Origin of the sequence: Cohnella rhizoplanae (genome assembly GCF_948329515.1) — a bacterium.
Lineage (GTDB): Bacteria > Bacillota > Bacilli > Paenibacillales > Paenibacillaceae > Cohnella > Cohnella rhizoplanae.
The window spans coordinates 1-57671 of the sequence record NZ_CAOJCN010000030.1 but is presented as its reverse complement, the minus strand read 5'-3'; the positions used below and the strand labels follow the sequence as shown (position 1 = coordinate 57671).

Below are 57671 nucleotides of genomic sequence, written 5' to 3'. Positions count from 1 at the left end.
CGCCGCCCGCCGGACGGGGCTTGGCGCGACTCGCCTTCCTGGCGCGGTCTCAGCCTCGAACTGCCGCTCGGGCCGCTGTCGCGGGGCGAGATGGGACGATACTTCGACCGCCTCGGCATCGCCGACGAGGCGGATCGCCGGCACGCTGCCGCGTGGTCCGGCGGCATGCCCTTGCTGCTGAGCCGGATCGCCGCGCTGCCGGCGGGAGGCCCTGCTTTTCCCGATCTGGCGAGCCTGGCGGAGGATTGGCTTGGCGGCAGCGGCAGCCCGATGCTTCGCCTGGTTGCCTGGCATGCTTCGATCCCGCGCGCCTTCGACTATGAGACGCTCGCCTTCCTTTGCGGCGACGCGCTTGATGCCGCTACGTTTGAAGAGCTGCTGCGGCTGCCCTGCACGGCGCGGGGCGGACGCGGTTGGCAGCTGCACGAGCTGGCGCGGGAGTCGCTGCAGGCAGAGTTCCGGGCGCAACGCCCCGAGGCGTGGCGTGCGGCCCGCGAGCGCTGCATGACCGACTACGAGGGCCGGCTCGGCCGGGAACGCGATCCCAATCGCGCAGCATGGCTCATGCAGGAGCTGGTCTATCATGTGGCGGACTCGCGGCTGCGGGCGGTGATGGCCGTGCCTCCGGGCGGCTCTGCCTATAGGATGGAAACGCTCGACGCGCGCAATTACCCGGAGGTCGCGGCTTATCTCGAACGGAGGCGGTCGGAGCCGCGCCGCAAAGCGCAGGCTTTCGTCGACTACGAATCCGATGCCGCCTATACGCTGGAGATGGCCGCGGAGCAGGATGCCGCGCGGGGACGACTGGCGAACGCGGCGGACTGGCTCGCGCTCGGACTCGACTCGGTGAAGCTGCTGCGCGGAGCCGCCGGGCGCATGATCGGGCTGTTCGCCGCGATCCCGATCCACAGGCACACGCTCGATCTGCTGGCCGGCCGACCAGTGACGCGGGCTTATTTCCGTACCTTGTCGATTGCGGATCGTCTTGCGCTCGCCGCGCCGCCGGAGTCGCCTGCGGGCTGGTACATCCGCATGATCGACACGGCGGATTCGGCAGACGCGCGCGCCAGATCGGAGCTCATCCAGGAAGCGGTAGGTTATCTGGCGTCGGGCGGACTGGTGCTGTGTTCGACGCCGCATCCCTTTTACCGCGAGCTGCTTCTGTCGATCGGGATGGAGGCGGTGGAGGGTGCCGACCATGAAGACTATGGGGCCGGGCAGCCGGCCCGTACGTACGCCGCTGACCTGCGGGGAGAGGGCAGACAAGCGCATGTGCGCAAGCTGATCGCCAGACGTCTCGGGCGAACGGAGGAAATTTTGGAGCCTCCGTACGCGTTTACGGCGCGCGAGCGGGTGACGGCGGGGCTTCTGCTGCAGGGTCTATCCAATCCGGAGATCGCGGCGCGGATGTACGTGAGCGAGATCACCGTCAAAAAGCACGTGTCCAGCCTTCTCCGCAAGAGCGGCTGCAAAAGCCGCGGGTTGCTCATGAAGCGGCTCGCGGGCTACGAGGCTGCGCTGCTCCGCGAAGAGCCCTGAGGACGGCGGGGGACCTAGCGGCGGCCATCTCGATTCTCGAGCAGCCCATACTTTTTGCGGATCCGATCGAGCAGCCGTACCCAGCTGAGACCGAAGAAGCCGAGGAAGAGCACGTTGGCAGCCGCGTGGGCGAGGTCGAAGTAGAAGCTCTGGGCATAGGTGATCGCGACCAGCTCCCAGCCGAAGGCGTCGGGGAGGCTGAGCAGCGACCACACGTTCATGATCCATCCGAAAAGGAAGCCCCAGGCCAACCCGAAGAGGCATAGGCCGATCCGCGACTTCATGAAGCGCGTATGGCGCAGCCAACCCGCCGTGGCGCCGACCATGCCCCAGGCGAACATCTGCCAGGGCGTCCACGGGCCTTGGCCGAGGAACAGGTTGGAGGCGAGCGCCGCGACTGCGCCTACGATAAAGCCGGCCTCGCCGCCGAAGACAAGCGCCGCCACGATGACGACGAACGACGTCGGCTTGAAGCTCGGCAGCGGCGCGAAGGCGATGCGCCCGAGCGCCGCCACCGCTGCGAGCGCGGCCAGCATCGCGATCTCGCGGGGCTCGAGCAGGCGGCGCTCAAAGCGGACGAGCAGCGGCGTCATCGCCAGTGTCATCGCGACGGCCGACAGGAGCAGGTAGTGGCCGTCCCAGACCGCCGAGGCGACGGCCAGGGCGATAGCCAGTATGGCGGCGGCGATTAGGAGCGCTTGGCTTCGTCTGACCATCTGCGCTGGACCTCCTCTGCCGTGACGGCGTCCGGATAGCGGTGCCTGACCGCCCGGTTTACGGCCGTCGTGTAGAAGTAGTTGCCGCCGAAAAAGAGAGGCGGCTCCGCCTCGGCCGCGATCTCGCCGCCGTAGAGCAGCGCGCAGCGGTCCGCATGGCGGGCGGCGAACTCGGCGTCGTGCGTCACCATGACGATGGTCATTCCGTCCTCGCGCAGCTGCCGGAGCAGCGCGGCGAAGGCTTCCTTGGCCACGGGATCGAGACCTTTGGTCGGCTCGTCGATGCAGAGGATATCGGGCCTCGGCAGCAGGACAAGCGCGAGCGCGAGCTTCTGCTGCTGGCCGCCGCTGAGGTCGTGCGGATGCCGGTCCGCGAGTTCGCCGAGACCGAACGCGTCGGTCCACCGGGCGATCTCCGCCGCGGCCGCGCCGCCCTTGTAGCCAGCGTCCTCGGCCGCGCGGGAGAACTCCTCGCGCACCGTGTCGCTGCTGAAGTACAGCATCGGATTCTGCGCGAGATAGCCGAGCCTGCGTCCTGGCGCGATCGCGATCTTGCCGCGCTGCGGCTTGCGCAGGCCTGCCATGAGCTGCAGCAGCGTGGATTTGCCCGCGCCGTTGCCGCCCAGGACGGCGAGCAGCTCGCCTTCGCGCACTTGCAGCGACAGGCCGCGGAGCACGTCGGGCAGCTCGCGCTCGAAGCGGTAGGTGAGCTCGCGGCAGGAGAGCACATCGGACGGCGCGTCCGAGGCGGGGCGGGCGGCCGGGCGGAACAGGCGGCGCTGGCGAGCGGCGCCGGCGTCTTCGCTCGGGGCAACGTCAGCGCTGCCGGCTGCAAGATCCGGGGGGGCGGCGGCAAAAGGCCTGCCTCCATCTGCACGATCGCCCGAGCGGCCGCTCGCCAGCCGATCCAGCGCGGCGACCGCTTCGCGTACGGTGAGCGGCAGCGGTCCGTCGGCGGGGGATTCCGCCGCGCCTACAGCCGCCAGAAGCCGCGCTACCGAAGGCACGTACAGCCGCTCCCGCGCGTCGCCGGCGGCCCAGATCCGCGCGCACACGTCTCCGGGAGCGCCGTCGTGCCGGATGCGGCCGCCCTCCATCACGATCAGCCGGTCCGCCAGCGGCAGAATGTCGTCCAGGCGATGCTCGCTCGCGACGACGGTCACCCCGAACTCCTCGTTCAGGCGGCGCAGCAGGTGCACGAATTCGCGCGCGGCGACGGGATCGAGCTGGGACGTCGGCTCGTCGAGCAGCAGCAACCTCGGCTGAAGCAGGAGCACGGACGCCAGGTTGACGAGCTGGGTCTGCCCGCCGGACAGCTCGTGCACGGAGCGCTGCATGAGCGGCTCGAGTCCGAAGAAGCTCGCGAGCTCCGCCAGCCGCTGGCGCATGACGACGAGCGGATAGCCCCTATTTTCCATCGCGAACGCCAGCTCGTGCCAGACCGTATCCATGACGACCTGGCTCTCCGGATGCTGGAAGACGAAGCCGATCTCCTCGGCCGCGCGTCCGTCCGGCAGTTCCGCGAGCGGCAGGCCGTCGTACCGCACGATCCCCGACGACTCGCCTACGGGCGCCAGCTCCCGCTTGAAATGACGGAGCAGCGTCGTTTTGCCGGAGCCCGAAGCCCCGCACAGCACGACGAACTCGCCTTTGCCGATGGACAGGTCGATCTCGCTCAGCGCGGGCAGGGCCGCGTCCGGATAGCGGAAGGTCAGGCGCTGCGTCGCGACGATCTCCATCTGTACCTCTCCTTTGCCTCGAATAGTATGGGCATGCCTACGAACAGCAGGAATATCGCAAAGTGAATGCGCTCGTACGCGGCGAGCCGGAGCGATTCCATGCGCGGATAGAGCGTCAGAAGCCCCCAGCCTTCTCGCCAGCCCGCCAGCGCGAGCAGCAGCAGCAAGCCGAGGATCGCGAGCGTGATCCGGTCGCGCCTGTCCATTCTGTACGGGTAAAAAGCCGTGCGCTTGGCGGTGCCGTAGCCTCGCGCCTTCATCGAGTCTCCCGTGCGCATCGCGTCCTCGAGGGACCAGGTCATGAGGATGCGCAGGAGCACCGCGCCATTGCGGAGCCTGCGGATCGGACCGCCCGTCCGCATGTCGATGCCCCGCGAGCGCTGGATCAGCTCGATCTGCTGGAACCGGCGCGCGAACAGCGGGATGAATCGCAGCGTCATCCAGACGTGCAGGGCCGTCTGCGGCAGCACGGCTGAGAACAAATACATGAACTTGTCCGTCGTCATCACGACGCGGTACGAGACGAACATCAGCAGGACGGCGAGAATGGTCATCATCATCATGGCGCCGTAGAGGACGGCCTCGAGCGTGATCGGCTGATCCCATAGATAAAAGAGAATGTGCCGCCCGCGATGGGAAAGCAGCGGATTAACGATCGCGAACAGCCCGCCGACCAGCAGATAGTAGGGGAGGGCGCGGGCGAGCGGGCGGCCTTGCCGCTGCAGGAGCAGCAGGGCGGTCAGCAGCGCGAGCGACGCAAGCTGGTAGACCGGGTGCGCCAGCATCAGGCCGAGCAGGATGACGCCGGCATAGTAAACGAAGCAGACGAGCGGATGGAGGCCGGCGAATCCGCCTGCGTTCACGAGCCGCTCTCCTTCTCCGGTTCGTCCGCGCCTTTGCCGACGTCCTTGCCCATATCGAGCGTGTACAGCCATTCCACGACGTCGCCGTCCTTTAATTTATACGCGCCGGCGCTCTTGCCGGGGAATCCGCCATTGACGCGGAACAGCCAGCCGCTCTTCGCGCCTTTGTCGAATTCGTATAGGTTATCGATGCCTTCCACGTAAGCTGCACCGCCCTTGCCTTGGTACTCCATCTGTATCTTGCGGCTGCGGGTCGCGCGCTTCAGCACGTCGAGCACGCTATCCCCTTCCTTCAGCTCCACGGCCGCGGGCGCGAGAATCGTGCCCGAATCGGCGTCGCCGACGACCGACAGGGTGACCTGCGACGATTGGGGCGGCTTGGGAAAAGGCGAAGGCGAGGCCTTGACTGGTTGTTCCGGAGTGCCGGCGGGCTTGGTGCCGGACGATGCGGGCTGCTGCGTGCTGCCAGGAGTTAAGGCGCTCGCGGAAGGCGTCGGCCGTGCGGGAGCGGCGCTTGGGTCGGCGGAGCTGACCGGGACTTGGCCGCTTCCGGCGGGCTCCGCGGGGCCTGCGCTCGGCGTATCGCTAGGGGCAGCGGTATCACTAGGGGGAAGCGTTTGGCCGGGGGCAGCAGTGTCGCCAGAGGCAGGCGTGTGGCCAGGGGCAGCGGTGTCGCCAGAGGCAGTGGCGGATGTGCCGGGGGAGGCCGCTGGCGTTGCTTCCGCCGGCTCTCCCGGTGCGGCAGCTTCGGTGCCTGCCGGCACGGTGTCGCCGGCAGGCGATGCCAGTGCCGAGGTGCTAGAGTGCGCCGGTGCGCCGGCCTCTGCGTTATCGTCATCGGAGCGGCTGCAGCCGGCTGCTATCAGCATGACCGAGAGCAGCAGGAGCAACGCCGCGAGGCGGTATTTTTTTAAAGATCTCACTTTTAAGATTCCCTCCTCGCGTTAGCCGCGCGACATCTGTAAATCTGGAACACAATAGGTCATTCGGGCATTAACTCCACCTGCACAGTAGCTCGGGGCGCGGCGATAGTGACATATGGGAACTAACTCCACCTGCACAGTAGCTTGAGCGCGTCGATAGTGACATTTGGGCACTTACTCCACCTGCACAGTAGCTTGAGCGCGTCGATAGTGACATATGGGCACTAACTCCACCTGCACAGTAGCTTGGGGCGCGGCGATAGTGACATATGGGCACTAACTCCATCTGTACAGTAGCTTGAGGCGCAGCGATAGCGTCATTTGGGCACTACCTCCACCCGCACAGTAGCTTGAGAGAAGCCGATACGATACTCGAGCGTTCCCCACTCGTTATGCAGCATCCCCTTGGCTCAGGAGCCGGACCGCGACGACCGCGGCCATCTCCCGGGTGACCGTACCGGCGGGGGCAAAGTAGCCGTCCGAACCGAGCAGGATACCTGTGGAGGCGACGGCGTTCACGTAAGGGAGCGCCGAAGCGCGAATGCTGGCGGCATCCCGCCATGCGGGGCCGGCCGAAGCGCCTGCGAGATCGTAGGCGCGCCCGATCATGACGGCCATCTGCTCGCGCGTGATCGCGTCGCCGGGCTTAAAGGATGTCGCGGACATGCCGTTTACGATGCCGGCGCGGGCGGCTCGCATCACGTCCGCATAGTACCAGGCGGACGGAGCGACGTCCGCGAATACAATCGTGCCCGCGGTGCCGTCGATCGGCGCCTCCGCAAGCCGATCGACGGCCAGCCTGACGAGCAAGGCGGCGAATTCGGCCCGCGTGATGCCTCGCTTGGGCTCGAAGCGGAGCCCGGCGGCGCTTGTGCCGGAGAGCAGCTTGGCCGCATAAGCTTGGTGCACGGAGTCGGATGCCCACCCGGCAATCTGCTGCTCGTCAGCGAACCGTTCCGGTGCGATCCGGTATAGTCCAGAGCTCTTCTTCGCGAAGCGATCGTACGCGATCAATGCAAGCAGCGCCTGCTCCGTCGAGATCGGATCGGCGGTTCCTCCCGGCACGTGCGCGAACCCGCCGCCTGCCGTCCGATAGGCCAGCAGCCCATCGAGCGCGCCGCCGCCATTTTTGACGAATTCGGCTCCACGAGGATCGCGCGCTGCCGCGGTCAATCCAATGATGACCTGTGCGGCCGTCTCGCTGTTCTCCTCGTCTTCGAGCGTGAAGCCCCCGTCAGACAGCTGGATGGACGAGAGATAGGCGACGGCGCGATCGATGGCCGCCCCCGCCTGAGCGCCTCCATCGAACGCAGCACCGGCGTAAGGCGCCAGCGCGGCGATCGCCATGGCCGTAATGTCCGCATTGCCGGCCTCCCCGCCAGTGAGCGGGAAGCTGCCGTCGTCATTCTGGAGCGCCAGCAGCCAATCGAGCAGCTTGTCGCGCGTCCATGCCGCATCCGCAGGCACCGCATAGCCCCCGCTGTCGAGCGCTATCAGCGCGAAGATCGGCCCGTTGGCGCCTTGCAGCGTCAGGTTGCCGTGGTTGTAAATCGCGGCTACCAAGTCGTAGCCCGCGAACGCGCGCGGATCGGCCCCGGCCGCTCGCACGGCGAGGACGATGCGCTCGAGGTCGGTCGCTTTGCGGTACTGGCCGCCGGTGTCCTTCACCTGCTCGGCCAACTCGGCCAGGTAAGCCGCCGGCACGCCGCCGCCCGAGCGGCCGAGCGCGAAGGCTTCCCACTCGGACAGCTCCGCCGCGGGCTTGGCGAGGAGCAGCTTGCGGAGCGCCGCGATGTCCGGGCCGAACGCATTGGCGACCGAACTCCCGTTGCCCGCATTCGCGCCGCCACTGGACCCGCTGCCCGCGCCACTGCCGGACCCACCGCCTGATGCACCGCCCGCTCCGCCATCGCTCCCTTCGCCGTCCGCCGGATTCGGCGCGCCCAGGTCCGCGCCGAGATCCAGCGTGTACTGCCAGACCACCCTGTCCCCTGGCTTCAGCTTATACAGATTCGCGCTGCCCGACGGATAGGCGTCCCCTACGGCATACATCCATCCGCTTTTCGGACCGAGATCGAGCTCTGACAGCCCGTCGATGCTGCTCACGTACAACGTCTCGCCCGATCCGGAAGACCGGACCTTGCCGGGCATGGCGCGCTCCAGCACGGAGAAGGCCGTATCCCCGACGCGCAGGTCGACGGTCGTCGGCGCCAGCAGGGTACCTCGATGCGCATCGCCGATCACGGAGAGCGTGGCCGTACCCGCAGGCGTGCCGCCGCCGCTGTCTCCAGACTCGGCTGCGGCAGCCGGAGCGACCGAATAGAACGCCATCGCAACGATCAGCACGATCGGTAGCGCGAGAAAGCGATACGCGCTGAGCGAATGGGATAAGCGAAGGTGTGGTACTAACGAGCGAAGGCGTGACATGGGCATAACCTCGATTCTGGTAAGATGGCGAGCGCGCAGGGAGCGGCTGCTGGCGGCAATGCCGAGCGGACTGTACATCCGCTATATGGCCGGAAGCGGACGCGTAGAACGCAGTAACGGACGACAAATCCGCTATCGGTACGTCATACAGCGAGAATGGGCCTGACCGAATGCCCAAGCGGATCCACGGTCCGCCACCGAGCCGAAATAGACCCGATGAGGCCAAATAGCGGATCCTATGTCCGGCGCGAACGAATAGTTGGATAGCGCGGCGAGAGCGCGGAACAACATAAAAAAGCCCCTATCAAAGGGGCTGGTAAATGCTTCGTCGGGCCGAAGTCCGGTTCGGCGGCTGTCCGGCCGCGTACGGACGCGGCGAAACGCCGCGGCGCAGTCCCTTCCTTTAACCCCCGAAGAAAGAGAAATCCGACGTACAAGGCAGGTCTCCTGGCTCTTGCCTCATCGCTGACGCGGCGCCTTCCCGTCCGTCCGGACAGTGGCGATGAGCCGCATCGCTCCGCAATTACAGTGGCGGGACCGCGCCGGATTCGCACCGGCTTCCCTATTAAGCCCGTCCGCGCGAACGCGTCGGGGCGCCTTGCCGTCACCGGCTATTCGATTCTTACTCATGATAGACCGCAGCCGCCGCTTTGTCCATCCGAACCGTCGAACAACGCGATAAAGCGCCGGGCCGCCCGCGTCAGATAACGGTCCTTGAGCCAGACGAGACCCACCTCGGACAGCAGGTCGGCGTCCTGAAGCGCGAAGCAGGCGATCCCCTCCAGCGGAAAAGTAGACATTGCGGACTTCGGCAGCAGCGCGGCGCCGAAGCCGTGGGCGACCAGCGTGAGCGCGATCGCCACGCTCGCGCATTCGCACAGCACCCGGGGCTGCAACCCGGCATCGGCGAAGGCGCGCATGATCGTCTCGTGCAGGACGACCGTGCGGTCCGTCTTGAGCGAGACGAGCGGATACGCCGCGAGCTCGGCGAGCGACATCGATGCGCCGCGCCCGCCGTCTCCCGCGCGTGCGCCCTGAGCCGGCAGCAGCGCGACGATCGGATCGGAGGGGAGCGGCTTGATCTCGTAGCGCTCCCTGCCGCCAGGCGCCTCGAATGGCAGCCGCGCCACCGCGAGCTCGATCTCGCGCCGGTCCAGCCGCTCCCCGAGCAGGTGGTGGTCGCCTTCGCTCAGCTTGAAGCCGACGTGCGGGTGCTGCTCCCGGAACCGGCTTAGCGGGCCGGGGAGCAGAGAGGTGCAGGAGACGACGGCGCCGACCGATAGTACGCCGCGCACGCCTTCGTCGAGCTCGCGAACCTCCGCGACCGTCTCCTCCAGCTGCCGAAGCAGGCCGGCCGCGCGTTCCCTCAAGCGCTCGCCCGCCGGCGTCAGCCGCAGCCGGTTGCCCGACCGGTCGAACAGCGTCGCCCCGAGCTCCTCCTCGATCATCCGCATCTGACGGCTGAGCGGAGGCTGCTCCATATGGAGCTTTTTAGCCGCGGCCGTGATCTGGCCTGTCTCCGCCACCGTCACGAAGTATCGCATCTGCCGAATGTCCATCCCAACACGCCCCCGCCATGATCATACCTTTAAGGTATGGAATCCGTACAAAACCGATAGTTCAAATATAGTCCGATTCCCGGTATTCTACAAGCGACACGATAATGCCGAACGAACGATAGTCAAGGGGGATGCGAGGATGGGTCAATATGAAACGGAGAGTGGATCGGGCGCGGGCGGACTTGGCTTCGGCCGGTATTTTACGCCGCATATGCTGATCGCGGATTACGAGGAAGGCACAGGCTGGCAGGCGCCGCGTATCGTGCCGTACGGACCGCTGGCGCTCGATCCGGCGGCGAAGGTGTTCCACTACGGCCAGACGGTGTTCGAGGGAATGAAGGCGTACAAGTGGAAGGACGGACAGGCGAGGCTGTTCCGGCCGCGCGACCATATCCGCAGGCTGAACCGCTCGTGCGAGCGCATGTGCGTGCCGCCGCTGGACGAGGCGCTGCTGCTGGACGCGGTGCGCGGACTCGTGGCCGCGGACCGGGATGGGATCCCGGACGATCCGGGAACCGCGCTCTATGTCCGGCCGTTCGTCATCGCCACGGAGCCGATGCTCGGGGTGGCACCCTCGCGGACTTACCGGTTCGTCGCGATCTGCTCGCCGGTAGGAGCTTATTATCCGGAGGGCATGCGTCCCGTGCCGATCTACGTGGAGACGGAGCATGTGCGCGCGGTCGCCGGCGGCGTGGGGGACGCGAAGACGGCGGGCAATTATGCGGCCGGGCTCAAGGCGCAGGAGGCCGCCGCGCGCCTGGGCTGCTCCCAGGTGCTGTGGCTCGACGGCATCGAGCGCAAGTATGTCGAGGAGGTGGGGAGCATGAACGTATTTTTCCGGTTCGGCGACGAAGTCGTCACGCCCCCGCTCGGCGGCTCCATCCTGGCGGGGGTGACCCGGGACGCCATCCTGCGGCTGCTGCGCGAATGGGGCATCGCCGCGCGCGAGCGGCCGATCGAGATCGGCGAGGTCGTCGCGGGTTCGCGGGACGGCTCGCTCGCGGAGGCGTTCGGCACGGGGACGGCGGCGGTCGTCTCCCCGATCGGGAGCCTGCACTGGCGGGGCGAACGGTTGGCCGTGGGCCGCGGGGAGGCAGGGGAGCTGTCGCGGCGGCTGTACGGCGCGCTCGACGGCATTCAGCGCGGCTGGCTGCCCGACGCGCATGGCTGGATGGAGCTCGTGTGATCGCGCCGCGGTAGAAAAGCCCCACATGGCGATCCCGCCCTCGTGATGATATCATCGGTATATCGGCATGCGGACCGGCCTGTCTAGCCGCGCTTCTATAAAATAGACGCGAAACAATAGACGCGAAGCGATCCTGCATGCCTATGTACGGCTGCTGCCAGAGAGAAGGTCGTCTTACCTATGTTAACGCTCATCGTCGCGCTCGCCGTTCTGCTGCTGCTGGCGGCTGCCGTCTACGCGGTGCTCGCCTTCAACCCGGTCTTCGGCGCGCAGGCCTACCGGGATCCCAAGCATCATCTTCACCGCTCTCCTCACTTCCGGAACGGCAAGTTCCGCTACCCGCTGCCGACCTCGATGGCGACGTCGACGGCGGACAAGCTGTCCATGCTGCGCGACTTCGCGAAGCGCCGGCCGCACGCCAGGCCCGCGCCGGGGCGGCTGCCCGTCGTGAAGCTGGATACGGCGAAGATCGGCGCGCGCGGGGATCAGCTCCGCGTCACGTGGTTCGGGCATTCGGCGGCGCTGCTCGAGATCGGCGGCCGCACGCTGCTGCTCGATCCGATGCTGGGCCGCGCGCCCTCGCCGTTTCCCCGATTCGGCGGCAAGCGCTACGCGGAGGAGCTGCCCTTCAAGATCGAGGAGCTGCCGCGCATCGATGCGGTCATTTACTCGCACGACCACTACGACCATCTGGATTACGGCACCGTCCTCAGGCTGCAAGCCAAGGTCGGCCGGTTTATCGTGCCGCTCGGGGTGGGCGCGCATCTGCGGCGCTGGGGCGTGGAGGAGAGCCGCATCGAGGAGCGCGATTGGCACGAGTCGTTCGAGTGGGCGGGACTGTCTCTCGCGTGCATGCCGGCGCGGCATTTCTCCGGCAGAGGCCTGGCGGGACGCGATGCGACGCTCTGGTGCTCCTGGGTCATCGAGGGCGGCGGTTCCAAGGTGTTCTTCAGCGGCGACAGCGGCTACGGTCCCCACTTCGCGGAGATCGGCGAGCGGTTCGGACCGTTCGATCTGACGCTCGTGGAGTGCGGCCAGTACGATCCGCGCTGGGCGGCGATCCATATGATGCCGGAGGAGACCGTGCAGGCGCATATCGACGTGCGGGGCAAGGCGCTGCTGCCGATTCACTGGGGCGCGTTCACGCTGGCGCTGCACGACTGGAACGATCCGATCCGCAGGGCCGCGGCCGAGGCGGCGCGCAGAGGCGTGACGCTGCTCTCCCCGCGCATCGGAGAGACGGTCGTCATAGACGGCGCGGGCACGGGACCTGCGGCAGAATGGTGGAGGTAAGGACAAGCACATGCCCAGATTCGTATATCTCGCGCTCATCCTGCTCAGTCTCATCTGGGGCGGCTCGTTCTACTTTATCAAAATGCTGGTGGAAGACTTCGGATCGTGGGGCGTCTCCTTCCTGCGGTCGCTGTTCGGGCTCGTCGCGGTGACGGCGGTCATGCTGGCTTGGCGCAAGCCGTTCGGACTCCGCGCGGTACGCTGGCCGGCCATGGCCTTCGTCGCGATCGTGAACACGGCGCTGCCGTGGTTCCTCATTGCTCACAGCGAGACGCGCCTCGACAGCGGGCTCGCCTCGATCCTGAACGCGATGACGCCGCTCTGGACGATCATCATCGGCGTGACGGCGTTCCGGGCGTCCTCGAACCGGTATCAGTGGCTGGGCATCGCGATCGCCTTCGCCGGTCTCCTGCTCCTGCTCGGCATCACGCCGGCTGCGATCTCGTCCATCGATGTCGCCGGCCTCCTGCTCATGCTGTCCGCGACGCTGTGCTACGGCCTCGGCTCCCAGCTGTCCAAGCGGGTGCTGACCGGGTATTCCATGTACCAGCTGACCTTCGGCACGCTGCTCTGCAGCACGGTCGCGAGCGGCGTCATGGCGCTGGCGGCCGAGCCGTTCCCGCTCGAACCCATCGCGGACGGCACGAACCTGCTTCTGCTCTTCGGACTGGGCGTGCTTGGATCCGGCGTCGGCTACATTCTTTTCTACTACATCATTCTGGCGGCCAGCGCCGAATTCGCGACGATGGTGACCTATCTCGCGCCGTGCACGGCGCTCGTGTGGGCGTACACGCTGCTGGGCGAAGACATCGGGTGGAATATGCTCGCGGGCCTGTGCGTGATCCTCGCCGGGGTCTACGTCGCCGGACAGAAGAGAACGCCATTGCAGTCGCAGTCGCAACCGAAGTCGCAGCCGCAGTCGCAGTCGGCCTCGAAGCCATAGACGGCTTATCACCCCATAAAATACCCCTCTCAAAAATAGGAGCCGTCCCGTCGGTCGATGACCGGGGGCGGCTCCCATTTTGTTCAGGCGCCCTCGTCGGGCGGCGTTAAAACGATCTTGGCGTCGCCAAGCTCCAGCTTGACTTTATTGGTATCCTTGATGCCGATCGCCTGGAGATAATCCGCGGGCACCTGCAGCCGGCCGGCTTTGTCCAGGATCGCATATTCGACATGCGACGGCGTCCCCTCCTGCGCAAGGCCGGCCTCCAGCTCTCGCAGCTCCTCGTCGTACGACTTGCGCCGCAGCATCTCCGAGCTGATCTTGCCGTCGCGGATCGCCACGACGCGGTCGACCTTCTTCGCGAGCAGCGGATCGTGCGTGACGATGACGATGGTCAGGTTGAGCTGCCGATTGAGCTCGCGGAACAGATCGAGGATCTGCTCGGCCATGCGGGAGTCGACCGAGCCGGTCGGCTCGTCGGCCAGCAGCAGCCGCGGCTGGTTGGCCAGCGCGATGGCGATGGCGACGCGCTGCTGCTCGCCGCCGGACAGCTGATGCAGCTTATTGCGCGCCCTGTGCGCGAGGCCTACCGCCTCGAGCAGCTCCAGCGCCCGCAGCCGGCGGCGCCGTCCGGTCAGCAGGATCGGCAGCTCTACGTTCTCCAGCGCCGTGAGATAAGGAATGAGATTGCGGGCGTTATTCTGCCAGACGAAGCCGACGCTCTCGCGCTTGTAGCGGACGAGCTCCGCTTCCTTCATCTTGAGCATGTCCTTGCCGTCGACGGTGAGATGGCCGGCCGTCGGACGGTCCAGCCCCCCCAGCATGTTGAGGAGCGTAGACTTGCCGCTGCCGCTGTTGCCGATGATCGCCATCAGCTCGCCCGTCTCGACCGTAAGGTCCAGTCCCTGAAGGGCGAATACCTCGAGATCCGAGGTTTTGTATATTTTCACGAGGCCGTCGCAGTGGATCATCGATTAATCCTCCCCTAGCTTGAGCGCTTGATGAATGCGGATCCGCGTCAGCATGAAGGCGAGGATGCCGAGTCCGGCGGCCAGCATGAAGAGCACCGTCGAATAGAGCCTGATGTAGTCCAATCGCGCGAAGATGACCTCGAAGGGAGGCACCAGCGTGCTCGGGTTAAAGGCGATCTGGAAATGAGGTACGTACAGCCGCGCGGCCGCATTGCCCACGACGATGCCGATCAGGACGGCGACGCCGGACGTGAGCAGCTGCTCCACGGCCAGCATGCCGGCCATCTGCCGGACGGACAGGCCAAGCGCGCGCATGACGCCGTTCTGCAGCGCGCGGCTGCGAAGCGACAGCACCCAGTACAGCATGAAGCCGACGAAGCTCACGAGGATCGACAGGATGAATCCGAGCGTCAGGATGCCGTTGAGCGCGAGCAGGAACGCGTCGTTCTTCGCCGTGACGAGCTCGGTCTGCACGTTGCGCACGGAGGTGGTCGCGATCCGGCTCTTGGCCAGCGCTTCATAGAAGACGGACGACTTGAAGCCGGGCTTCATCTTCAGCCATACCTCGTACGGCTCGAGCGCCAGCTGGAACTGGATGCGAGACAGATGCCCGACGATGAGCATCGGCGCGTTGGCCTGCGCGTCCTCGTCGCCGGCGGTCACGGATCCGGTCGGCGGCAGCGGGTTGAAGCTCGGGAAGTAATCGACGATGCCGTACACGGTAAAGGGTCTCTGCTGCACGTTGCTCCACCCGATCCAGATCGTATCGCCGGGCTTCAGATTTTTCTGCTTCGCGAGCGAGCTAGAGACGAGTACGGCTTTGGCGTCGCCGGCGATCAGGTTGAGATACTGGTACAGCGGGTGGGCCAGCAGGCTGTCCTTGAACCAGGCCGCGCGGCCGAAGTCGTCGGTATCGATGCCAAGCAGCGTCGCCGAGCCCGAGATGCTCGTCGTGTCCGAACCGCTCGCCGCGCTGAAGTCGACCTGCTTTCTGAACACCTTCGCGGCCTGCTCCACATCCGGCAGCGTGGCATAGGTCTCGAAGGAGGGCTCCAGGTAGTGAATCACGGTCGATCCGGTGCTCTGGGGCTGCTCGGAGGCCGGTCCGCCCGGAGCGGGGGGCGGAGGCTTGTCGTTGGGCCACTGGGCGGTCACGACGATATCCGAACCCGCCGCATAGCGGATGCGGTCGGTCATATTGTCGTTGATCGTCCGGGCTGCGCTCGCACTGAACAAACCCGTGGCGATCGTCAGGATGAGGAACACCATGAGAAACTGATATTGGCTGTTGGACCGGCCGACCTGGATCAGCGTGTAGTAGACGGAAGGGCTCCACCATCTACGGCCTGCGACATAGATGAGTCTCAAAATATACGGATACAGCCTGAGCAGCAGGAGACCGCCGCCCAGGATGAACAGGGCGGGCACGACGAATTGCAGCGGATCGATGCGCAAGTCGTCCGTGCCGAGCCCGAGGCGCTGAATATCCTGCAGCCTCGAACGGAACGTATACAGTCCGTAGAGGGCCAGCCCCAGCGCGATCACGTCCAGGTACAGCCGATGCCAGAGCGGGGCTCTGCCTTGACGGGCCAGCTGCTGCTTGTGTCCCACGATATTCGCGCGCGTCGCCAGGGCCACGGACAGCATGAGCATCAGGAAGGCGGCGCCCGCGGCGCAGGCCCCGTACAGATAGGCCTCCGCCGTCAGATGGACGGTCAGGCCGACGCGCTGCACGAACGACAGGAATCCGCTCGAGGCGCCCAGCAGCTTGGTGAGCAGCAGGCCGAGCGGCGGTCCGGCGGCGAGCGCCAGGCCGCTCAGCAGGAGACTCTCGACGGCGAAGGCGAGCAGGATCTGCCGGCGGGACGCGCCGCGGCTGCGAAGCACGGCGATCTCGTTTTTCTGCCGTCCGGCGATCAGGTTCGACACCATGAACATATAGAAGCCGAGCATGATCAGCACGGGCAAGTTGAGCGACCACACGAGCTTCTCGAGCTGCTTCGCCCGTTCCTGATAGCGCTCGATCGTCTTCTGCGCGGGAAAGGAGAACTCGTTGCGGAATAGCGCGACCTTGCCGACCGTCGCGGCCTGGATCTGCTTGGCCGCCGCTTCGAATTTGTCGATGCCGGACACCTCCAGCTTGGAGTAGTCCAGCGCGATATACCATCCGGCCGTCAGCACGGGCAGGATGCCCGCCTGCACGAAGTCCCGGTCGAACAGCTTCTCGTCGAGGAGAAAGGCCTGCTTGAGCGACGCGAGCGAGGGATCGCGATAGTACGGATCGTCCTCCCGGAGCGGCTCGATGATGCCGGTCGGCCTGATCAGCATCTTGCGGCCCAGCTTGGGGTTGTCCACTTCCAGGACGGTGCCCAGCACCGATTTGAAGTTGTTCAGGCCCGCTTCCGTCACGAGCACTTCGTAGACGCCGTCCTTCGTCTCGGATGCGGGCATGACGCCGTCCTTCAGGCGAATATGCTGCCGCAGCCCCTCGAGACTCGTGAACCGGCCGCTTTTGCTTGCGCTTTTGCGTTCCTTCTCGGGCGTTCCCTGCCGGTAGACGCTGAACCGCTCCGTGTTCGATTCCCGGGCGATATCGAGGATCGGGAGGCCCGACGCGGGTGCGCCTTCTTTTTTGATATAAGCGTCCAGATCGGAGATAATCTTGGCGCGCTGCTCCGTCGTCTGCGCGTCGAACGACGCGCGCGTCCAGATGGCGCCCGCGTATACGCCGGACGTCTGCTGCTGGGCCTGCAGGTCCTTGACCAGCATTCGCGAGAGCGTCGCTTCCTTGTAAATCGGCATGCTGCTGACCAGCGCCACGGACATGAGGATTCCGAGGAACAGACTGATTACGAGCCACATGTTCTGCGCCATTTTGCGCAAGATCATGACGAACAAAGCCATGGCGCTATCCTCCCGGGCACGAATTCTACTGCAGTACGACGCTGTCGCCTTCGGACAGGCCTGCGACGATCTCGACCTCGGTCGAAGCGGAGATTCCCGGCTCGACGTCGACTTCACGAAGCTTGCCGTCCTGCAGCACGCGCACGTAGCTGCGGCCCATGCTGGACCTTAACCCGCTGCGTGGAATTTTGATCACGTCGTCCTTGTGCTGGAGAATGATTCGGATGTCGACGCTCTGACCCAGCTCGACGCCTTCCGGCAGCTGAGGGACGCTGAAATAAAGCGTCGTCGCGTACTTTTCCGCCAGCTGCTTGTTGAGGGACTGCGGCGCGGTCGCGGGGGTCTGCGATACCTTCGCCTCGAACTGGATCTCTTTGCCGTTCGCGTCGTTATACGTGACATCGGCCTTGAAGCCGATCTCGGCTTTGTTGACCTGATCGGCCGAGGCGCCCGACGTCACGAGCTGCATCTTCGTCAGATTCGCGACCCGCACGATCGTCTGGTAGCTATCCACGTAATCGCCGGGCTGCAGCTCCTCTACGAAGACGACTTGCCCGTCGATCTTGGAGAGCAGCCGCTTGCTGTCGAACTGCTTGCTCAGACGATCGTACTTCATTTGCTCGATATCCCGCTGCAGCGTGGCCAAGCGAAGCGCCAGTTGGCTGTCTTCGTCCTTTTTTCCCCCGTATTGCGCCGTGGCCGCCTTAAGTCCCGACTTGGCCCGCAAGAGCGCGATTTCCTGCTCTTTGAGCCGGAGGTCCAGGTCGTCCAGCACAAGCTCGGCGAGCAGATCGCCCTTTTTGACCTGTTGGCCGGACGTGACGTGAATCTTGGAGATGCGCCCGCCCGTACCCGTGAACTGGGCGACGTCGAAGGTCATGGCTTCGAACGTTCCGCCTAGCTGGAGCGCGTTCTCGATCGGTCCCTTGACGGCCTTGACCGTCTGGTAATTCTCCGCGGCGGGCTTGACCAGAGGGGGGGCGAGCGCCTCCTCCTCGCGGGGGATCAGCGTGCAGCCCGCGAGCGCGCCGGAGAGCGCCAAGGCGATCCCCGCGGCGGCAAGGCGTCTATAGCGTCGAGACAATTTGCCCATCCTCCAATTCGTAAATGTGGTCGACGATCTCCATGATGGCCGGATCGTGCGTCGTCATCACGATCGACAGTCCGCTCGACTCGACGAGGTCCCTGAACAGCTTGATGATGTGAAGCCCGGTCTTCGAGTCGAGCTCGGCGGTCGGCTCGTCCGCCAGCAGCATGCGCGGCTTGTGCGCGATCGCCCTGGCGATCGCCGTGCGCTGCTGTTCGCCCCCCGACAGCTCGAAGGGACGATGGTGCATCCTGGGCTTGAGGCCGACCAGCTCGAGCGCCTGAAGGGCGGCTTCCCGCCGCGCATCCTTGGGGCTGGCGCTGATCCGCAGCACGAACTCCACGTTCTCGTAGGCGGACATGAGCGGGAACAAGGCGAACGACTGGAACACCAGGCCGATCTCCTTGCGCCGCAGTCGGTCCCGTTCGCCTTCGCTCATCGCCGTGAGATCCATGCCGGCGAACTCGATCTTACCCTCCGTCGGCCGATCGAGCGCGCCGAGCAAGTTGATCAGCGTCGTCTTGCCGGAGCCCGAACGGCCCTTGAGCACCACGAGCTTGCCTGCCGGGATCGCGAGATCGATTCCCTTTAGCACCTCCACGGTCCCCGGGCCGCTACCGAAGGCCCGCCTTAGCCCGGATACGCTGACGATGTTGTATGAAACCGTTTGCAGCAATGAAATGCACACCTCGTTCCTTATAAAGAGCTGCCGCGCGCTCGACGGTCGTTGATACTAGAGCCATCTAATATTGTTGCGGATGGCAATATTATACATCGGCATCCCCCCGCTCACTATAGTTTAAATTCGTATGGTCGGGCGTTTTTTCATGTTTGTGCGCCAAAACGGACGTTTTCGCAAAATGAGCAGTCGCGAGCCGGTTGCTTATTCGGGCAACGGGCTCGCATTGACGTCATCCTCCCGCGCGATAGCCGCGCACTCCTCAAGCAGCGGCCGCAGGCGCTCCTCCCAGATCGCGCGCGGACTGTAACGTTGTCTGATCGCGGTCTTGGCGCGCAGCACGGGATTGTCCGCCAGCAGCCGCGCGATCCGCCGGGCATGCTGGCCGAGGTAAGCCTCCTCCGACGGCTGATAGGCCTCGGCCGTGTCGAAGCCGAAGTTACGCGCGTCCCAGCGCATCATATAGGCACCGAGAGGCTCACCCAGCTCTGCGAGCGCCGGAACGGCCTCGTTCAGTACGAGCAGGTTGCCGCGGCTGGCCGCCTCGAGCACGACGAGGCCGAACGACTCCGAATAGGAGGGGCAGACGAACAGGTTGGCCAGGCCGAACAGCTCCATCACGCCGCGATGGGGATAGCCGTCGGGCCAGCCGAGCTCGGACGTGAACGCGATCTCGGCGGCGGTCGACTCGCCCGGAGCGGCTCCCGCGCCGCCGAAGTCGCCGCCAGCCTCGCCGCTATTCGCCTCCGCCTCCCCGGGCGGCGCACGCTTGCATAGGGCGGCGTATACGCGGTCGGCCGCCAGCCGGACCGTCTCCTTGTACGCGGAGGGGTCGACGTCCATCGAGGGGAAGTCGCAGCAGACGAGCTTGACGCGCAGGCCGGAGACGGCAGCCAGCGCGCCTGCCAGCGCGGCGGCTTTGTCGAACCGCTTGGCCGGCGTCAGTCTACCCGGGTAGACCATAAGGATGTCGGGCGACAGCAGGTCGGTGGCGGCGGCGAGTCGCCGCGTCTCCTCCGAGGCGTCGGCGAGCGGATCGAGCCCGTTGGGCATGACCCTGCAGTCCGACTCGGGAACGCCGAATTGGCGGGCCAGCGCAGGCAAGCCCGATGCCGTCGGGTAGAGATGCAGCGTATTGGGCATCGGCATGTAGCGCGCGGAGAACGGCCATGCCGACCGTGGCGGCCGGGGGGCGGGCGCGGAGTGGACCATCGACAGGAACCGGACGCGAGGCAATGACAGCTGGGCCCGACGCACGGCAACGTTGTGAACCAGGTGCCAGCCTTGGTACAAAATGTCATGCATCATGCAGACGTCCGCGTCCGCCAGCTTGCGCGCCAGGTCGGCGGCGATCGTCTCCGTCTCGGCATCGAAGCCCGCGTGCGTGCGCCCGGAAGGCTGCGCGTAATCCCGCCAGTGAATCTGTGCGCCGCCATGACGGTTCGCGACGGGGACCCATTCGAGCCGATCGTCCAAATAAGCGCCGTAGCGCTCGTCTCGCGGACAGTCCTCGGAGACGAGCAGCCGCACGCGCATGCCCGCGTTCAGCAGCATTCGCAGCTGCAGCTCCGCCACCTGGACGAGCGAGTAGGTCGGAGACAGGCCGTTGAACATCGTGAGCACGGCAATATTCATCCGTTTCTGGCCACCTTCCGCACGCGAATCTTCTTCAACTAAATATGACCGTCAAGCATCGCGTATGCATAGGGACGGGCGAGCGCGTCGTAAAGATGGTTAGAGCGAGGAGTGGAGGGATGAGATGGCTTGCGGGAATCTGGGCATCGCCAACGATTTTAACCTGTTTATTTTCGGGGACCATACGCAGTTCAACGTCGATTCCGAGGGAAGAGTCGCAGTCGGCGGAAATGCCACCTATGCCAACTACGGCGTCGGGGATACGCTGCCGGTGTCGACGACGCGGGCCGACTTGATCATTCAGGGCAACGTGAACATCACGAACGGCACGAACTTCGCGGGCAACACAGTCGTGTATCCGAGCAGCACGGTATTCATGTATACGATGACCAACAACAACGGCGTGCCGGGCCAGCCGCTGCGCGGAACGCCGATCGACTTCGCGGCAGCGGAGCAGGAGCTGACCGAGCTGTCGCTCAATCTCGCCGCGCTGACGCCGAACGGCACGGTGAGCAACAACTTCGGCCAGATCGTGCTCACGGGCACCGATCCGGCGCTGAACGTTTTTATGTTCGGCGGCAATAACGTGGACGGCAACGGCCTGCGGCTCGATACGGCGAACGGAATCAACCTGGTGATCCCGCCGGGATCGACGGCAGTCATTAACGTCGGGGACAACAATGTAGGCTTCGGCAGCTACCAGACGTTCATCAACGGCGTGGCCGCGAACAGAAGCAACGTATGCCCGATCCTGTGGAACTTCTTCCAGGCGTCGGTCGCCTTCAACCAAAATATCGCCATCGCCGGCTCCGTGCTGGCGCCGAACGCGAACTGGCAGTCGCGGGGCTTCGGCAATATCGACGGCACGATGGTGGCGACTTCGCTTACGAACACGAGCGGATCGCTGGAGGCCCATAATATCCCATTCTGCGGATGTCTGCCCGTGCTGCCGCCGCCTACCACGACGACGACCACGACGACGACAACAACCACCACGACGACGACCACGGCCAGCACCACGACCACGACGACCGAACCGCCCACGACCACGACGACCACGACGACGACCGAGGTGCCGCCGACAACCACAACGACCACCGTCGTGCCGCCGACGACGACCACGACAACTCCGGTGCCGCCGACGACGACCACGACTACATCGGTGCCGCCGACGACCACGACGGGAGTGCCGCCGACCACGACGACGATCGTGCCGCCGACTACGGCGAGCACGACCACCATCGCCGGCACTCCGCCGGTGCCGCCGCTGCCGGGGCCGATCATCACCGCGGTCAAGACCGCGAACGTGCAAAGCGCCGCGCTCGGGGATATCATTCGCTTCACGGTTAAGGTGAGCAATGTGGGGACGGCCGCGGGCGAGGTGCTCATGAACGATGAGCTGCCAATGGGCTTGCTGTTCATCCCGGCCAGCGTCATCATCAATGGCATGCCCGCGAGGGCGCAGGATCTGACAGAGACGACGCTGCTCGGCGTCATTCTGCCCGGTCAGACGGTCATCGTGGAGTTCGAGGCGATTGTGGCCACGTATCCGTCCGGCGGGCAGATCGTGAACGGAGGCGTCGTCATCGCGCTGGTGCCGGGCACCTCGCCGCCGCAGTGCAGCCTGGGCGCGGCCGTCGTCGACGTCCCGCCTGGCGTGCCGCCGATCGCGAACCAGATGCTCCCGGTCGTGCTTGTCTTCAAGCCGGGCATCACGCCGCTGCCCGGCCAAGCGGGGACGGCCGGTCCGATCCTCCTGCCCGGCGGGGCGGTGGCGTTGACCGAGTCGGTCACGGCCCCGGGCATCACGCTGGCGCCGATCCGGGGCGTTACGCTCGGCGATCCATGGGGCGTGCCGTCTCCGATCGTGCAGACGGTCCCGGTCGTCGTCCCCGTTCCGGCGCTGCAGCCGGGGCCTAGCCTGATCGTGTTCCAGCGCGCGTTCAACGATGCCTTCTTCGTCGGCGAACGCATCACCTACAGCATCTTCGTTATTAACGACGGCAGCCTGCCCGTCGTCGCGGCCACGCTGCGCGACTCGCTGCCGCCCGAATCGCGTTTCATCGACGGCACCGTGCGCGTGAACGGCCAGTTGCGAATTCACGAAGCTCCCGGCGAGGGGATCCAGCTCGGGCCGATATCGTCCGCGCAGGGCGTGACCGTCCGCTACGACCTTCTCATCACGGGCCGTGCAGGCAGTACCGCCGCCATCAATTCCAGCCAGATTACCGCCTCCTTCCTGCGGCTCGACAACCAGGTCGACGTCCGAATGTTCGCGTCCCGGCCGATCTCCAATCCGCTGCTGCCGGTCAGCCTGGAGCCATTCTTCAGCCTGACCAAGCAGGCGTCCAAGACGAGCGTGAACGTCTGGGAGACGTTCCGCTACGAATTCGTCATCCGCAATACGTCCGGCAGCCTCGTCGCGGAGAACGTCACGCTCTTCGATACGCTGGCGACGCCTCTCCAGTTCGTCTCGGGCAGCCTCCGGCTGGACGGCATCGCGCAGCTCGACCCGCAGGTCGGGTTCGACCTCGGCAATCTGGTGCCGGGCCAGTCCCGCCGCGTTTCGTTCGAGGTGCGCGTCATGTTCCACCCGACCGGCGGGAGAATCGCGAACCAGGCGGGCATCTTCTTCGAGTTCCGGTTCGAAGGGATTTGCTACCGCGCGGGCGTTCTGTCGAACGAAACGGTCGTGTTCGTAGCCGAGGACGAGGAGGAATAGCCGGCTAGACATCTAACGCAAGATCTATTGTAAGTCCAAGACCGTCGGGACAGGATGCGCCCCGACGGTTTTCTTTGCTTGCGGCCGCGTGTAAAGATCAGTGACTCGTCTACGCACAGGGGGTTCGCCATGACGCGGCAACTGGACTTTACGGTAGAATCGCGAATCATCACGCATGTTCTGATCAGCTTGACGGTTTCGTTATGCTGCAGGCTCGATCTCATATCTGGCGTGTTGTACGTGGCGGACTGATGTTCATGCTGTTCTATTGGTTCGTCGTATTAGGCAGCGCACCGACCTTCTATACGTGGGAAGAGTTTGTCGCGACCTACGAATGGGGATGGCGGGGGGCTGCCCTATATGGATTTCTCTATTACTTGTATCAAAAGTTTAGATTGAATTGGGCATACGACAGCAGATGAACCTCCAGTCCTCCTGAACGGGGCCGGAGGTTTTTGCGTACCGGCAGGCGGTAATATTTTCGTCAAAAACGCCGAAACCTAATGTTTTTTGACTATGGTCTTTTGTTTTTGGTCTAGGAACAGTCCGGCGATTTTTTTAGAATTACAACTAATCCAGGTTCGGCAGGTATCGCCTGAACCGGTTGGACGTTATCGCCTCGACGATATGAAAGCGTTTTAAGCGAGAAGATCCGTTCCAGGCAAGCCTTAAGAACCCGACCGCTTCTCCGTCGTTTACAACAGGAAGGGAATGATGCACATGGACGCAAGGGTCGACCGCAAGGGAAAGCGAACGCGCTGGCGCAAGCAGGATACCGAGCTGACGCTGCTCGCGCTCCCGACCGCCATCTGGTACATTTTGTTCTGTTTTTTGCCGATGTTCGGCGTCATCATCGCTTTCAAAGACTTCAGGATCCATGGGAATTTTGTCAACAATGTCATGAACAGCGCGTGGGTCGGCTTCAAGAACTTCGAATTCCTCTTCCAATCGAACGACGCCTGGATCGTCATTCGCAACACCGTCGGCTATAACATCATTTTTATCATTCTGGGCATCGCGGTCCCGGTTACGCTCGCGCTCATGGTCGGACAGCTGCACAGCCGCAAGGCGGCCAAGGTGTATCAGACGATGATGTTCCTGCCTTACTTTCTCTCCTGGGTTGTCGTATCCGCAGTCGTCTGGGCTTTCCTGAGCTATGACAAGGGCATCTTCAACCAGTTCCTTGCCGACTTCAGCCAGTCCCCCAAGAACTGGTACATGGAGGCGTCTTACTGGCCCTATTTCCTCGTTTTCATGAACATGTGGAAGGGTCTTGGATACGGCATGGTCGTCTACCTGGCCACGATCACGAGCATGGATTCGACCTATTACGAAGCGGCCGTCATCGACGGCGCGACCAAGTGGCAGCAGACCCGGTATATTACGCTGCCTTTGATGAAGTTCGTGATCGTGCTGATGTTCATCCTGGCGGTCGGCCACATTTTTTCCACGGACTTCGGCCTGTTCTTCCAGGTCCCGCGGGATTCCAATTCTCTGTACAACGTGACCACGACGGTCGACGTGCTGGTGTTCAAGCAGCTGAAGACCGCGACGGTCGGCATGGCTTCCGCCTCTTCCTTCCTGCAGTCCGTGCTGGGCTGTGCGATGATTCTGTTCGCGAACGGGGTCGTTCGCAAAGTCGATCCCGATAGTGCGATGATTTAGAGAGGAGGCGTCTATATGACCACGCAAACGGGCTACGATTCGGGTCTCGAGAAATTCAACCGCATCGGCAGAGGAACGAACGTCGTCTTTCACCTGATCTTTATTTTATTGGCGCTGCTGTGCCTCATTCCCGTCGCGGTGGTGCTGTCCATCTCGCTGTCCGACGAGTCTTCCATTCGTGAAAGCGGTTACCATATCCTGCCGGCGGCGTTATCCGGCGATGCCTACCGCTACATCGTCAAGCAGGGCTCGATGATTACGAGGGCGCTCGGCATCTCCGTGCTCGTGACGGTATTGGGTACGCTGATCGGCGTGCTGCTCACCACCTCGATGGGCTACGTGCTGTCGCGTCCGAACTACAAGCTGAACGGGCTCCTGACATGGATCGTGTTTATCCCGATGATTTTTAACGGCGGCCTGGTATCCAGCTATTACATCAACTCGTCGCTGCTCGGGCTGAAGAACACGATCTGGGCGCTCATACTCCCGCTCGCCGTGTCCTCCTTTAACGTCATCATTTGCAGAACCTTCTTCAAATCGACGATTCCGGACGGACTGATCGAATCGGCCGAGATCGACGGCGCCGGCCAGTTCCGCATCTACTTCACGATCGTACTGCCGATCTCGCTGCCCGTTCTGGCGACGATCGGACTGTTCCTCTGCTTCTCGTACTGGAATGACTGGTTCCAATCGCTGCTCTACATCGACGACCAGAACCTGTATTCGCTGCAGGCGCTGCTGAACAGCCTGATGAGCAACGTCGACGCGCTGGCGAGAAACGCTTCGACGATGGGCGTCAGCTACGCGCAGCTCGTCGCCACGATGCCCAAGGAATCCGCGCGCATGGCGGTCGCGATCATTATCGTCCTGCCCGTCGCGCTGGCCTATCCGTTCTTCCAGAAGTATTTCATTTCCGGCCTGACGGTAGGCGCCGTCAAGGGTTAAGCCGAAATAAACCTGAACGCTAGGTTTATCATATTAGCCGCTTAGGACCGCGGCGCGATAAGCAAAAGGGAGGAAACAAGAAGATGAAAGCAAAGATGAAGGCCCCGCTGTTAATCGGAGCTGCGGCGCTGGCGATGACCGGGCTCGCAGGCTGTTCCAACTCGGACAAAAATAACGGCCCGGCAGCCAGCTCGCCTGCGGCGGCGTCCGCGTCATCCGCGGCGGCCAGCGCTCCCGCGACCAAGTCCGGCGAGGTGCCAACGCTCGTATGGTGGACGATCGGCGGACAAGTGCCGGCCAACTACGACAAGGCCATCGAGAAGATCAATGCGTACACGGCCGAGAAGATCGGCGTCAAGATCGATCTCCGCGTAGCCGGGTGGGGCGAGTGGGACACGAAGATCAACACGATCGTGAATTCCGGAGAACCTTTCGACATCATGTTTACGAATAACAGCAAGTACAGCCAGCAGGTCAATATGGGGGCGTTCGCCGACCTCTCCGACCTCGTGCAGAGCGCGACGCCGGACCTGTACAACCTCGTGCCGAAGATGGTGTGGGACGGAACCAAGATCGGCGGCAAAATGTACGCGGTGCCGACTTATAAGGACTCTTCCGCCACGCAGTACTGGGTATTCGACGATTCGCTCGTCAAGAAGTACAACCTCGACCTTGCCGGCATGAAGACGATGCAGGATCTGGACAAACCGTTCCGCGACATCAAGACCGGCGAAGGCAAGAGCTACTACCCGCTGTCCTTGACGCAGGGCGAAGGGTTCAACGGCTTCTTTAACGCCTACGACGATATGACGCTCGGCTTCGCGCCGATCGGCGTCAAGACCGACGACGCTTCGCGGGAGGTCGTCTCCGTGCTGGAACAGCCGGATATCATGGCGAACCTGAAGCTCATGCACCAATGGTACAAGGACGGCATCATCAATCCGGACGCGCCGACCAAGATCGAAGCCGACCCGTACCGTCCGTTCTTCAGCGCGCAGGCATTCCCCGGCGCCGAAGTGAACTGGCAGATCAACGCGGGCATCGAGAAGTACGACATGGTGCAGGTCGCCGGCCCGATCTATACGACGAGCACGATCCAAGGCTCGATGAACGCGATCTCCGCCAATTCGAAGTATAAGGAAGAAGCGCTGAAGTATCTGCAATTGGTCAATACCGACGCCAAGCTGCGCAACATGCTGGCGTTCGGCGAAGAGGGCGTAGACTTCGATTATGTCAGCGACAACGTCGTCGAGCGGAAAACCGACACATGGCCGCTGGCAGCGTATACGCAAGGCACGTTCTTCAACCTGGCCGTCACCAAGGGCGCGCCGGAAGATCAGTGGGATCAGGTCCGCAAGCTGAACGAAGCCGCCACCTCCTCTACGATCCTCGGCTTTGCGCTGGATATCACCGATCTCGCCACGGAAGTCGCCAACGTGAAGTCCGTCTGGAGCAAATACAGCTATGAGCTGGTCACCGGCGCGTCCGATCCGGAGAAGCAAGTGCCGAAGATCGCGGAAGAGCTGCGGAAGGCCGGCATGGACAAGATCATTCAATCCGCGCAGGAGCAGATCAACGCTTACTTCAAGGCCTAAGACGTCGACGATACACGGATGATGAAGCCCGAACGCGCCTACAGGCCGTTCGGGTTTTCCGGTCCGTCATAAGCCGCGGGAGGATTGATTTATCCGAAGCGTACGGTATATGGTTAAGCTATGACTCGCCAAAAGTCCGACAGCAAGGGAGAGCCGCATGTTTTCCTTTTTTCAAATCCGAATCTATCGCGGCAAATTCATTGCTTTTGCGGTTTTTGCGTTCCTTATGGGGATTGGCTTAAGCGCGCTGGCCACTTACGTGTTGTTGGAGCAATGGCTTGAAAATGCGAAAAGCCAGGCAGCGGACTCCTTCTCCCGGGTGGAGAGCGCGCTTCAGAACGATTCCGAGCGGATCGATGCCTATCTGCAGCGGGTTTACGCCAACAGCGGCCTCGTGGCCGACGTTCGCTATTTTCTCGGCAACAGCGCGGAGGGGTATCAGACGGCCCGGCTCGATAACAGCCGATACGATCAGACGCTCGTTTCGTTTCCCGAGGACATGAAGGCTTTTCTCGGCAACAGCGGACAGAACCGCATCGTGCAGGTGAGCCTGCACACCGAGGAACGAGGCAACGTCGTGCGATTCGGCAGCAGCGGCGGCACGAGCTTCTTGTTTAACGTGCCGAACGAGGACGATCTATTCAGAGAGACGATCCAGAGAGGATTCGTCATCCGCAAGCAGCTGCTGGACCCGAATCAAATCTCGCGCCAGCTCGGCGAGTTCCGGTTTCTCGTCAGCAGCGACGCGTTGTTCGCGGACGTGAAGGAGAACCGGCGGATCGTGTCTGCCGCCGTCAGCCATACCGGCGACGTGTATATCGCGAACGGCGCGGGCCGCGTCGGCCAGGATTTGTTCCGCAAGGCCGCGGCGAACGAACGAAGCCGCGGTTTCATCCGGCTGGGCGATACGGGCCGTGCGTTTTACGTGACGTATTCGTCCCAAGCGTTCGACTATCGATTCGTCAGTATCGTCGACTTGTCCGCGCTCTTCAGGCAGCATGCCGGCATCCTGCTCATCGTATTCCTGGTGGTGTGGGCGGCCATGGGCAGCGTGCTCCTGCTGGCCGCCTACAATCTGCGCGAAGCCGCGGGCTTCCTGAGGCGGATCATCCATTCGATCGACCGGGTCAAATCCGCTAACTTCATCCCCGTCAGTCCCGCGCGCTACCGGAAAAACGAGTACGGGATGATCGCGGCGGAGCTCGACGATATGACGCTGCAGCTCAACAAGCACATTCAGACGGAATATCTGTTGAAGCTGAAGCAGCAGGAAACCGAAATGAAGGCGCTTCAACACCAGATTAACCCGCATTTTTTGTACAATACGCTGGAAATTATCCGCGCCTCGGCGCTGTCGGGCCGCGCGGACGATACGGCCGAAGCGATCGCGACGCTGGGGGCTTTGTACCGCGAGATCGTCAAAAACGAAAATATCGTGCCGCTCGGCAGCGAGCTTGCCTTGCTGCAGAAATATTTGAAGATCATGGAATTCAAATACCCGGACCGGTTTTTTTACCAGCTGGACGTGGACGAGGCGCTCCTGTCCCTGCCCACCGTGAAGTTCTGGATGCAGCCGCTCGCGGAGAACTTTTTCGTCCACGGCTTCGATCCGGACCGCGAGTTCAATCTGCTCGTCGTGAACGGCGCGGAGCGCGCGGACGCCTACGTGCTGGAGATGGTGGACAACGGAGCCACGATCTCCAAGGACCGGCTGGCCGAGATCCGCCGGCACCTGTCCCTGGACGAGGATTCCGGCACGGAGAGCATCGGGCTGCGGAACGTGTATACGCGGCTTCATTTTTTCCACGGCAAAGGCTTCGGGATGCAAATCGACAATAACGAGGAAGCGGGCGTTAAGATCACCTTGACCTTTGCGAAGGAGGCGTAATGCATGTACAAGCTTCTGATCGTGGACGACGAGCCGCAGATTCTGGAGGGAGTCAAGCGAACGCTGGACTGGGAGAAGCTCGGCTTCGCGAGAATCGAGACCAGCGAGACGTACGAGGGGGCCATCGCCAAAGCCGTGGAGTTCGGCCCCGATCTCGCGATCTTCGATGTCTGCATCGGCAAGGAGCGCGGTTATAACGCGATCCGCAAGCTGAAGGAAATACGGCTGCCGGCCACTTATATCATGATGAGCGGCTACGAGGAGTTCGAGTACGCCGTGCAGGCGATTCACTGCGGGGCCAAGGATTATCTGCTCAAGCCCATCGAACGCGCCAAGCTGCAAGCGCTGGTCCAGCGGATCATCGTCGAGGATCTGAAAGGCACGCTTGCGGGGGCGGAGCCGGACGACCGCGACGTGGACCCCATCCTCGGCGTGCGTTACGACAGTCTGTCCAAGCTGACGAACCGCATCCTTCAGATGGTCAAGGCGGAATACGGCCATAATCTCAACCTGAAGACGGTGGCGAGCCGGTTTCGCATGAACGGGACCTATCTCGGTCAGCTTTTCTTAAAGGAAACGCAGGTCAAATTTTCGGAATACCTCATGGCGTACCGGATGTTCCGCGCGCGGGACCGCATCCAGACGACGGACGAGAAGATAGCGACGATCGCCCAATCCGTCGGCTATGCCAACCTGAACTACTTTTATACGCACTTTAACGCCTACTTCCACAAGTCGCCCGGGGATCTTCGGCGAAAGGAATAGTGCGGCGCCGGCAATCGACAGGCGCAGGATAGCGGCACCCCGCAACGAAGACCGCCGGCAGCGAGCCAGGCGGTCTTCGTTATGGCGTCAACCTGCGTTTAACCCTTCACCGCTCCGGCGACCACGCCTTTGACGATGTATTTTTGCAGGAACATGAACACGACGATCGACGGCAGCACGGCCATCACCATGGCGGTCATCGCGTACTGCCAGTCCGACGTGTACTGGCCGACGAAGGTGTAGGCCGCCAGCGTCAGCGTCTTGGTCGTCGGCGAACCGTTGACCATGAGGAGCGGGAGCAGGAAGTCGTTCCAGATCCACATGACGTCGATGATGACGATCGTCGCCGTGACGGACTTGAGCAGCGGGAAGATGATTCTGAAGAAGAGCCCGAAGCCGGAAGCCCCGTCGATCATCGCGCTCTCGTCGAGCTCCTTCGGAATCCCTTTGACGAACCCGTGGTAGATGAAGACGGCCAGCGGCGCGCCGAAGCCCCAGTACAGCAGGCCGAGTCCCCAGGTGCTGTCGGACAGATGCAGGAACCGCGCGGTCTTGAGCACCGTGAGCATGATCGACTGGAACGGGATCAGCATCGGCATGATGCAGATGAAGTAGACGATGCCGCTCAGCCTCGATTTCGTGCGCGCCAGCTTGTAGGCGGCGATCGAAGACACCAGGACGATGCCGGCGAGCCCCAGCACGGTGATGACCGTGTTGTTCAGGAACAAGCGGGGGTAGTTGATGAAGTCCCAGACATAAGCGTAGTTCCCGAACGTCCAGTGGTTCGGCAGCGCGATAACGTCGGACATGACCTCCTGGAAGCTCTTGAAGGAGTTGATGATCGCCAGGAACAACGGATACAGGAACGCGAGCGAGAGGATAATCATGACGGCTTCGCCGATCCAGCGGGCCGCTCTGTTGGAAGCGGACATTAGGCTTCGACCTCCCTGCGCTTGAAGATGGAGAGCTGAATGACGGTGATGATCAGAACGGCGACGAACAGAATCAGCGCCTTGGCGGTGCCGTAGCCGTACAGGTTATTCGTGAAGGTGTCGCGGTAAATGTCGTAGGCGACGCTGTACGTCGTGCCGCCCGGACCGCCCCCGGTGAGGGAGAGGATGACGTCGAACACCTTGATCGAATTGGTTAGCGCCATGAAGACGGCGATCGTGATCGACGGCGCGAGCAGCGGCAGCGTCACGCTGAAGAAGCGGCGGACCGGCCCTGCGCCGTCCACGACGGCGGCCTCCTTCAGGTCGCCCGGTACGGACTGCAGCCCCGCGACGTAGATAACCAGGTAGAAGCCGATCGACTGCCAGATCGATACGAACAGCACGGAGATGAAGGCGAGTCCAGGCTCCCCGAGCCAGCTCATTTTGAAAATATGCCAACCCGTGCTATGGCCGAGCGACTCGAAGCCCTGCATGAAAATGAACTTCCAGATGAAGCCGACGATGACGAGGCTGAGGATGTACGGGATGAAAAAGGCGGCCCGCAGCCAGGTCTTGGATTTCAGCTTGGCATCCAGAACGAGCGCGAGCAGAATGGCCAGCACGTTGATGAGCACGATATAGAGCACCGCGTACTTGACCGTAAACCAGGCCGCGTTCGTGAAGTTGGCGTCCCCGGTGAAGATCTGCCGGAAGTTGTCCAGGCCGATGAACTTCGGGTGCTTGGAGATGCCGTTCCACTTGGTCAGCGAGTAGCGGACGGTCATGACGAACGGGATGTAAAAGGCGACGGCGACGCAGATCAGAACCGGCAGCGTGAATATGCCGAACTCCAGTTTGGAGCGCCATTTGCGGTAAAACGAGGCCATTTTTCGGCACCTCTTTCTCGGATGGAATGTCAGAATTGCTTCCCCTGCGATTGCGGCTGAGCCTTCGAGTCTGCGCGCCTCACAAGCGGATCGCGGACTGTACATACGGGACGATTAGGCTATAATGCATTATAAAACGGCGCCGAAAGCCTCCTAAAGGGATTTAAGTAAACACTTAAGGGTAATAAGGTGAACTGAACTGGAGGAACTCATGCAGACTTTTCCGCGATGGCTGCGGAGGACGGCCCGCCGCCTGGGCGAGGCCCCTTCCCGCCGCCTGGTGAACAAGCTCATCTTGCTGTTCACGTCCATCATCATTCTGATCGTCTCGAGCCTGACCTTCATCGCCTACAAGATCATCGAGCGCGAATCCGTGGCGAACAGCATCGCCAGCAACCGGAGCAACCTGAAGCTGGTCAATCAGAACTACGCGAAGTACATGAGCGAGCTCGAGCAGCTATCGCTGCCGCAGATCGAATACGATGCGCTATTGCGCGCCGTCGGACGCGTAGGAGACGACTATGCCTCCCGGCTGTATCTGGAGGATTATCTGCGCTCGCTTTTTTATGCCCGCACCGATCTGCAGAGCATCTACCTGTATCTGGTGGACGCGCATAAATATCTGTACGTGACCCGGGAGCGCTATAACGTGACGGTGCGCGCCGTGGAGGACGATACCGTCCCGGAGCAGGCTTGGTACCGGCAGGCGATGGCCGATCCGCACAACCGGGCCGTCCAGTCGCTGGCCCTCTCGCACGATACGGGCTACGGCACGGCGCCGGACGACGTGTACATGGCGTATCACCGGGTGCTGCGCTCGCTGAGGGACCGCATGCCGCGGGCCGTCCTGAGCTTCTACGTTAACGATTCCGCCAAAAACGCGATCATGGCGGACATTCCGAAGAGCGCGGGCGAGCATACGATTCTGCTGGACGCAAGGGATACGCCGTTTCATGTCGACGACCCCGGGTTCTACGCGACCGCAGCCGCCGACGCATCGTTCTTGCGGCTCCTTCGCGAGGAAGAGACGGCAGGCCGGCTCGAGTGGCAGGGGGAAGAAGGGCGCTATCTCGTCGTTGAAAACGTGAGCGAGCCGGACGGCTGGCGGCTCGTCAAGCCGATCCCCTTCAGCGAGATCTACCGGACGGCGGTGGAGGCGCGGCGCATCAGCATCTGGATCGGCACGGGGTTTCTCGTCGCGGCGCTCGGGCTCGTCATCCTGACCTCGAACGCGATCACCCGCCCGCTCAAGCGGCTGTCCAAGGAGATGAGCCGGTTCAGCGCGGGAGACTTCGAGGCCGTGACCGAGGTGCGCGGTCAAGACGAGATCGCGTATCTGTCCCGTCACTTCAATCTGATGGTCCGGCGGACCAACGAGCTCGTCAACGAGCGGTACAAGATGAAGCTGACCGAGCAGAACGCGATCCTGAAGGCGCTCGAAGCCGAGATCAATCCGCACTTCCTATACAACGCGCTGCAGGCGATCTCGACCAAGGCGCTTCGGAGCGGCAACGACGACGTGGCGGACATGGTGGACGCCCTCGCAGGCACGCTGCGCTATTGCATAAGCGGCAAGGATATCGTTTACGTTAATGAGGAGCTGAAGCACGTGGAAAGGTACATGATGCTGCAGAAGGCTCGGTTCGGCAGCCGCGTCGCCATGGTCTACGACATCGGGGACGAGCTCCTCCAGCTGTCCATCCCGAAGCTGTCGATCCAGTCGCTCGTCGAGAACGCGATCAAGCACGGGGTAGAAAAAGTGCGGCGTCCCGTCACGATCTCGGTCTCCGTCTACCTGGAGGGAGAGCGGGCGGTCATCGCCGTTCGGGACGACGGGCCCGGCATCGCGCCTGACCGTCTGCGGGAAGTGCTCGCCTCGTTCGAGGAGGCGTGGGAGAACCGCAGCGGCAGCGGCGAGAGCATCGGCCTGCGCAACCTGGACGCGCGGCTCAAGCTGCTGTTCGGCGGAGACGCCGGGCTCGAGATCGAGACGCTCGAAGCGGGCGGCACGGAGCTCCGCATGAAGATCCCGGCGGGAGGAGGCGGACGGCTTGTATAAAGCGCTCATCATCGACGACGAGGAGCCGACCCGCGAGGCGATCCGGATCCTGGGGGATTGGCCGCGCCACGGCATCGGCGAGGTGCTGGAGGCGGCCGACGGCAAGGAAGGGCTGGAGCTGCTCGAGCGGGAGCGGCCGGACCTCGTGCTGGTGGACATGAAGATGCCCGTCATGGACGGGCTGGCGTTCCTGCAGGTCGTGGAGCGGGATTACCCCGACTTGTTCACGATCGTCATCAGCGGCTACAACGACTTCGACTACACGAGGCAGGCCATCCGCTCGCGGGTGGTCGACTACTTGCTGAAGCCGGTCAACCGGGGCGATCTCAACCAGGCGCTCGGCAAGGCGGCGGGCGTCCTGGACGCGAGGCGGGACAGCAAGCGGGACCATATCGACCGCGATATCGCCCTCAATATGTCGCTGCCCAAGCTCAAGGAGAACATCTACCTGTCGCTGCTGGCCCGGACGTTCAGGGCGGGGAGCAGCGAGGCCTACCTGCGGCTCATCGGCGCCGACGATCCGGGGACGCGGTTCGGGGTATCGGTGCTGCGCGTGCTGAACCTGGACGAGATCGCGGCCGGGCGCTTCAAGGGCGAGACCGCGCTGCTGCATTATGCGGCGGCCAACGTGGTCGGCGAGTTCGGGGAGGATGGGTTCCAGAGCTTCGGCCTGGCCAATCCGAAGCGGGACCGGGAGCTGATCGTCATCCACGCCATGACCGGGGGGTATCCCGAGGATATGGCGTTCCGCGCCGCGCACTTCGTGCGCAAGATCGCGCAGGGGCTGGCCGACCTGTTCGGCATCCGCACGGCGGCAGGGCTGAGCGGCCCGGGCGTCGCGGTCGGCGGGCTGGCGGACGCGTACGAAGCGGCTGCCGCCGCGGCCGACGGCGCGGACTTGTTCCGCCGGGACGAGCTGCAGCCGGCGCCGGGGGGCGAGCGTCGGGAGGCGGACGGGACGAGCGTGCGTGAGGCAGGCGAGTGGCGCCGAGAGCAAGGGGCGGGCGGAGCAAGCATGCGGGAGCCTGGTGCGATGAGCGCGCGGGGGGGAGAGCAAGGTGCAGGCGGAGCGAGCGTGCGGGAGGCAGGCGCGACGAGCGAGTGGCGCCGAGAGCAAGGGGCGGGCGTGGCGCGAGACGGGGGCAGGGAGTCCGGCGCGTCCGCGGTCTCCATCGCGTCCCGTATGGCGCAGCTTCGCGGCGCCATCGAGGCGGGGAGCGCCGTGCAGGCGCGCACGGTCGCGCAGCAGTTCATGGCGGGCGTACGCGAGCACGGGCACTTAAGCTTCCGGCAGGCGGACCGTCTGCTGGAGGAGCTTCTCTTCTTGCTCGGCGAGATCGCGCAGGAGCTGGGACTGCCGGTTGGCGCAGGCGCGGATTCAGCCGAAGGCAGCGCTGGCAGCGGCGCCGGCGCGCGGGCCCGTGATGGCGTTCGGGGCGGCGGGGCGCTGGGGGCTCTCGGGATGTCCGCGGATTTCGGCGGCATCGACGAGTTCGAGGCGCTCGTCTGCCGGATATGCGAGCGTTACGCCGAGCTGGCGCGTGCCGCGCTCTCGCCCGAACGCAACTTCGACGTAGCCGAGATCAAGCGTTACATCGAGCAGCATTACTTCGAGGACATCAAGATTTCGATGTTTACCGAGAGGTATTTTCTGAGCCGGGAATACTTAATGAAGCTGTTCAAGCAGCAATACGGCTTCGGCATCCACGAGTACGTGCAGAAGGTGCGCATGGACAAAGCCAAGGCGCTGCTGGACCGCCCGGAGCTTAAGATCCAGGAGATATCCGAGATGCTCGGCTTCAAGGACAAGAATTACTTCTCCAAGGCGTTCCGCAACTACGTCGGCCTATCGCCGTCGGAGTATCGGGCGCAGGGGGCGGAGACGCCGTAACTACGGTGCTCGAAAGTCTCTCACTCGGGCCGAGCACTACGGGATGCACGCCGGACGTCACGGCCTGTGCGTTACCACACTAAAAGGGTGCTGGGTCGCATCTGCCCGCCATGCGTGACTGCACATGCTGCAGTTCATAGCACCAATTTGGTGCTGATCCGAACCCGCCCGAGATGCATGGCTGCTCTTGCCGCGGTTTATAGCACCAAAGCGGTGCTATTGCGCACCCGCCCGAGGTGCATGGCTGCTCTTGCCGCGGTTTTTAGCACCAAAGCGGTGCTATTGCGCACCACCCGAGGTGCCTGGGATGCTCTTGCCGCGGCTTATAGCACCAAAGCGGTGCTATTTCGCACCCGCCCGAGGTTCCTGTTTGCCATGACGATGTCGATAGCACCAAATTGGTGCTATGCCACACCTGCTCGCTGCCAGCTTAGCTACTTCAAACGATGGCGATTCGGCGGCTTAGGTAAAAAAGCGAACCGCCCGACGAGTCCGCTTTTTTACCCTCAAGAGATTACTTAAGTGCATTGGGTTGCCCGTCGCGGTTCTATAGAATAGGCATCGTAGTCCAAAACAACGAACGAATCGGGGGCACTATACATGCTAAAACGAATTGCGGGAGTATCCGTGAGCGCGGTCATGATGGCGGGTCTGCTGGCGGCATGCGGCGGCAACGGCGACAACAACAACGCGGCATCGACGGGTTCGGCGTCCGCGGGCGCATCGGCCAGCGCATCGGCGGGAAGCTCGGACAAGCCGGTTACCATCAACATGTTCACGGCATCGCCGGAGTACACGGACGCATTTAACGCCTACATCGCAGAATATAAGAAGGTCAAGCCGAACGTCACGATCAACCTCGAGATCATGCAAGCCGACTACAACACGGTTCTCAAGTCGCGCATCGCATCCGGCAACACGCCGGACGTCTTCCAGACGACGGCCGGCGGAGATATCGACACGTTCGCCGAGTACAGCGCGGATCTGACCAACGAACCGCTGGCAGCCGCCATGACCGACGCCGTACGCGCCAACATGACGTCCACCGACGGCAAAGTGCTGGGCCTGCCGGTCAAAGGCAACCTGTTCTCGCTCATCTATAACAAGAAGCTGTTCGAGGAAGCGGGCATCACCGAGGTGCCGAAGACGACCGCGCAGCTCGACGACGCGATCGCCAAGCTCGAAGCCAAGGGCATCACGCCGTTCGCCAACGCCTACAAGGAATGGTGGACCTGGAAGCACGTCTTCCAACACTTCGTAGATGCGGCTGCGCAAGACGCGGGCACGGATGCCAAGACGCTGGTCGCCGACTTTATCGCAGGCAAGACCACGTTCAAGGATCACCCGGTATTGGAAAACAACTTCTTCAGCTTCGTCGACACGACGATCAAGCACGGCACCGACAAGCCGCTTGAGCGCGACAGCAACGCCGAAGTCGGCGACTTCGCGGCAGGCAAGGCCGCGATCATGACGGGCAAAGGCGCATGGGACGAAGAAGCCATCGAGAAGATCACGCCGGACATCCAGATCGGCATCATGGGCTACCCGGTCAGCGACAAGGCCGAGCAATCCGTGATCATCACCGGTGCCGACCAGGCGCTGCGCATCAACAAGGACTCCAAGGTCGCCCGCGAGACGACGGACTTCTTCAACTGGCTGTATACTTCCGAGTACGGCAAAGGTTGGTTCTCCAACGTAGCGAAGGTTATCCCGCCGATCAAGGACGCTCCGCTGCCGGATCTGCAGATGCCGAAGGCAATGGACGAGATCCTGAAGACGGATAAGTCCGGCGATCTGTCCGTCAACTACTCGCTCGACACGTTCCACCAGAAGTTCGGCGAGATCATGCAGGCTTATGTCGGCGGCAGCAAGAAGAAGGACCAGGCGATCACCGAGATTCAGCAAGCTTGGATTCAACTGGGATCCGCTGAATAATCGATCATCACCGGTCATGCATGCGGCACAGGATACGGCAGAACTCAGCCCTTCGGGACTGGGTTCTGCGCGTTTATAGGACCTTTTGAAGCGGAGCGTATTGAACAGAAGGAGCGTGCGAAAATGAGCAAGAGGATCGAGGTTGCCGAGAACGGCCTGCATCTGCATATCGAGGTGACAGAGGAGGGGGATGCGCGTCTGATGCACTTCGGCACCGAGCCGTATCGTGCCGGAGCGGTGTCGGACAAGCAAATGCCGGGCTTCCGGCTGCTGGAGCTGCAGCTCACGGGAGAGGACCGCGCAGAGTATCACGGACGTACGCATCGCGCTACCTTCCCGGGCCTGCGTATGCGATACCGGTCGCATAGCGACGTGCGCAGCGGACCCGGCCGCAAGTTGGAAGTGACGCTGGCCGATCCCGAGACGGAACTCGAGGCCGTGTCGCACTTCCAGTTCTACGACGGCATCGCGGTCGCCCGCTGCTGGACCACGCTGCGCAATGGCGGCGCGGCGGCGCTGGGCGTCGAGTACGTATCCACGTTCGCCCTGACGGGGCTCGACAAAGAAGGCGCGCTGGACCGCGACGACAAGATGTCCGTCTCCATCCCGCACACCGGCTGGCAGAGCGAGCTGCAATGGCGTACTTACTCGCTGCCCGAGCTTGGCCTGTCGCATGTGACGGACCGCAGCTCGAAGCGCATTGCCTGCAGCAACACGGGCTCCTGGGCGGCGGCCGAGCATATCCCGATGGCGGTGCTGGACAACCGCGAGACGGATACGCAGCTGTTCTGGCAGATCGAGCACAACGGCTCGTGGCACTGGGAAATCATCGACCAGTTCGATTATCTGACGCTGCTCGTGAGCGGACCGACCGAGCACGACAATCACTGGTGGCTGGAGCTTGCGCCGGGCGAATCGTTCGTCTCGGTGCCGGCGGCGGTCGGCGCGACGCGCGGCGGCTTCGACGCGGCCATCGGCGAGCTGACCCGCTACCGTCGCGCGATCCGGCGTCCCAACGACGACAACCGGCTGCTACGCGTCATTTTCAACGACTACATGAATTGCCTGTGGGGCCAGCCGACGACCGAGAAGCTGCTCCCGCTCATCGATGCGGCTGCCGATATCGGCAGCGAGTACTTCTGCATCGATGCGGGCTGGTACGCGGACGGCGACTGGTGGGATGGCGTAGGCGAATGGCTGCCGTCCAAGGCGCGCTTCCCGGAAGGCATCAAGTACGTGCTCGACTACATCCGCGGCAAAGGCATGATCCCCGGCCTCTGGCTGGAGCTCGAGGTCATGGGCATCAACAGCCCGAAGCTGGCGGACGCGGACGACGGCTGGTTCTTCATGCGCCACGGCAAAAGGGTGAAGGACCGCTCGCGTTACCAGCTCGACTACCGCAACCCCGCCGTCGTCGCCCATGCGGACGAAGTCATCCGCCGGCTGGTCGAAGACTACGGCGTCGGCTACATCAAGATGGACTACAACATCAACGCGGGCATCGGCACCGAGACCGACGCGGACAGCTTCGGCGACGGCCTGCTGCAGCACAACCGGGCTTACCTCGCCTGGCTTGACGGCATCTTCGCGCGGTACCCGGACCTCGTCATCGAAAACTGCTCCAGCGGCGGCATGCGCATGGACTACGCGATGCTGAGCCGGCACAGCATCCAGTCCACCAGCGATCAGGAGGACTACGTGAAGTACGCGGCGATCGCCGCCGCCTCGCCGTCCGCGCTGACGCCGGAGCAATCGGCCATCTGGTCGTATCCGCTCCGCGAGGGCGACGACGAGGAGGTCGTGTTCAACATGGTCAACGCGATGCTGCTCCGCGTCCACCAGAGCGGCCACGTCGCCGAGCTGAGCCCGCGCCGCCGCGCGCTCGTCAAGGAGGCGCTCGACTACTACAAGACGATGCGCGCCGACATCGCCGCCGGCCTGCCGTTCTGGCCGCTCGGCCTGCCGACGCAGCAGGACGACTGGATCTGCTTCGGCATCCGCGCGGAGGACCGCGCCTATGTCGCGGTCTGGCGCATCGGCGGCGAAGCGGCCGAGATCGCGCTGCCGCTGCCGTGGCTGGCGGCGGAGAGCGCTGGCGCAGGCGATGCCGGCGCAGTGCAGGTGCAGGCGCGCATCGCGTACCCGGCAGCGCACGAGGGCAGCTCCGTCGCCTGGGACGCCGAGGCCGGCGCGCTGCGCGTGACGCTGCCGCGGGAGCGGACGGCGCGGTTGGTGGAGTTACGCTTCAAGTAATTAGAGCTTAAGATAAAAGGCAGTTCCAAGCCTCCTTTGTAAACAAGGAGGCTTGGAATTGCCTATTTTTAAAGAAGAGTTGTAGATTGTTCAAGTTCATCGACGATATTCGACAAATACTGCGGATTGGCCATGATATGATTCGAAAGTGCTAGTAATAGGCTAATTCTGGGGGATCCGAGATGTTTAAACGAAGTTGGACAAGTTTTATGGCCATTTTATTATGCTTAGCAATTGCCATTCCCGCTCAAGCTGAACAAGTTGAGCGGATTGAAAACGGCGATCCATCTATAACGGAGGCGCCTATTCCTCAGGATCTCCCGCTGCCTGACAGAATGAGTAGTTCAGAGAGTATCGCTTCGTCTACCTATTCCGTCGCTTCGTCCACCTATTCCCTTGCGGCTCCAGGTCGGTCCATACAAGTACAAAGCAGCGACGGTACGCCGCTGGATGGATGGGGATTCGCGTACGCGAATAATCAATATTTGCCGATAGAGAACGGAATGATGAGTCTTGCCTCGGCGAACTGGAAACCGTCTGATCAAATTAAGGTCGTTATGATGATGCAAACCGTGAATTTAAATCAGGTCAATGTTTATATAGACTCTGCGACGATTGCAGGCAACCAGCTCTCCAGTATGACCGACTGGAAGTTAAGCGATGATGCTGTTCGTTCTCAATTTGCCGATTCTCCGGCAGACAATTGGCTTAACTTAATGTACCAAATTTCCTTCGAGGGACACAGTTTATCGTTCTTTCCGCGGAACGGCGGGACGGCTATTATAGCCAAACCTGGTTCTCTAACCTTATCCGCTATGGGAAGATCAGGCCAAGTCGGCTACCTTGTGAAAAAGACGATCCAGATCTCAGAAGGCGCCAATTTGGCTATCTCTGCCGAAGATATCGCGCGGACAATCAAGCTAACGGTTCCGACGGACAATGAACAAGTCGACTTATTTAACCCTGAAGGTTATGGAACTTTTCAAAGAGTGAATCAAATTCAAGTGTCAAAAGGTAACTATTCATTAAGCTTGCAGACCATTGACGTTGAAGGGATAAGAAATACCTGGTCGTCATATAACTTCGACTTGCAGTCAGACCGATCTTTGCAATTTGGTCCTCCCTCCATCAAAACCCTGGATCTTTCTCTTTCGGGAAAGTCAGTCTATGCTTCCTTCTCAATTCAGAGCGGTGACTTCCTGCTTAGCAATGTCTCCAAACTGAATGGGAATGGTGCGAATTTAATTCAATACGGCATCAAAGTTATTAACAGTCAAAATAATATTGTGTACGAAGGAACAACGGCTAACGTCGGAGATTCTTGGTTACGGGCAGATTTTAACCAGAAGCTATCATCCGGGATGTACAAAGTTGTGTTCTCTGCCACATACCCCGGGCTTGCCCAGCCGCTCACGGAGACGAATTTGCTGCGAGTAGAAAATGCAGACGACTACGCAGACAAGGGACTTTACGTCACGGCTGAAAACGAAAAAGGGGTGCCGCTGACAGAAGGCACGGCAACCTTGTACAGAACACAGCCTCCTTATGTAGATGAGGCTAATGAAGGAATTAAGGCCAACTACACATACAAGGTAGATAGCTGGAGCCTTGAAGACGGTGAGGCGATCATTCCTTATAGCGATCTCATGAAGGGACTAGACTACGAGCTTGTGGTGACTGGCGATACGTCCTCCGGCAGAGCTGGTGTGCTGTACACGGCCAGCGTTACGCGTGACGATCAGCGCTTGCGGTTTACTGCGGCAGGATTGAAGCACGTCTCCTTACATGCGAGCCAGGCCAACAGCGGTGACCCGTTGCTTGTAGGTTTGCTCGACGAGCAAGGAGAGGAATCAAGTTATCCGTGGTCCATACCGTTTATCGGACAAACTGCGGAAGCATGGATTCAAACTTCGCATACGGTGGACTTTTTTACGAAGCTCATCGACGGTGACAGTGGTTATTTCTTAAATAAACAATTGAAGCTGCAGAGCGTCGAAAACGTGATTGATCTGAACGGTGATTTAATAGAGGTTGCACTTCCCTCCGGCTATGAAGGTCAATTAGACATTAATTACAGCTGGTACGAAGACCGATTTGCCGCGAAGCACTATTACGTGACTAAAGGTCTGAACGCCGTTGCATACTTCGATATCGATAAAGAAGGCTACCGTTACTCACTCGCCAAGTACCTTGGTCCCGTCAATGAAAGGCGGACGCTGACCTTCGGATCGTCCTTTACGAATCGGACGCCCGAGCAACAGGTGTATTGGGCCGGCTCCGTGAATCAAAAAGTATATACCGACTATTGGGACTCTCAGGATAATCTTCTAACAGGAGTATCCTTAATCGAGACAGCCGACATCGTGCGTGGGATGACAAGCGATAATATCACCTTTAAGTTGAACGACGGGGGCGCCCTCCGAACGATCGCTCTTGAACCTGCCTCTGAAGGTTACGGGTATACTGCGATTGGATACAACGATGCTTCGTTTACGAACATTGCATCCGGCGGGTTGGTAGACTATAGGCTCTTCGATTCAGCGAACCAGCCTGTTGGAGATCCGATTTCCGCACCCAAAGTGGATAGCTTCTGGCTTGAAGCGCCGCTACCAAAAGGAGCGTACACCCTTCGTCTAACAAGGCAGAATTTCCCTGATAGTTTCGTTAAACTAACGGGTGAAGAGAAGATCTCGGTCGAAGGCGGCAATTATTACGAAGATGCCTTCGAGGTGCCGGTCCAGTACCCGGATATTTATGGCTTTGGTGATCACTCTGAAGGATACGCCTTGCTTCAAGAGGCCGGAGGGGCTCAGGTTCCTTACACATTAGGAATTATGAATGGAAAGTTAATGATTCCAAAAGGTGTCGAGCTGAAAGCGAATCAAAACTATGCTCTTCACATGATTCTATCTAGGTACGAATCGAATTACAGTAACAATGTGATCTATTACTATCAGTTAAAGGTAACGGGTGACGAACTGCTGCAAAAGAAACAGATTTCCTTTCCTGCTCAAGCTAAGAAGCTCGATATGCAATTTAATGACTTACCGGCATCTCTGCGCAATGCGAACGCAACCTTTACCTTCTCCACCGCCGACGGAGGAAATACAATTAACATCCCCTATCGCAGGATAGGAGGGTACGGTACGAGCATGACTCTAGCGACGCTAATTACGGCCCAGACTGATTTTAAGATAGACCTGTATGGAGTCAACGGAGGTTCTATAGGTTACGATATGAGGAAGTCCGTGCATGTTAATGCCGACGGTAAATGGACCGCGGTCAACGACCCGACATATGAACTGCAGTTGGAAAAGGGACTACCGTTCCATGGCGTCCAGGCTTTTATGAATGATTCATTTACTTATAGAATGAGTTACGATAATGCTTTTTCAATCTTGGATAAGGTTTATGTACCTGGAGGCCGTCAATCTCTCCAAATTTCAACGCCAGTTTTCAGCAAGGATGAGCGGGCCTGGTACTTAGACTGGAGAACGCGCGATGAGGTGTCGATCGACGGCAAGAAGACGCTAGCCTTTACGGGGCAGGTTGAAGCTTCTCAATCTACAATGACCGTGACGCAAATCTCGAATGGCAGTGATTCGATAATCAGCGTAAAACCGGAGTTGACCAGCGGAGAATTGGTGCTGATGAATGCATCAATAACGGGAGGCAACTACCTTTATTATGCACCGGGAATCGTAACTATCCGAGATAGCAGCAATAAAAAAGTATATGCAGGTGTCGCCTATGGCACCGGCTATGATCTCACGCTGACTACTAAACTGGATCCTGGCGACTACACTTTGACCTATCAAATGCCGACGGGGCCAGGTATGTCGACCGTACTGAATAAAAGCATCACTGTAACTAGTGGAAATAATGGCGGCGGAGGATCGAGTGGCGGCGGCGGGGGCGGCGCAGGTAGCGGTGGCGGAGGTGGTAGCGTCAGCGAGCCTGGGGGTGCTGCTTCGCCGAAGGCAGCGATCTTTAAAGCGGAGGATATCCCGGCAGCCGCCAACGGCGTCATCACGCTGCAGATCAAGGACAGCGAAGAGGTGACGGTGCCCGCCAGCCTCCTAAGCGGCGATGGTGCCAAAAATGCATTGGCGTTCGTGGGGAGCCACGGTAAAGTATCCATTCCGCCGGCTGTGCTTCAACAGTTAGCAGGACTGGTGGGCAAGGATGCATTGGCAGATGCACAGGTATCGTTGTCGCTCGTGCCTATTAGCGCAAGCGAGGTATCGGCTGGAATTAAGACACCGGCAGGAGCTATCTCGAAGGCTGCAGGCTCTGTCTTTGAATTCAAGCTGTCGATTCAGTCTAAGGGCGGCGAGGCAAAAGTGCTCTCCGAATTTGCCGAACCGATTACGCTGATCTTCGAGGTCAATGGAGATGCAGAAAAAAGCTTGGCGAACGTGTTTTACATCGCGGAAGACGGAAGCCTGACGTTTGTGCCCGGCAAGTGGGTCGCCGGCTCTATCGTAGCCAACGTTAACCATTTCAGCAAATACGGCGTCCTGGAAATCAAAAAAGAATTCGCCGACGTGAGCGCCTCTAGCTGGGCTTATGGGGCGATTCGGGAGCTGGCTGCCAAGCTGGTCGTCGGCGGTACGACTGCGGATAAGTTCGAGCCGAATCGTACGGTGACACGCGCCGAGTTCACGTCGATGCTGGTGAACGCCCTGGCGCTGAAGTCGCAAGAGACGGCTGCCTTCAAGGACGTGCCCGGCACGGCATGGTACGCTTCGGCGGTTGCAGCGGCATTCGAGAGCGGGCTTGTGAAGGGCAGCGGCGTGGATACGTTCGCTCCCGGCCGCCCGATCACGCGAGAGGAGATGGCCGTCATCATGGCCAATGCGCTTAAGCTCGCAGATCCGTCGGCAACACGCGGCCAGGCGACTGCCTTCAAGGACGCGGCCAAGATTAGTAACTGGGCGAAGGAAGCTGTTAGCTTCGCTTCTGCTAACGGCTTGATCAAGGGTGACGGCACAGGCGGGTTCAATCCGAAGGGAATGGCGACTCGCGCCGAAGCTGCGCAGATGCTTGTCAATTTGCTCAATCGTACTGCACAATAAGGAAGCGAGGGGGACCCGAGCGATCGGGTCCCTTCCTTTATTCTCAATCGGAAATGGATGAAAACTGCGATGTCTAAACCGGCCAACGCCCGAGTCATCGATACGGGCACGATCGTTCTACTGTTATTTTTATTCGCCGGACCTTTAATCCGAGGCTTCATGTTCGAATCGGAGCTTGCGGGAGCGGCCATAATCGTCTTGCTTGGATTTCTGGTTTTCCTGTTCCGGGGCAATCTGCCGCGCGATATGATGTTACTCATCCTGCTCGCGCTCACGGCGCTATATGCGGCGAGCGTCTGGTACGGCACCGACCGGTACGAGTCGTTGCTTGGCCTGCTTAAGATCTCGCTGCTGGCGCCTCTGTATTTATTTGCCCGAGCCGCTTCTCCTGCGATCATGGCGCGCATTTGGGCTGCCTGGACTTGGCTGCTGGGCTTATCCGTGCCGATTGCAGTCGCAACAGACCGATTCGTAGACGGGCGTCTCGCCGGCTTCATCGACTATGCCAACGGTTATGCCATTCTGCTGCTGCTCGGCATTTTAATCGCTTACGGTCTGATGGCCTCATTTTCCTCTTCTTCCGGGGGAAGGCTGTTGCAAATTCCCATTTTACTTTGTGCCGGAGGATTGTATCTCACCGAGTCCCGGACCGTCATGATCCTGCTTTTTGCCTCCTTCGCTGTCATGTTCTTCCTTGGCTGGCGCTCACATCGAATGATTGGGCTGCGGGCCAGCGCCGCCGCGACACTCGGTCTGATCGCGGGGGCCATGTACGGTTGGTCGCCTTTTCTTGCGATTTCGATCGCCGCGATCTTTGTCCTGCTGTACCGAGTACCGGATGCGGCGATGTCGAATCGGGCTGTCCGGATGTCGCTGCTCGCGCTCTCTCCGTTTGCGGCAGCCGCGGTGCTTTGGTTCGGGTCCGGCATGACGGAACGGTGGAGCACGGTCGCCTCCCGCACGGGCGAAGGCGCCACGCGTCTCGTCTACTACCGTGACGCCTGGTCGATGTTTACGGAATCGCCGGTCTGGGGGTTCGGTGCCGGAGCTTGGACATACATGCAATATCACTATCAATCGGCGGCGTATTTCACCGCATTCATCCATAGCGAGCCGCTGCAAATCATGACCGAGACCGGTCTGATCGGATTATTGCTCTTCGCTGCTGCCTGCATGGCGCTAATCGGACGGTGCATCTCCTATGCGAAGCGCAAGGAGGGGGATGCCTCCCTCTTTTATGCAGTCCGAGGCTTGGCCTGTTGCATTCTGCTTGCGCACAGTTTGGTGGATTTCTCGTTGTCCTTCCCCTATTTGCTAGGAATGTTGTTCATCCTTGGAGCCACGCCAGCGTCAGAAGTTACGGCGACCGGAGCTGTTCCCGTACAGTCTGCCACTATGCGCATTACGATCAAATCTCTTGCCGCCGCCACTGCGGCATGCTTGCTGGCGGTAGCGACGCTGCTGTTCGTCTCCGACCAACTGCAGCAGGCGGCGGTACGAGCCATCGCCGAGCAGCGCAAGGCGGACGCCGCGCGTCTGCTGGATCGCAGCGCGGAGGCGGCCATCTTTGCGGACCGCGTCCATGATCGCAAGGCCCGATTGTATCTGAGCGAGTTCGAGAGTAATGGAGACCGCCGCTATCTGGATGTGGCGAGAGTCGAGAACGAAAAGTCTATAAAGCTGCATCCCGAGCAGATTTGGTATCAGAAGCTGAACAGCGATATTCGTTGGGAGCAAGGCGACGATCAAACTTCCCTCGATCTTCTGAGAGACTTGGTCAGCCGCAACCGGTTCATGGTCCGCTGGCGCGAAGAGCTGGCACAACGGGCATCCGCAAACGGCTCGCCTGCACAACGGTCGTAATGGATTGCCAATCTGATTTGCGAGACTGCCGCCCCGCGCGGCAGTCTTTTTCATGCCGGCGATTTTCCGCTCCCCGACTGTAGGCTCGCGAACATACATCCCGGACCGCGCCGAATATAATAGTGAATATCTTCCGGCGATACGCGAACAAAGGGAAGAGCGAAGCGGCGGATCATCGTTTGTGTAAGCGCCCCCAAGAACGAACCTCGAAGGCCAATAGCGAAGGAGGATGCCCAGATGGGAACCCGATTGCTGTCCGAAACGCTCGTCCGGGAGCGATTTCCTCATCTGAGATACGTGAGGATCCATACCAGCGGCAAGCAGACGGCGACGATCTATGCCTGGGACGACCAGCTGGAGCTTCGCGCGGAGGACCAAGCGAGCCTGCTGAAGTTCGCGGCCGCTTATTTGACGCCGTTCGTCTGCTTCAAGGTGAAGCCATACGGCAGTACGCGGGAGGAACGGATTCCGGCCGCGCCGGAAGTGCCCGACTTCGTCGTGGAAGCCGCAATGAACCGCAGCCTCGATCTGCACGACATCATCGACGTGGTGGACCGGATGCTGGCGGGCGGGCACATCTCGTTCGAGCGGTACGACCGGAACAACGCGACCGTGCACCTGACGATCCGCTCGTCGCTGCCGATCTCCGCCATCGAGCGCGAGCTGCTCGGCCTCTACCTTTACGAGCTGCTGCCGCTGGGGACGCAGCCCGACGTGCAATATATTTAACGAGGGCGGATCAGAGCAGGCCTCAGACGCAGGCCGCAGGCACAAGCTGCAAGCGGCACGGACCCATGCGAACCGCGCATGGGTCTGTTTCCTGTTGCGGGAAGGCGCCATTTTGCGGGACCCTTGTTCTAGGTCATTTACATATCTTTTACAAATTAAGCGATCAATTAGTGATATCATGCGATATACTTGCAGAGAATGCGAACCGAAGGGAGAGCGAGCATGTTGAACAGGATGACGAGTTGGGGCAAGAGGTCTTCGACCGTAACGGCCGCGGCTGTATTGGTCTCTCAAGTGTTCGGAGGATTCGGCCTACTCGCGCCGGACAAGGCTGCGGCAGCGACGACGGAAGCGCCGCTTCACGTACGCATTATGGAGACGACGGATCTGCACACCAATGTCCGCGGCTACGACTACTTCAAGAACGCCGAGACGGTGGCGGTGGGCTTGGACCGCACCGCGACGCTGATCAAGCAGGCGCGCGCGGAGCGGCCTAACGCGCTGCTGTTCGACAACGGCGACCTGATTCAAGGCACTCCGCTCGGCACCTATATGGCTAAAGTGGACAAGCTGCCCGGCCCGGACAGCGTCCATCCGATGTATAAAGCGATGAATCTGCTCGGGTACGACGCCGCGACTTTCGGCAATCATGAATTCAATTATGGGCTGGATTATCTGGACAAGGCGATTGCCGGCGCCAAGGACGCTACCGGCGGGCGGCTGCCTTATGTGAATGCCAATATATACATGGACGACAACCACGACGGCGTCGCTCAGGCTGCCGAGACGACCAATTCATACGATCCCTACGAGATTCTGACCCGTACGTTCAAGGACGACGCAGGCGTCGACCAGACCGTCAAGATTGGGGTCATCGGCCTCGTGACGCCGCAGATCATGGATTGGGACAGGGCCAATCTGTTCGGCAAGGTCGTGACGCGGGACATCGCGGCGACGGCGCGTCACTTCGTGCCGCTGATGAAGGCGGACGGCGCGGATATCATCGTGGCGTTGGCGCACACGGGCTTCGACGCGAACGCGGTCGAAGGCGATCTGTCGGAGAATGACGTGAACGCGCTGAGCAAAGTGCCGGGCATCGACGCGATCACCTTTTCCCATACGCACAAGCTCTTCCCGACGGAGACCAACGCCGCACTGGACGGGTTGTTCAAGGACCCCGCCACCAATCTGCCGTACAACACGCCAAGCAGCGTCGTGAACAATGTCTACGGCCTCGGCGGCGGCACGATCAACGGCGTATTCGCCGTGCAGTCGGGCTTCGGCGGCGCGAGTCTCGGACTCATCGATCTCAAGCTCGTCAAGGACGCGGGCGGCAAATGGACGGTGGACAAGACGGGCTCCCAATCGTCCACGCGTTCGATCTACCATACGATCGACAAAGTGAATTACGCCAACGTGGAGCCTGACGCGGCTGTCGTGAGCGCGGTCGCTGCCGAGCACAAGGCGACGATCGCTTATACCGGTCAGGAGCTCGGGCAGACGGATGCGCCGATCAACAGCTACTTCGCGATGGTGCAGGACGATCCGTCGATCCAGATCGTGACGGACGCGCAGAAGTGGTACGCGGAGCGGTCGGTGGCGGGCACGGTCTACGAAGGCCTGCCGATCCTGAGCGCCGGCGCGCCGTTCAAGGCGGGCCGCAACGGGCCGTCCGAGTACACGGACATCGACGAGGGTCCCCTCACGATCCGCAGCGCCAGCGATCTGTACCTGTACGACAATACGCTGAAGGCGGTCGTGATCAAGGGGTCGACGGTCAAGGAGTGGCTGGAGATGTCCGCCGGCGCTTTCCGACAGATCTACCCGACCAAGTCTCTGTCGCAGTCGCTGCTGAATCCGGATTTCGCCGTCTTTAACTACGACGTCATCGACGGCGTCACCTATCAGATCGATGTGACGAAGCCGGCCAAGTACAAGCCGGACGGCAGCATGAACGACGCATCGTCCAGCCGGATCGTAAACCTCGAGTATAACGGCGAGCCGATCGATCCAGAGCAGGAATTCATCGTCGTCACGAACAACTACCGCGCGAGCGGCGGCGGCAATTTCCCGGGGCTGAAGGGCTCCACGCTGGCCGTCGATTCCCAGGACGAGAACCGTCAAGTGCTGATGGACTATATCTCGGAAAAGAAAACGGTAAGCCCGAGCGCGGACGGCAACTGGACGTTCGCGCCGATCAAGGGCAAGGTGAATATCACCTTCACGAGTTCGCCTGCGGCCTCGAAGTATGCGGCGGAGACGAACGGCAAGATCGCGGATACCGGGAAAACGAACGACAAAGACTTTGAGATCTACGATCTGCGGCTGAGCGAGACGGCGCCGACGCCGACGAAGCCGGTCGAAGTGCATCTGATCGGCATCAACGACCTGCACGGCCAGCTCGACACGACTTCGATCGTGAACAACAAGCCGGTCGGCACAGCTGCGACGCTGGCGGCGTATATCAAGCAAGCGCGCGCCAAGTACGAGCACAGCCTGCTCGTTCACAACGGCGACTCGGTAGGCGCGACCGCGCCGGTCTCCTCGCTGGAGCGGGACGAGCCGACGCTGGAATGGATGAACCTGATGCAGTTCGATATCGGCACGCTGGGCAACCACGAGTTCGACCAAGGCGTGGCGGCATTGAAGGTGCAGCTGAACGGCGGCATCGATCCGGTAGGCGGCAAGGTCGTCCACAAAGGCGTGAACTTCGATTATATCAACGCCAACGTCGTGGACGAGAAGACGGGCGAACCGATCATCGCGCCTTACGTGGTGAAGGAGATCGGCGGCGTGAAGATCGGCTTCATCGGCGTCGTCACGATGGCTACGGTGACCAAGGTGTCGCCCGAAGGGCTGAAGGGCGTCAATCTGGTCGAGCAGGCGCCTGTCGTGAACAAAGCGGTAGAAGAGCTGAAAAAGCAGGGCATCAAGAGCATCGTCGTTCTGGCGCACGACCCTGCGACCACGAACGCCGCGACCGGCTTAACGACCGGCGAAGCCGCGGATCTGGCGAACAGCGTCGACGACGAGGTTGACGTTATTATGGCAGGCGACAACCACGCGCTGGCCAACGGCCTCGTAGACGGCAAGCTGGTCGTCCAAGCCTACTCCTACGGCACCGCCTTCGAAGACGTCAAACTGGTCGTCGATCCGGCGACGGGCGACATCGCGAGCAAGTCGGCTACGGTCACCACGACGTTCCAGGACGGCGTGACGCCGGACGCGGAGACCGAAAAGCTGGTGAACAAATATCTCGACAAGCACCCGGAGCTTAAAAATCCGGTCGGCACGACGGATGGCTCGATTGTCCGTACGGATGCCTACAACAATGAAGCGCCGCTGGGCAATCTGATCGCGGACGCGATGCGCAGCGCGTTCCCCGGTTCGGACTTCGCGTTCATGAATCCGGGCGGCATCCGCGCGGACCTGCCGAAGGGCGAAGTGAAGTTCGGCGATCTGGCCAAGGTGCAGCCGTTCGGCAATACGCTCGTGAAACTGACGCTGACGGGCGCCCAGATCCGCACGCTGCTCCAGCAGCAGTGGGGCGTCAAGCCGGATGGAACCGCCGATACGAAGACGCTGCAGATCTCGGGCCTGAAGTATTCGGCCAACCTGGCGCTTCCGGTCGCGCAGCGCGTCACGAGCCTGACCAAGACGGACGGCACGCCGATCGAGGACAACAAGGAATACACGGCGGTCGTCAATAACTTCATGGCGGCGGGCGGCGACAACTACAAGGTGCTGACCGAAGCCAAAAGCGCGGTAGTGGGTCCGACCGACCTGGATATTTTCTATCAATATATCGTGGATACGTTCAAAGGCGGAGTGATCGCGGCCAAGATCGAGGGACGCATCAACAACTCGAACAATCCGCCGGTGACGACGCCAAGCAATCCGGCGCCTACGCCGACCCCGACGCCGACGCCAGGAGCGCCGGTGAAGGTGAGCGTCGAAGCGAAGGACGTGCCGAAGGCCGTGGACGGCGTCGTGAGCCTGCCGGTGACGATCCCGGCCGGCGCGACCGACGTCAGCATCTCGCTGCCGCTCAACATCGCGGAGCTGGCTGGCGCGGGCAACCGGGTCAAGCTGGAGCTGAACGGCGTGAGCCTGTCGCTACCGGCCAAGGTGCTGGAGGACGCGGCAAAGCTCGCCACGGGCGACGCGGCGAAGGACGCGACCCTGTCGCTCAATTACAGCAGGCTGACGAATGAGGCTTCGACCTCGCTGCTGGCGGGCGCGCAGAACGCCAATCTAAGCGTCAAGGCCGCAGGCTCCGTGACGAAGCTTGGACTGTCGGTCCTGGTGAAGGACGGTACGACAGTGGGCACGCTGAGCGGCTTTGCCGAGCCTGTCTCGATCGCGATCGGAATCGACGGCAGCGCGAACGCGAAGCTGACGAACCTGTACCGCATCGACGGCGGCAAGCCGGTCTATGTCAAGGCTAAGCTGCAAGGCGGCGTGCTGACGGCCGAGGTGACGGAGCCGGGCACTTATGCGGCGCTGGCGTACGAACGCAGCTTCGCGGACGTACCCGCGTCCTACTGGGCGAAGGACGTCATCGCGGAACTTGCGGCGAGGCAGCTGATCGACGGCACGGATGCGGCGAATTTCGCGCCGCAGCGGCAGATCACGCGCGCCGAATTCGCCAAGCTACTGGTGCAGGAATTCGGTCTGCAAGCCCAGGGCGCCGGCGTCCCGTTCGCGGACGTAGCGGCGGGCAGCTGGTATGCAGAAGTCGTGGGCATCGCGTTCGCGAACGGCCTCATCACGGGCAAGGGCGACGGCAGCTTCGCGCCGAACGCGCCGATCACACGCGAGGAGATGGCGGTCATGCTGGCGCGCATCCCGGCGCTGAAGTCGGGCGGCACAGCCGGTACCGCCGGCCTCAAGGACGGCGGCGAGATCAGCGGCTGGGCGCGGCAGGCGGTCGGCCGGATGCTGGACGAAGGCTTGATGCAAGGCCGCGGCGCCGGTTTCTTCGCGCCGCAAGGGTTTACGACGCGCGCCGAAGCGGCGAAGGTCGTACACGGCCTGCTGCCCACGGCGGAGTCGGGCGGCGGTTTCTAAAGCCGATACGCGACACGAATCGAATACGGCTGGATCATCGAGCTCCCGGGCGCTTCGGCCCCGGGGGCTTGGCGTCTCTATGTGAACTATTATAAGCTGTAACATAGAGGTGAGACGGCATGCAGCCATACACGGCGCGAGTGATCGAAGTTATAAAGGCAATACCGGCCGGCACGGTGATGACGTACGGGCAAGTAGCGGCCGCCGCGGGCAGCCCGCGCGGCGCGAGACGCGTCGTCTGGGTTCTGCACTCGCTGAGCGAAGCGCACGGTCTTCCGTGGCACCGGGTCGTGAACGCCAAGGGCGAGATCGCGCTTCCGGGCGACGAGGCCCGGTATACGCAGCGCGCGCTGCTCGAGGAGGAGGGCGTGATGTTCGACGGGGACTACCGCGTAGACCTCGCGCAGTGCAGATGGGACGGAGCGAGCTGGGAAGGGGAGGGATAGCGGATGCAGCAGAAAATACTGGTCAGCGCTTGCCTGCTCGGGCAGCAGGTGCGCTACGACGGCGGCGGCAAGCTGTGCGAGGATCCGAGGTTCGCGCGCTGGCAGGCGGAAGGTCGATTCGTGCCGGTATGTCCCGAAGTCGCAGGCGGGCTGCCGACGCCGCGGCCGCCGGCGCAGATTCGGGGCGACCGGGTTGTGACCGAACAAGGGGAGGACTTCACGGAGGCATTCGACCGGGGCGCGGAGATCGCCCTGCAGGCGGCGCGAACGCATGGCGTGGCGCTGGCGATTCTGAAGCAGAGCAGCCCTTCCTGCGGCAGCCTATTCGTTTACGACGGTACCTTCAGCGGCGCGAAGCGCCAGGGCGAAGGCAGGACGGCGGCGCTGCTGCGCAAGCACGGTTTCAGGGTTTTCGGAGAGGATCAGCTGGAAGAGGCCGAGCGAGAGCTGGCCCGGCTGGAGCGCGAGAGGACGGATTCGGACCGATGAAAATGGAATTCAGGAAGATGGAGATCGCGGACTACGACCGGATGATCGCGCTCTGGCGGCGCATCGATGGCTTGGCGCTGAGCGAGGCGGACGAGAGAGAGGCGATCGCGGTCTATTTGCGCCGCAATGAGGGGCTGAGCTTCGTCTGCGAGGCGGACGGCGCGCTGGCCGGCACGATCCTGTGCGGTCACGACGGCCGCCGGGGCTTCATCTACCACGCCGCCGTAGACGCTGACTACCGTGGCAGAGGGATCGCCCGCCAGCTGGCCGAGCTCAGCCTGGCCAAGCTTCGCGATGCAGGCATCGACAAGTGCCATTTGTTCGTGCTGGAAGACAACGGTGCCGGGGACCGCTTCTGGACCGCGACCGGCTGGCGGCGGCGAAGCGGGTTTTTCGTATATTCCCGGGACGTATGACCGTAGCAGGCCAGGCGTCGCGAGATTAGGGCGTAGCCGGTTTAAGACCGTAGAAGACGGCGAAGTCCAAGTATTTGTACATACAGTCGACGTTCTGAAATCCCGCCTGCGACAGCCAATCCATCTGATCGCCGAGCTTCGCGTTGATATCGACCGCCCGCCGCTCCACCGATGCGTCGATTGCGGCCTGAGACAGTCCGCTCGCGGCGATCTCGGCCAACCAACGCTGGCGGTAGTAAGCGTCCGCGGCCTCCGTGGCACCGGCGACCTGATCCGCGTTGACGAAGACGCCGCCGGGCGTGAGGGCATCGTACAGCTTTTTGAACAAAGCTTGCTTGGCCGGATGCGTCAGATGATGAATGGACAACGAGGAAACGATGATATCGTAGCTGCCGGGCTCGAACGTATGGGCGGAGTAGTCCGCCACGGTATATTCGACGTCCGGATCCCCTGCGAATCGCTGCCTAGCCACCTCCAGCATGCTCTCGCTCATGTCGATGAGAGAGAGCCGCGCCTGCGGCAGCTTGCTGCGCACCATCGCGGCGAGCAGGCCTGTGCCCGCCCCCAGATCCAGCACGCGAGGAGACGCCGCATCGGACGCGACGAGAGAGATCGCCATGCCGTAGAAGCCGTCAAAGCAAGGAATCAGCCCTCTCCTCTGCTCGTCATACTGGCCGGCGGCCGCGTCGAAGTGCTTTTTTACGTTCGGTTCATCGCCGCACCTCCTCCGGATTTGTTGCTCTTATCATAGTGCCTGCTGATACGTTGATGGAAATATATAAAATATATTTTATTTATAGTTATTAACTATGAGTTGGAGGTGCTTGTTCCGTCGGGAGGCATGAGCGTTTCGACTTGCTATCGCGAGATCTTAGTCTTGCCCAAGCGGCTGGGGCTATGTCTGTGATGTGGGTATAATACCTTAATTAGGGTTGGCGGCAGGACGGCCGTACGGAGATCGGAGGGGACGAGACTTGTTGGATTGTGCAATCATAGGCGGCGGACCCGCCGGCCTCAGCGCAGCGCTGGTGCTGGGCAGAGCGAGGCGGTCCGTCGCGCTGTTCGACGAAGGGAAGCCGCGCAACCGGGTGGCGCTGGCCTCTCACGGGTTTCTGACGCGGGACGGTGCCTCGCCGGCGGCGATGCGTAAGTTTGCGCACGATGAGCTGGCGGCTTACCCGAGCGTGCGGATCCGGGGGAGCCGAGTGGAGGACGTGGCGCGCGAGGCCGACGGCAGTTTCCGGTTGACGGACGCAGCGGGAGAAAGCTGGCTTGCGTCCAGGCTATTGCTCGCTACCGGGCTGAAGGAGCTGCTGCCGGAGATCGAGGGGCTCGGCGACTTCTATGGCAGAAGCCTGTTCTGCTGCGCTTACTGCGACGGCTGGGAGCTGCGGGATCGTCCGCTCGTGCTCGTCGCGGGCAACGATCACACGTTTCACCTGGCCAAGACGGTCTACAATTGGAGCCGGGACCTGCTCGTCTGCACCAACGGATACAAGTCGCTCGAACCGGAAGAAGAGCGCGTGCTGCGGGCGCGCGGCATCCGGATCGACCACCGGGAGATCGAGCGCCTCGTCGGCGCGGACGGGCAGCTGACGGCCGTGCGGTTCGCGGACGGCGAAGAGGCGGCATGCGCGGGCGGCTTCGTCGCCGAGCGCCTGCGCCAAGCGGCGCCGTTCGCGGAGCGGCTCGGCTGCGCGCTGACGCAATATGGCGGTATCGAGACGGATGCCGCCGGCCGTACGAGCGTGCCGGGCGTCTACGCGGCGGGCGACGCCGCGTGCATCATGCCGGCGCAGCTCATCGTGGCTGCCGCCGAAGGCAGCCGCGCCGCGATCGGCATAAACGAGGATATGACGCACGAGGCGTTCGCTTGACGCCCGCGGGCCGGCGGATGGTGCTCGCGAACGGAGGCTGCAAGGACTTGAGGCGTGCAAGGTGAGCCTGCGGCGGCGGGCATGAACCGAGTTCGTCGAGCTGTAAGCGAGCAAAGCGCGGTTGCATGGAGTGAGTGGGGTAGTAGGCGAGAAAAGCGAGGCTGCAGCGGGTCAGGAGCTAGTGTGTGAGCTGTAGGCGAGAAAAGCGCGGTTGCATGGAGTGAGTGGGGTAGTAGGCGAGAAAAGCGCGGTTGCATGGAGCGGTGGGGGCTGTAGGCGAGAAAAGCGAGGCTGCAGCGTGCCAGGAGCTAGTTTGTGAGCTGTAGGCGAGAAAAGCGCGGTTGCATGGAGCGGTGGGGGGCTGTAGGCGAGAAAAGCGAGGCTGCAGAGGGCCAGGAGCTGGTTTGTCCAGCTGTAAGCGAGAAAAGCGCGGTTGCATGGAGTGAGTGGAGCAGTAGGCGAGAAAAGCGAGGCTGCAGCGGGCGAGGAGCTAGTTCGTGGAGCTGCAAGCGAGAAAAGCGCGGTTGCAGGGCGTTGCGCGTGGCCGCAGGCGCAGATTTTGCGCTTAGAGGTACCGGTCGGCGAAAAGGGCGAGCTCTAGGCGCATCGTTTGCGCTTGCAGCTCGCCCTTTTATGTAAAATGCGATTGGAACAGCAAAATTTGCGCTTAGAACTGTCTGCGCGACGCCAAGCGGCGCTGTAGACGCAAATGTTGCGCTTCGCGCATTTGCTGCGCCTTGACGCGCCGAGCTGAGACTACAACCCGTAGCGCGACCTCAGGGACGCCGCCATCGCCTCGATCTCGTCCGACGCGGGCAGGCGCAGCGCGGCTTCGGCCCTGGCGATGCCTGCGGGCGTCTGGTAAGCGCGGATGACATCCTTCACCGCAGCGGCGAATCGCGCGGACAGCCCGGCGCCTTTACCTCCATTGCCGCCGCCAAATCCGCCCTGCGCCCCGCCGCCGGCCGCATCCCACGCTCCAGTCAGCTCAGCGAGGCTCGCCATCCGGTCCGTCCCCACGTCCGGGTATGCGGACGAATCTGCGCCCTCGGCCGCCACGGCGTAGAACTCGCGCACGAGGCTTGCCCGCGCGGCGCCTTCGCCCTCGGCGATGACGAAGGCCTGCACGTTGTAGGACTTCACCTGCCTGCGCTGGGCGATGCCGCAGAACTTGCGGCCCGCGATCGACAGGTCGAAGTCCCCCGGACAATAGGAGCCGACGACCTCGCCCTTGGACGCCTCGCCGCCGAGCCGCCGCACGGCCATCCGGATCAAGTCGTACATCCGCTCGAAGTCGCCGTGGAACGCCATGTCCTCCGCCCGATCCTTGGGCAAGATGAGCGACAGGTTGACGACGCCCGGATCGAGCGGCACCGCGGCTCCGCCAGAGTTGCGGACGGCCACGCCGTATCCGAGGTCGGCGAGCCGCCCGGCCGCCTCGCGCGCCCTCGGCAGCCGGCTGTCCCGCAGGCCCATGACGAAGGCCCGGGGATGCCGCCATAGATGGCAGATCGCCGGGCCCCCGGCTCCGGCAGCGCGGCACAGCAGCTCGTCCAGCGCGAATGCGTGCAGCGGATCGTCCGCCTCCAGCCGATCTGTCCGGTCGAGGATCAACAGCCCTGACATCCATGCGCGGTCGGACGACGGAGAGTCTCCGCCCTCCCGGACCCCCGCCGATCCTCCGTTCTCCGGGACCTCCGCC

38 protein-coding genes and 1 riboswitch (1 of these 39 running past the window's edge) are annotated in these 57671 nt (G+C 62.1%); of the genes, 23 read left to right on the top strand and 15 right to left on the bottom strand.

Annotated elements, in window-relative coordinates; genetic code table 11:
• Positions 1–1539, top strand: partial view of a LuxR family transcriptional regulator gene (locus PQG80_RS26235; protein WP_271754680.1) — the 3' portion only. The gene continues 468 nt to the left of window position 1, outside the view; 1539 of the gene's 2007 nt are visible here — the last part of the coding sequence; the start codon falls outside the window, past its left edge; the stop codon is at positions 1537–1539.
• 14 nt (positions 1540–1553) lie between these two features.
• Here PQG80_RS26235 and PQG80_RS26230 read toward each other — a convergent pair whose 3' ends face one another.
• From PQG80_RS26230 to PQG80_RS26205, 6 genes are all read right to left on the bottom strand, one after another.
• Entirely contained in the window at positions 1554–2255 is a 702-nt protein-coding gene (locus tag PQG80_RS26230; protein WP_271754679.1) for an ECF transporter S component, read from the bottom strand.
• Positions 2228–3994, bottom strand: coding sequence for an ABC transporter ATP-binding protein (locus PQG80_RS26225; RefSeq protein WP_271754677.1), 1767 nt, complete (start codon positions 3992–3994; stop codon positions 2228–2230). The genes PQG80_RS26230 and PQG80_RS26225 overlap by 28 nt, the downstream gene beginning before the upstream one ends.
• Positions 3967–4857, bottom strand: coding sequence for an energy-coupling factor transporter transmembrane component T (locus PQG80_RS26220; protein ID WP_271754676.1), 891 nt, complete (start codon positions 4855–4857; stop codon positions 3967–3969). Before PQG80_RS26220 ends, PQG80_RS26225 begins: the two co-directional genes overlap by 28 nt.
• The gene (locus tag PQG80_RS26215; RefSeq protein WP_271754675.1) at positions 4854–5780 is read right to left on the bottom strand and encodes a DUF4430 domain-containing protein; all 927 of its coding nucleotides are present in this window, start codon (positions 5778–5780) and stop codon (positions 4854–4856) included. Before PQG80_RS26215 ends, PQG80_RS26220 begins: the two co-directional genes overlap by 4 nt.
• A gap of 390 nt (positions 5781–6170) precedes the next feature.
• Positions 6171–8207: an S-layer homology domain-containing protein gene (locus tag PQG80_RS26210; RefSeq protein WP_271754674.1), complete on the bottom strand. Its 2037-nt coding sequence runs from the start codon at positions 8205–8207 to the stop codon at positions 6171–6173.
• A 420-nt stretch (positions 8208–8627) separates the two neighbouring features.
• Positions 8628–8822, bottom strand: a riboswitch (cobalamin riboswitch).
• 11 nt (positions 8823–8833) lie between these two features.
• Positions 8834–9766, bottom strand: a complete 933-nt coding sequence (locus tag PQG80_RS26205) for a LysR family transcriptional regulator (RefSeq protein ID WP_271754673.1) — start codon at positions 9764–9766, stop codon at positions 8834–8836.
• Between the two features lie 139 nt (positions 9767–9905).
• Here PQG80_RS26205 and PQG80_RS26200 point away from each other — a divergent pair, with 139 nt between their 5' ends.
• The 3 genes from PQG80_RS26200 to PQG80_RS26190 all read left to right on the top strand — a co-directional run bounded on the left by PQG80_RS26200 (position 9906) and on the right by PQG80_RS26190 (position 13188).
• On the top strand, positions 9906–10952 hold the full coding sequence (locus PQG80_RS26200) for a branched-chain amino acid aminotransferase (RefSeq protein WP_271754672.1): 1047 nt from the start codon (positions 9906–9908) through the stop codon (positions 10950–10952).
• Between the two features lie 180 nt (positions 10953–11132).
• Positions 11133–12245, top strand: a complete 1113-nt coding sequence (locus PQG80_RS26195) for an MBL fold metallo-hydrolase (protein WP_271754671.1) — start codon at positions 11133–11135, stop codon at positions 12243–12245.
• Positions 12246–12255: 10 nt separating this feature from the next.
• On the top strand, positions 12256–13188 hold the full coding sequence (locus tag PQG80_RS26190; protein WP_271754670.1) for a DMT family transporter: 933 nt from the start codon (positions 12256–12258) through the stop codon (positions 13186–13188).
• A gap of 83 nt (positions 13189–13271) precedes the next feature.
• Here PQG80_RS26190 and PQG80_RS26185 read toward each other — a convergent pair whose 3' ends face one another.
• From PQG80_RS26185 to PQG80_RS26165, 5 genes are all read right to left on the bottom strand, one after another.
• A complete protein-coding gene (locus PQG80_RS26185; RefSeq protein ID WP_271754669.1) occupies positions 13272–14159 on the bottom strand; it encodes an ABC transporter ATP-binding protein in 888 nt (295 codons plus the stop codon).
• Between the two features lie 3 nt (positions 14160–14162).
• Entirely contained in the window at positions 14163–17063 is a 2901-nt protein-coding gene (locus PQG80_RS26180; RefSeq protein WP_271754668.1) for an ABC transporter permease, read from the bottom strand.
• Positions 17064–17088: 25 nt separating this feature from the next.
• Positions 17089–18147, bottom strand: coding sequence for an efflux RND transporter periplasmic adaptor subunit (locus PQG80_RS26175; protein WP_271754667.1), 1059 nt, complete (start codon positions 18145–18147; stop codon positions 17089–17091).
• Complete coding sequence (locus PQG80_RS26170) at positions 18131–18826, bottom strand: ABC transporter ATP-binding protein (protein ID WP_432432812.1); 696 nt, start codon at positions 18824–18826, stop codon at positions 18131–18133. Before PQG80_RS26170 ends, PQG80_RS26175 begins: the two co-directional genes overlap by 17 nt.
• A gap of 207 nt (positions 18827–19033) precedes the next feature.
• Positions 19034–20464 carry a glycosyltransferase gene (locus tag PQG80_RS26165; protein ID WP_271754666.1) on the bottom strand — a complete coding sequence of 477 codons (1431 nt, stop codon included), beginning with the start codon at positions 20462–20464 and terminating at the stop codon, positions 19034–19036.
• Between the two features lie 124 nt (positions 20465–20588).
• Here PQG80_RS26165 and PQG80_RS26160 point away from each other — a divergent pair, with 124 nt between their 5' ends.
• The 7 genes from PQG80_RS26160 to PQG80_RS26130 all read left to right on the top strand — a co-directional run bounded on the left by PQG80_RS26160 (position 20589) and on the right by PQG80_RS26130 (position 30044).
• Complete coding sequence (locus tag PQG80_RS26160; protein ID WP_271754665.1) at positions 20589–23186, top strand: choice-of-anchor A family protein; 2598 nt, start codon at positions 20589–20591, stop codon at positions 23184–23186.
• A 129-nt stretch (positions 23187–23315) separates the two neighbouring features.
• Positions 23316–23438: a hypothetical protein gene (locus tag PQG80_RS26155; RefSeq protein ID WP_271754664.1), complete on the top strand. Its 123-nt coding sequence runs from the start codon at positions 23316–23318 to the stop codon at positions 23436–23438.
• A 468-nt stretch (positions 23439–23906) separates the two neighbouring features.
• Positions 23907–24851 carry an ABC transporter permease gene (locus tag PQG80_RS26150; protein WP_271754663.1) on the top strand — a complete coding sequence of 315 codons (945 nt, stop codon included), beginning with the start codon at positions 23907–23909 and terminating at the stop codon, positions 24849–24851.
• 15 nt (positions 24852–24866) lie between these two features.
• Positions 24867–25796 (top strand): carbohydrate ABC transporter permease, encoded by a 930-nt coding sequence (locus PQG80_RS26145; protein ID WP_271754662.1) that lies wholly within the window; start codon positions 24867–24869, stop codon positions 25794–25796.
• Positions 25797–25879: 83 nt separating this feature from the next.
• The gene (locus PQG80_RS26140; RefSeq protein ID WP_271754661.1) at positions 25880–27391 is read left to right on the top strand and encodes an ABC transporter substrate-binding protein; all 1512 of its coding nucleotides are present in this window, start codon (positions 25880–25882) and stop codon (positions 27389–27391) included.
• Between the two features lie 226 nt (positions 27392–27617).
• Positions 27618–29279: a sensor histidine kinase gene (locus tag PQG80_RS26135; protein ID WP_271754660.1), complete on the top strand. Its 1662-nt coding sequence runs from the start codon at positions 27618–27620 to the stop codon at positions 29277–29279.
• A 3-nt stretch (positions 29280–29282) separates the two neighbouring features.
• Complete coding sequence (locus tag PQG80_RS26130; protein WP_271754659.1) at positions 29283–30044, top strand: response regulator transcription factor; 762 nt, start codon at positions 29283–29285, stop codon at positions 30042–30044.
• A gap of 98 nt (positions 30045–30142) precedes the next feature.
• Here PQG80_RS26130 and PQG80_RS26125 read toward each other — a convergent pair whose 3' ends face one another.
• The gene (locus tag PQG80_RS26125) at positions 30143–30976 is read right to left on the bottom strand and encodes a carbohydrate ABC transporter permease (protein ID WP_271754658.1); all 834 of its coding nucleotides are present in this window, start codon (positions 30974–30976) and stop codon (positions 30143–30145) included.
• The gene (locus tag PQG80_RS26120; RefSeq protein WP_271754657.1) at positions 30976–31863 is read right to left on the bottom strand and encodes a carbohydrate ABC transporter permease; all 888 of its coding nucleotides are present in this window, start codon (positions 31861–31863) and stop codon (positions 30976–30978) included. The genes PQG80_RS26125 and PQG80_RS26120 overlap by 1 nt, the downstream gene beginning before the upstream one ends.
• A gap of 211 nt (positions 31864–32074) precedes the next feature.
• Here PQG80_RS26120 and PQG80_RS26115 point away from each other — a divergent pair, with 211 nt between their 5' ends.
• The 11 genes from PQG80_RS26115 (at position 32075) to PQG80_RS26065 (ending at position 54092) form a co-directional block, all read left to right on the top strand.
• Positions 32075–33922: a sensor histidine kinase gene (locus PQG80_RS26115; protein ID WP_271754656.1), complete on the top strand. Its 1848-nt coding sequence runs from the start codon at positions 32075–32077 to the stop codon at positions 33920–33922.
• Positions 33915–35813, top strand: a complete 1899-nt coding sequence (locus PQG80_RS26110) for a response regulator (protein WP_271754655.1) — start codon at positions 33915–33917, stop codon at positions 35811–35813. Before PQG80_RS26115 ends, PQG80_RS26110 begins: the two co-directional genes overlap by 8 nt.
• Before the next feature lie 600 nt (positions 35814–36413).
• Positions 36414–37748, top strand: coding sequence for an extracellular solute-binding protein (locus PQG80_RS26105; protein WP_271754654.1), 1335 nt, complete (start codon positions 36414–36416; stop codon positions 37746–37748).
• 123 nt (positions 37749–37871) lie between these two features.
• Positions 37872–40001, top strand: a complete 2130-nt coding sequence (locus tag PQG80_RS26100; protein WP_271754653.1) for a glycoside hydrolase family 36 protein — start codon at positions 37872–37874, stop codon at positions 39999–40001.
• Positions 40002–40183: 182 nt separating this feature from the next.
• Entirely contained in the window at positions 40184–45079 is a 4896-nt protein-coding gene (locus tag PQG80_RS26095; protein ID WP_271754652.1) for an S-layer homology domain-containing protein, read from the top strand.
• A 69-nt stretch (positions 45080–45148) separates the two neighbouring features.
• Entirely contained in the window at positions 45149–46942 is a 1794-nt protein-coding gene (locus PQG80_RS26090) for an O-antigen ligase family protein (protein ID WP_271754651.1), read from the top strand.
• Positions 46943–47179: 237 nt separating this feature from the next.
• On the top strand, positions 47180–47671 hold the full coding sequence (locus PQG80_RS26085) for a hypothetical protein (protein ID WP_271754650.1): 492 nt from the start codon (positions 47180–47182) through the stop codon (positions 47669–47671).
• 222 nt (positions 47672–47893) lie between these two features.
• Positions 47894–52741: a bifunctional 2',3'-cyclic-nucleotide 2'-phosphodiesterase/3'-nucleotidase gene (locus PQG80_RS26080; protein ID WP_271754648.1), complete on the top strand. Its 4848-nt coding sequence runs from the start codon at positions 47894–47896 to the stop codon at positions 52739–52741.
• A gap of 119 nt (positions 52742–52860) precedes the next feature.
• Positions 52861–53187 carry an MGMT family protein gene (locus PQG80_RS26075; protein ID WP_271754647.1) on the top strand — a complete coding sequence of 109 codons (327 nt, stop codon included), beginning with the start codon at positions 52861–52863 and terminating at the stop codon, positions 53185–53187.
• Positions 53188–53190: 3 nt separating this feature from the next.
• Positions 53191–53676, top strand: coding sequence for a 2-thiouracil desulfurase family protein (locus PQG80_RS26070; RefSeq protein ID WP_271754646.1), 486 nt, complete (start codon positions 53191–53193; stop codon positions 53674–53676).
• On the top strand, positions 53673–54092 hold the full coding sequence (locus tag PQG80_RS26065; RefSeq protein ID WP_271754645.1) for a GNAT family N-acetyltransferase: 420 nt from the start codon (positions 53673–53675) through the stop codon (positions 54090–54092). The genes PQG80_RS26070 and PQG80_RS26065 overlap by 4 nt, the downstream gene beginning before the upstream one ends.
• A 25-nt stretch (positions 54093–54117) precedes the next feature.
• On the opposite strand, the gene PQG80_RS26060 is transcribed toward PQG80_RS26065, so the two are convergent.
• The gene (locus PQG80_RS26060) at positions 54118–54825 is read right to left on the bottom strand and encodes a class I SAM-dependent methyltransferase (RefSeq protein WP_271754685.1); all 708 of its coding nucleotides are present in this window, start codon (positions 54823–54825) and stop codon (positions 54118–54120) included.
• A gap of 241 nt (positions 54826–55066) precedes the next feature.
• On the opposite strand from PQG80_RS26060, the gene PQG80_RS26055 reads away from it, so the two are divergent.
• A complete protein-coding gene (locus PQG80_RS26055) occupies positions 55067–55969 on the top strand; it encodes an NAD(P)/FAD-dependent oxidoreductase (RefSeq protein ID WP_271754644.1) in 903 nt (300 codons plus the stop codon).
• 756 nt (positions 55970–56725) lie between these two features.
• Here the strand turns inward: PQG80_RS26055 and PQG80_RS26050 are convergent.
• Positions 56726–57595 carry a lipoate--protein ligase family protein gene (locus tag PQG80_RS26050; protein ID WP_271754684.1) on the bottom strand — a complete coding sequence of 290 codons (870 nt, stop codon included), beginning with the start codon at positions 57593–57595 and terminating at the stop codon, positions 56726–56728.
• Positions 57596–57671 lie beyond the last annotated feature (76 nt).

Coding starts and splice junctions, on each gene's coding strand:
- PQG80_RS26100 (WP_271754653.1), top strand. CDS start 37,872: ATGAGCAAGAGGATCGAGGTTGCCGAGAACGGCCTGCATCTGCATATC.
- PQG80_RS26190 (WP_271754670.1), top strand. CDS start 12,256: ATGCCCAGATTCGTATATCTCGCGCTCATCCTGCTCAGTCTCATCTGG.
- PQG80_RS26070 (WP_271754646.1), top strand. CDS start 53,191: ATGCAGCAGAAAATACTGGTCAGCGCTTGCCTGCTCGGGCAGCAGGTG.
- PQG80_RS26095 (WP_271754652.1), top strand. CDS start 40,184: ATGTTTAAACGAAGTTGGACAAGTTTTATGGCCATTTTATTATGCTTA.
- PQG80_RS26160 (WP_271754665.1), top strand. CDS start 20,589: ATGGCTTGCGGGAATCTGGGCATCGCCAACGATTTTAACCTGTTTATT.
- PQG80_RS26155 (WP_271754664.1), top strand. CDS start 23,316: ATGACGCGGCAACTGGACTTTACGGTAGAATCGCGAATCATCACGCAT.
- PQG80_RS26135 (WP_271754660.1), top strand. CDS start 27,618: ATGGGGATTGGCTTAAGCGCGCTGGCCACTTACGTGTTGTTGGAGCAA.
- PQG80_RS26210 (WP_271754674.1), bottom strand. CDS start 8,207: ATGTCACGCCTTCGCTCGTTAGTACCACACCTTCGCTTATCCCATTCG.
- PQG80_RS26185 (WP_271754669.1), bottom strand. CDS start 14,159: ATGATCCACTGCGACGGCCTCGTGAAAATATACAAAACCTCGGATCTC.
- PQG80_RS26230 (WP_271754679.1), bottom strand. CDS start 2,255: ATGGTCAGACGAAGCCAAGCGCTCCTAATCGCCGCCGCCATACTGGCT.
- PQG80_RS26115 (WP_271754656.1), top strand. CDS start 32,075: ATGCAGACTTTTCCGCGATGGCTGCGGAGGACGGCCCGCCGCCTGGGC.
- PQG80_RS26140 (WP_271754661.1), top strand. CDS start 25,880: ATGAAAGCAAAGATGAAGGCCCCGCTGTTAATCGGAGCTGCGGCGCTG.
- PQG80_RS26050 (WP_271754684.1), bottom strand. CDS start 57,595: ATGTCAGGGCTGTTGATCCTCGACCGGACAGATCGGCTGGAGGCGGAC.
- PQG80_RS26120 (WP_271754657.1), bottom strand. CDS start 31,863: ATGGCCTCGTTTTACCGCAAATGGCGCTCCAAACTGGAGTTCGGCATA.
- PQG80_RS26075 (WP_271754647.1), top strand. CDS start 52,861: ATGCAGCCATACACGGCGCGAGTGATCGAAGTTATAAAGGCAATACCG.
- PQG80_RS26150 (WP_271754663.1), top strand. CDS start 23,907: ATGGACGCAAGGGTCGACCGCAAGGGAAAGCGAACGCGCTGGCGCAAG.
- PQG80_RS26145 (WP_271754662.1), top strand. CDS start 24,867: ATGACCACGCAAACGGGCTACGATTCGGGTCTCGAGAAATTCAACCGC.
- PQG80_RS26130 (WP_271754659.1), top strand. CDS start 29,283: ATGTACAAGCTTCTGATCGTGGACGACGAGCCGCAGATTCTGGAGGGA.
- PQG80_RS26080 (WP_271754648.1), top strand. CDS start 47,894: ATGTTGAACAGGATGACGAGTTGGGGCAAGAGGTCTTCGACCGTAACG.
- PQG80_RS26195 (WP_271754671.1), top strand. CDS start 11,133: ATGTTAACGCTCATCGTCGCGCTCGCCGTTCTGCTGCTGCTGGCGGCT.
- PQG80_RS26225 (WP_271754677.1), bottom strand. CDS start 3,994: ATGGAGATCGTCGCGACGCAGCGCCTGACCTTCCGCTATCCGGACGCG.
- PQG80_RS26085 (WP_271754650.1), top strand. CDS start 47,180: ATGGGAACCCGATTGCTGTCCGAAACGCTCGTCCGGGAGCGATTTCCT.
- PQG80_RS26090 (WP_271754651.1), top strand. CDS start 45,149: ATGTCTAAACCGGCCAACGCCCGAGTCATCGATACGGGCACGATCGTT.
- PQG80_RS26200 (WP_271754672.1), top strand. CDS start 9,906: ATGGGTCAATATGAAACGGAGAGTGGATCGGGCGCGGGCGGACTTGGC.
- PQG80_RS26065 (WP_271754645.1), top strand. CDS start 53,673: ATGAAAATGGAATTCAGGAAGATGGAGATCGCGGACTACGACCGGATG.
- PQG80_RS26125 (WP_271754658.1), bottom strand. CDS start 30,976: ATGTCCGCTTCCAACAGAGCGGCCCGCTGGATCGGCGAAGCCGTCATG.
- PQG80_RS26205 (WP_271754673.1), bottom strand. CDS start 9,766: ATGGACATTCGGCAGATGCGATACTTCGTGACGGTGGCGGAGACAGGC.
- PQG80_RS26165 (WP_271754666.1), bottom strand. CDS start 20,464: ATGAATATTGCCGTGCTCACGATGTTCAACGGCCTGTCTCCGACCTAC.
- PQG80_RS26180 (WP_271754668.1), bottom strand. CDS start 17,063: ATGGCTTTGTTCGTCATGATCTTGCGCAAAATGGCGCAGAACATGTGG.
- PQG80_RS26105 (WP_271754654.1), top strand. CDS start 36,414: ATGCTAAAACGAATTGCGGGAGTATCCGTGAGCGCGGTCATGATGGCG.